Raw genomic sequence first — 56,853 nt, 5'->3', positions numbered from 1 at the left:
GGGTTGATCGCACGGGGATTGTGATCATTGGTGAGGACGACCGCGGGGCCAATAAAGACACCATCGGCCAGTTCTGCGGGCTCGTAAACGAGCGCGTAGTTCTGGACCTTGCAGTTATCCCCCATCTGAACACCGGTGCCGATATAGGCGCCGCGTCCCACGATACAGTTCTTCCCCATCGTCACCCCCTCTCGCACTTGTGCGAGGTGCCACACAGAGGAGCCGTCGCCGATGACGGCTTCCTCGGAGACATCTGCGGAATCGACGATTCTGCTGGCCATGTATCCTCCTCGGGCAAGCGGCCGGGTTGCGGACATAACCGCTAACTCCTGTAACAATACCTTCTATGAGTCCCACTCCCGTAGACGACGCTTGGCTCGTCGTCCCTCTGTACAACGAGGCGACAGTCATCGGCGACGTCATTACCGAGGCGCTCCGGTATTTCTCTCACGTCGTCTGCATTGATGATGGCTCCGCCGACGATTCCGCGGCGATCGCGCAGTCGGCCGGTGCGATCGTTGTCCAGCATCCGATCAACCTGGGACAGGGGGCGGCCCTCCAGACGGGATTCGACTACGTTCTGATCAAAACGACCGGCCAGTACGTTGTGACGTTTGACGCCGATGGCCAGCACGATCCCTTGGAAGCCGTAGCGATGGTGGAGCGTGCCAAGAAGGACGACCTCGCTATCATCTACGGATCTCGGTTTCTGGATAAGCGAACGAAGCCAGGCCTGTTGAAGCGCATCGTTCTCAAAACCGCGGCTCTCATGACTCGACTCACCACGGGGCTCAAGCTGACCGATGCCCATAACGGACTGCGGTGCCTGCGACGAGATGCCCTGTCGGGGATCAGAATTCGTCAGGATGGCATGGCGCACGCCTCTGAGATTGTCTCGCAGCTAGCGAATACCAATCTGCCGTGGGCCGAGATGCCCGTACACATTCGTTATACCGACTACTCCCGCGCCAAAGGACAGTCCCTGTTGAACTCGGTCAACATTCTCGTCGACCTCATCATGCGCTAGGGATTAAGGAAACTATCACCGTGAATACCGTCGCCGCCCCGCTTTCTCTGACTGCCTTCGCCGCATCAAATCGGTTCTGGATCCAGCTACTCCTCATCGTTGGCATTGTCATCGCAGGGGTAATCCTGACTCGTTCGTCCGCGGGCGCACGGCACCAAGCAATCAGGCGAATGCTCATGGCACTGTTTGCCGCAATCGCCGTGTATTTCATCATCTTCCCCTCCGCGGCTAGCCAAATCGCACGACTGGTCGGGGTTGGTCGTGGCGCAGACCTCTTGCTCTACGCCCTTGTAGTGGCGTTTTTCAGTTTCGTTGCGACGACGTTCAAGCGCTTCTCTGCCATGGAACGTCGTATCACGGAGCTCTCGCGCCAATTAGCTATTGCGCGGGCACCGGAACCGCACGAGTCTGTCCCCCATCGCCAGCCGATCACTGACGCTGACATTGATCCGGAAGCTCCCACACACTGACCGAACCAGACGAGATCACCTGCGTCCAGCCCGACGTATCGACGTCGTACATCCCCGGCGCATCCTCACTCACCTTTGCCCCGGCTTTCGCGGTAGCTGAATCGAGATATATATAGCGCACACCGTGTGCCCGGAGTTCGGAACAGAGCTGCGCTGTGCGCTCAGACAAACCCATGACGGCCGACCACACATAGGGCGGGAGGGTCGCGAGCGTTAATTGCCGGACTCGGGAATCGACTTTTGAGAAGCCATACGCAAAAGCTGCACCATTTGCCGGGTCGCCAATCAGAGCCCCCGAGGATGGCAAGCCGTTATCTCGCAGCCACGTGAGCACCTCGAGGTCATCACTATCGACCATCGTTCCGTAGGCAATTTTCCCCGGCTGATAAGCAGCTCGAACCAATTCAGTCCGAGGGATAGTGCGCCACCCTCCGGTCACCAATCCGAAGATGGTCACCGCGGCTACCACTGTCATCGTCGATGCCTTGCGCAGGAGGTAGGCGAGCGCGAGCGCCGCCAACAAACTCATGACGATAGTGCTAATCGGTGCAATGCGGGCCGCCTGCGAATACCACGGTGATGCCAACTGCTGTAGCCACCACACGTCACTGCGCGCAACTGCGCGCACGAGGAGCGAAAGCGCCCAAGTAGCGGAGACTCCCGCCGCAAACCAGCGAGGAAGCCTTCGCCACATCACGACCGCACCACTGATCGCAAGGACAGCCAACGCAATGCCGCCCAGGTACCAATCGTTGGCTCGCCAAAGGCTCGTCAGGTCAATGAGGCCACCGAAAAACTCACCAAATGGATTTGCCCCGGTCTTCCGTTCGAAACCGCGCACTGCTGAAGTCACCTTCCAATATGCCAATGCACCGACCGCTCCGAGGACGATCACGGATACAGCTCGGAACCGATCACGTCGTGTCGTCTCTCCCCTCCACCCCCGCTGGAATCGGGGAATAAACCAGACGAGTGCGGCCGGACCAACGATCAATACAAGTGATGCGACGGAAATGGGGTGGGTGACGATCATGCCCAAACCAGCAAGAAGCGCGGCCGCCAGAATTCGATGGTGACCGGACAGCACTCCCGCAACGATGGCAGGAAGGAGAACGACAGACACGGCATAGGGTAACGCTGACAAGAGCGGAAAAAGGACGGCTGGTACGGAAACAAAAGCCGCAGCTACCGGCACGACCCAGCCCAGTAGTGAACCATGCCGGATTGCGAGTTCGGTACCCCAGCGTTGCTCGATCGTTGCCGCCAGCATTGCGAGTCCGGACCCCCACACCACCACCGCAAAGAGGTAGATGCTCGCGTTCAATGTCGAGGCGCCATCGGTCGGCGAGAGTGCCATCAGGGCATGGAAAGCGGAGGGGTAATAGGAAGGCGAGGATCCGCTTTGATATAGCGGCGCCAATGCCCACAGCGAACTCGCAACCTCATGTTCTCGGATTGCTCGTAGCGCGGACAGATGGAAGACGCCGTCCCACTGCTGCAGGAGCGTTGAGATTCGTCCCATTCCCACAATCAGCGGCGCACTTAAGAGCGCGAATCCGCAACCGAGGCCAACATAGGTCGGCCAGCGCCAACGCGCGCGAACGCCAGGGTCCGATCCTGGCCGTCTCCATAGTCGCCCAACGGCCGCCGCCGCGAGGCATGCGACGATCAGTGCGAGCAACATTCCCCGTGGAGTGTAGGAAGCGCCTATAAGAAACAGCGTCGTGGCCCCTACCTCCGCGATGAGCAGGCTCACCCCGGGAGCTAAGCCAACGGACCACTGCCATGGGACTCGTGCACATCGGAGCACAAGAGTGCCCGGGATAAACACCAGGGCAGCGACGGATAGAAGTGAGAGCACGGCACTAGTGTGTCACGTGTCCTCCTACTTGAGATTGATCCCCCATGAACCTCAAAGATGGTTTCTTGTGGGTTTTCGCGCGCTTCCTCGTTTCTGCCAGGGCAACGCCGTATGATCGGTTATCGTGCAGAATCTTCGACAACTGTCTCACCGCAAGGCTCATGCGCGCCGAGCGCGCGCCAGCCGCGGCATGAATCCGCGATGGCATATCGCCGTCGCCGCTGTGCTCGGGGTTCTGTTATTCCTTGCCACATCCTTTGGACTGGCGTGGATGAGACTGCAGGGCAATGTCAGCGTTGAGAACATTGACCAGATCATCGGTGATCGACCGACAACCAAGACGTCGCAACCGCCCATCGACCCCAACGCTGGAAATCCCATCAACCTGCTCGTCATGGGATCCGATGTTCGCCACGGCGACTTCGCTGATGCCAAAATTGAAGGCATGCGCTCGGATGCCACGATGCTGATCCACATTGCTGCAGACCGTTCCCGGATCGATGCCGTATCGATTCCACGCGATCTACGCATTGATATTCCATCCTGCAACCTCCGAGATGGTTCGACGACCAAAGCGACGCGGAAGGCGAAATTCAACGAGGCCTTTGCCCGTGGCGGGGCGCAAGGTAACGTCGCTGAGGCTGCGGCCTGCACGATCAAGACCGTCGAATCTCTCACCGGCATCTACATCGACGATTACGTCGTCGTCGATTTCCAGGGCTTCCAAACGATGGTGGATGCGCTGGGGGGCGTGCCGCTGTACTTCCCGAAGGACGTCGATGATCGTCGCGCCGATCTGCACATCAAGAAGGGCTGCCGCCTCCTCGACGGGCACGACGCCCTTGCCGCGGCTCGCTCCCGGTATGCGCAGGGCGATGGCTCCGACATCGGACGTATCGACCGTCAGCAGCAGCTCGTCGCTGCGATCATCCGCGAAGCGCTCAGCCGCAATCTGCTGACGAACATGCCCTCGCTCTATACGTTCCTGGATGCTGCGACGCAGTCGCTCTCGACGGGGCCGCAGATTGGATCGCTGTCGACCATGGCTGGCTTGGCGTACTCGGTGCGTAACATCGATCCTGCTCACATCACGTTCATGACGGCGCCCTTCGACTGGGCCGGCGGCGAGATCTACATGGGCAAGGACGCGGAACGCATCTGGACGAACATCATCATGGATCGTCCGCTCACGTATGATCCTTCAGCTGCCACCGCCTCGGCGAGCCCCAGCCCGAGCGAGACTGCCTCGCCCGACACTGCGAGCCCGACCCCATCGGCGTCAGCAACGACGAGCTCACCAACGCCGACGCCGAGCCCCACGCTGGAGCACGGCACCACGGCCGAGCAAGACGACGAGTTCCCCAGGTGTACCCGAGCGAATGCAGAGCCCAATGAGTGACCTACCTCCGCGGTTTCAACCAAAGAAACGCTCCGAGGCTCCTGGGGTCGAGGGCGCCCGGCGCGTAGGCGACTCCGGTTCCGCGCCGCGCCCGCGCTTTGAAGCTGTCCGCAAGTCCATCCAGCCGGAACGCAGCGCGGCTCACTCGCGGCGTGAGGAGCCCGCAAGCGAGGCGCCGCCGCAGTTTCCGCCGAAGCAGCGCCCAGCGGCCCCTCGGCGCCCCGCCGCCGAGCGGCCTGCCGTCGAGCGTCCCGCAGTAAGCCGGCCAGTTCATACCGGTGAAGGCGTACGTCAGCCGGCACCTGCACGCCAGGAGGCGCCGCCGGTCGCGCGGCCACCGCGTCGCCGGCGAAAGGGCCGCGGCAAGAAGATCGCCGCACTGATTCTCGTGCTGCTGCTCGCCTGGCCGATCGGGCTGTTATTCTGGGCGAATTCCAAGCTCGATCGGGTCGAGGCGCTCTCGGGCGCCGGCGATACGCCCGGAACCACCTACCTGCTCGCGGGTTCGGATTCGCGCGATGACGGCGAGATTCCTGATGGCACGCAGGGCCAGCGCACCGATACGATCATCCTGCTCAACCGAGCCCCCAACGGCCAGACGTCCCTCGTCTCGCTGCCGCGCGATACTTACGTCGGGATTCCGGGCCACGGCAACAATAAGCTCAACGCGGCCTATGCGATCGGCGGCGCTCCCCTGCTCGTGCAGACCGTCGAAGGCCTGACCGGCATCACGATCGATCACTACGTGGAGATTGGGATGGGCGGCGTGCGCCAAATCGTCGACGCCGTCGGCGGCGTCAATCTATGCCTCGATTACGACGTTAATGATCCGAAGTCGGAGCTCGTGTGGAAGGCCGGTTGCCATGAGGCTGACGGCGCGACGGCGCTGGCGTTTTCCCGGATGCGCTATTCCGATCCGCGCGGTGACATGGGGCGGCAGGATCGCCAGCGCCAGGTCATCTCGTCGGTGGTGAAAAAGGCGGCGTCGCCGTCGTTCATCATCAACCCGTTCTCCCAGGTGTCGGCGGTCAATGCCGGCACGGGGGCCCTGAAGGTGGATACGGATACGGGGATCATCGACCTCGCCTACCTCGCCTGGTACTTTAAGTCTGCGTCGGGCGAGAGCGGCGTCACCGGCCATCCGCCGATTGCTTCCTATAGCTTCCGGCCGGGCAAGATCGGGGCCGCGGTCAAGCTCGATACGGAGCGGGCGACGGCATTCTTTGCCAAGATGACCGAGGGGACGCTCACCGAGGCGGATATGTCGATTGCGCCGGCGGGCTAACCATGTGGCGCACCTACGTGAGGAATCTCCTCGTCGTCTCCTTCCTCATTTTTCTGCTGACGGTGGCCATCACGCGCTCGCCGCGCTACTGGTGGCTCGCGATTGTGTGCACCGCCCTCATCATGCTGCCGGATCTGGTTCGGGCGATCCGCAAGGATGAGACGTTCGAGCTTTAGCGGTCGAAGAAGATCCGGTAGAACCACTCGGTGTCGGTGAGCTCGCGCGTCGTCGCGAGTTCCTCGATCGCTTCCTTCGGCAGGTCAGTGATAATCGCCTGGATATCCTCGGTTGCGAGTTTGTCCATCCCCTTACGGTCATTGACGGTCCACACCATCGTCTTTTTTCCGGCGATCTGCAGGGCGGTCAGGCGCGCTGAGGTCGCTTCGCCCTCCTCCAAGATGATGTAATCCCCGGTCAGGCGCGTGACGTCGCCGATCGAAATGAAGTAGACGTAGCCGGTGTCGATCTCGGGGTAGGTGGTCTCGGTGTAACGCACGAGGTCGTAGTCGAGGCCCATGATGATGACGTTGTTCGTCATGCCAAGCTTCTTCACCATCGCGACGACGTCGTCGGCCATCGTCGTATCGGCGGTTTTGCCCTTGAGCTCGATGATGACCTTGATCTTGCCCTTGGCCGCGAGGAGGAATTCTTCCAGCGTGGGAGGGTGTTCCGAGCCGTCGCGATCCAGGCTGATATCGAGCGCGCGGACCTCGGCGAGGGTCATGTCCCGGGCGCTTCGCGAATCGCGCGCCACGCGCGAGAAGGACTCGTCGTGGTTCAAGACGTAATGGCCATCGGAGGTGCGCTGCACGTCGATCTCGGTGAAGGCCGCGCCGACGTCGATCGCGTAGGCGAGCCCGCTCAGGGAGTTCTCGGGCGTCCCGTAGCCGCCGGCACGGTGGGCTGCGACCTTGACGTCGTAATCCGGCCGGAAGACTTCCTCGAAGAAGGTTCCGGCGACGAGCGCGAGCGCCGTCATGGCGGTCACGAGGACGACGGCGATCTTGCGCCACTGGCGCACGAGGCGGTCAATGATCGATTGACGGTGCTTGGTGGGCAGGCGCGGGTAGCTCTCGGCGTAGTGCCAGAGCCTGTCGTCGCGCTTGATGACGGTATAGAACGTCGTGGTCACGACGTTGACGACGTAGGGAATTTCGATCAGCAGGAAGACGAACGTCGCGAGGTATTGGACGAGGAGCAGGAAGGAGAAGAAGACTCGCGGCAGCCAGGTATCGGCGCCGTAGGTATCGAGTAGCGCTTCGACAACCCCCCACCACAGGCCAACGGTGATCGCGACGAAGACCGCAGATAGCGCGAGGCGCAGCCCAATGTGCAGCAGGACGCCTCGCCAATTCTCGCGCACGAGGCGTGCGCTCGTTTTCAGCGCTCGGCCCGCTTTGAAGTCGCACAGCACGATGAGGTGCAGCGTGAAGATGAAGAGCGCGCCCGCGATCGCGAACAGGGCGACGACGCCGAAGTAGGCGAGCGAGTACCACGTGTTGAACTCGATGAAGGAGGCAATGAAGTTGGGGAGTTTGATGCCGCGCAGGAAGCTTAGGTTGAAGCCGACTCCGCTGATCGGGATGATGACGGCGAGATAGAAGATGAGGATGATGCCGCCGAGTCCCCACAGGTTCTTCGAGCGCGAAAAGCCGTAGCGCAGCAGCCGTCGGTAGCTGGTTTCACTTTGCCCGTGCTGCGCCCGAGCGCTCAGCACGATGTAGCCGTTCATTTCGATGACGAACCCGACGAGCAGCAGCGCGAGGGTGAGGGCGGCGAAGACGGCGCCACGCCAGGACAACAGGAACTGCATGATCGTCGCGTTGGTGACAGCGCCCATTTCGGAGGCGAGGTAGGTGGCGAGAAGGCCGTAGAGCGGGATGATGAAAGCTGCCATGAGCAGCTTGGTAAAGATCTGGTATTTCAGCGCTCGAGGGGCCACATCGCCAAAATCTGCGATGAGCCAACGCCAGAAAGTTTGCAGCTTCGTCACCATGGGAATCGAGTATCAAGTCTATTCGACCAGCAGCTGCCATCGGTCCTAGTATTCGGGGCGGTGATGCCTGTTAGATAGAGGTATGACGCTCTCGCCCCTGACCAAGCTCGCTGTCGTCGGTGCCGGCTCCGTCGGTTCCTCCCTCGCCTATGCCGCGGCGATTCGAGGTTCGGCTAACACCATCGCGCTATATGACCTCAATACGGAAAAGGTCGATGCCGAGGTGCTGGATCTCGCGCACGGCACGCAATTCTTCCAGGCGTCTCACGTCACGGGCGGCTCCGATATCGAGTGCGTCGCCGATTCCGACGTCGTCGTCATTACGGCCGGCGCGCGGCAAAAGCCCGGCCAGACGCGCATCGACCTGGCGGGCGCGAACGTCGACATTCTGTCGAGTCTGCTCCCCCAGCTGCTGCAGCAGGCACCGAATGCCATTTACGTTCTTGTGACGAACCCGTGCGACATTCTCACAACGGCGGCGCTGCAGATCTCGGGGCTGCCCACGAACCGGGTCATGTCCTCGGGTACCGTGCTCGATTCGTCCCGCCTGCGTTGGCTCGTCGGGCGGAAGGTCGGCATCTCACCGCGCTCGGTCCACTCGCTGATGATCGGCGAGCATGGCGATACCGAGTTTGCGCTGTGGTCTTCGGCGACGATTGGGCAGGCGCCGCTGCGTGATTGGACCGATGAGCAGGGACGCCGGGTGTTCACCCCGGAACTCCTCGATGAGCTCGAGCACGAGGTGACCGACGCCGCCTACCGCATCATTAAGGGCAAGGGCGCGACGAACTACGCGATCGGGATCGCGGGCGCGCGGATCGTGGAGGCGCTGCTCGGCGACCACCACGCGGTGCTGCCGGTGTCCACGATGCTCGATAACTATCGCGGGATCTCCGGTGTAGCGCTCTCGGTACCGTCAGTCGTTGGCCGCCGCGGCGTGGAACGAACGATTGAGTTCCCCTTCGATGAACGCGAGGACCGCTTGCTGCACAAGAGCGCCGAGGCGCTGCTGGCTGTCCAGCGCTCGCTCGGGCTCTAGGGAGTAAGCCTCGCGGCTTAGCTGTCAAGTAGCGGGGCTTTCCCCGCCGCCTAGTTAGAAGCGCACATTCAGCTGCTGGGTAGCGGCCTGATCGAGTATCGGGCCCACCGCGGGTACGAGTTCGCGCATGACGTCCTCGTCGCTAGCGAGAATGGCCTTCGACGGCTGTTTTCAGTTCCGCGTAGACGTCTTCCCGCTCGCCGACGACGTTCTCGATGATCGAGCTCACGGCGTCGTGACGTCGTCATGATCCCCCCCCTGGCGTCGTGCGACGAATTAATCCGGTTGGCCAATGGTGAGGCCCGCAAGGCCTCGCCAGATAACTCTCATGATGGTGTTCCTTCCCCCTGGTACCAAGATCAGCCGATCGGGGTAGGGACAGGGGATGTGGTAGGAGCTGATGATCCTTACCGAATCGCTATAGCTCGAGCCCGAGGAGGCAGTTTTCGACGACCTCATTCAGAGCCGGGTGGATCCACAGCTGGCCTTCGGCCATCTCGCGCGCCGTGGTGCCGAGCGCCATCGCCTGAATGAGGCCCTGGATGAGCATGGCGGCTTCGTGTCCGAGGATGTGCGCGCCGAGGACCAGGCCAGTTTTCTTGTCGGCGATGATCTTGCAGATCCCGATATTGTCTTCGAGCGCCCAACCGTAGGCGGTGCCCCCGAAATCTTGAACGTTGACGGCGATCTCGTAGCCGCGATCGAGTGCCTGCTGCTCGGTGAGTCCCACCGTCGCGACCTGGGGGTGGGTAAAGATTGCCGCGGGCACGACGTCGTGACGGAAGGAGCGAAGCGAGTTGTGGTTCAAGACGTTGTGGAAGACGACCTTCGCCTCATGGTTGGCGACGTGTTTGAGCTGATAGGGGCTCGAGACATCGCCAAGGGCCCACACGTGTTGCGCGCTCGTGCGGCCGTGTTCGTCGACCTTGATGCGACCATCGTCGTGGACCTGGATGCCGGCGGCGGCGAGGTTCATGCGGTCGCCGTTCGGGACGCGACCGGTGGCAACGAGCAGCATGTCGCCGGTGACGGAGGAGCCGTCGGCGAACGTGATGGTGACGAGATCGCCTTCGGACTCGATAGCGGTGACGGGCTGGCCGAGGCGGACGTCCCAGTGCTCGCGCACGGTACGCGTGAAGCGGCGGGCGATGTCGGCGTCCTGGTGTTTGATGAGGACGTCGCTGCGCCCAATGATCGAAACCTCCGAACCGAAGGAGGAAAACACGTGCGCGAATTCGCAGGCGATATAGCCCGAGCCGAGGATCAGCAGGTGCTCGGGGGCCTCGTCGATCCGCATGATGGTGTCGTTGGTGTGGTAGCGCACGCCCGATTCGGCGACGAGATCCGGGATGGCGGGGCGGGAGCCGGCGGCGATGATGATCTGGTCGGCGGTGATGCGCTCACCGCCGACCTCGATCGTCTTGGGCGCGACGAAACGCGCGTGGTAGTCATAGACGGTGATGTTCGGGCAGTCCTCGCGGCGGAAGCGCTCCCCGTCGTCGGCGATCACATCGATGCGCCGGGTGAAGGTGCGATCCTGCAGCGAAGGCAGATCGATTCCTTCGTAGGACAGGCTCACGCCGAGCCGGGCGGCGTCTTTCGCGTTCGCGATGACGTCGGCCGGGTAGACGAACATCTTCGTCGGGATGCACCCGACGTTCAGGCAGGTGCCGCCGAAGCGGCCTTCTTCGATCAGCGCGATTTCGAGATCGTCGAATTCGGGCGGGAGGGCGTTTCCGGAGCCGGTGCCGATGATGGCGAGATCGAAGTTTTTCACGCCCCGATTATGTCAGTGCTGGGCGCGCCATGCCTGCCAGGCCGAGTCCACCATGTCCTTCAGATCGTGGGTTGCGGCCCAGCCGAGGTGCTCGCGAATGCGGTCGGCCTTGGCGATGAGCTTGGGCGGATCGCCGGCGCGGCGCGGCTTGATCTCGGGGGTGGCGTCCAGTCCGGTGACCTCGCCGACCATCTCAATGACCTCGGCGACCGAGGAGCCTTCGCCGGTACCGACGTTGAAGACGTGCTCGGTGGGCGGGGTCTCGCTGCGCAGGGCATCGAGCGCGGTGATGTGGGCATCGGCGAGGTCCACGACGTGGATGTAGTCGCGGATGCAGGTACCGTCCTCCGTCGGGTAGTCGTCGCCGAAGATCAGCGGGGTCTTGCCGGCCTCGAGCCGCTCGAAGACCATCGGGATGAGGTTCAAGACCGCCGGGTCGCCGAGCTTTTCGCTGCCGGCGCCCGCGACGTTGAAGTAGCGCAGCCCCGCCCACTTCAGGCCCCAGGCGCGCTCGCAGTCGGCCATCATCCATTCGCCGATGAGCTTGGTTTCGCCATAGGGGTTGATCGGGCGGCACGTGACGTCCTCAGAGACCATCTCGGCTTCGGGCATGCCGTAGACGGCCGCGGAGGAGGAAAAGATCATGACGTCGACCTTCGCGCGCTCCATCGCGGCAAGCATGTTGGCGAGGCCGCCGACGTTTTGCTGGTAGTACCACGCGGGCTTTTCCACGGATTCGCCGACCTGCTTGCGGGCGGCAAAGTGGATGACGGAATCGACGCCGCGCTCGGTCATGATGTCGACGAGGCGGTCTTCCGCGTCGCCTGCGGCCAGGTCCATCTCGACGTAGTCGAGGTCGGCCACCCGATCGCGGGTGGAGGTGGAAAAGTCATCGACGATGACGACGTTTTCACCGCGCTTGAGAAGAAGATCGACGACGTGTGCGCCGATGTAGCCGGCGCCTCCTGCTACGAGAACTGTCATAGCTTCAGCGTAGCGCACCCGCAACTAGATTGTTAGTTATTGTGCGTTTTTGATTGATGATGTTCGTCAAGTTTGCGGCCCTTCTCGATCGCTACCTCCCGCAGTCCGACCTGGTAATCGGCCATTGCGCGGGCGACGGACTCGTCGAAGGTACCGATGATGCGCGCGGCGAGCAGGCCCGCGTTCTTCGCGCCGCCGATCGAGACGGTGGCAACGGGCACGCCGCCCGGCATCTGGACGATAGACAGCAAGGAGTCCATCCCGTCCAGGTATTTCAGCGGCACCGGCACTCCGATGACCGGCAGCGTCGTGACGGAGGCGATCATGCCCGGCAGGTGGGCCGCTCCCCCGGCGCCCGCGATGATGACCGTCAGGCCACGCTCGGCGGCCTGCTTGCCATAGGCGATCATGTCCTCGGGCATGCGGTGCGCCGAGACGACGCGCGCCTCATACTCGATGCCGAAGTCTGCCAGGACATCGGCGGCGTCCTTCATCGTCGGCCAATCCGAATCGGACCCCATGATGATGCCAACGCTCATTTGTCTCTCCTTTCGCCGCGCAGCAAGGCGGCGGCTGCTGCGGTGCGCTCGGTCAGGGCGGCAAGGTCATCGCCGATGGCGCTGACGTGCCCGAGCTTGCGCCCGGGCCGCACGCCCTTGCCGTACAGGTGCACCTTGACCTCGCTGAAGCGCGCCATGACCTCGGGGTAGGCCTCGGCCGGGTCGGAAAGCTCCGAGCCGAGCACGTTGGTCATGACGGCGTGCGGGGCGCGCATGTCGGTGGCGCCGAGCGGCAAATCGAGCACTGCGCGCAGGTGCTGTTCGAACTGGCTCGTCGTCGCTCCCTCGATCGTCCAGTGGCCGGAATTATGCGGGCGCATGGCGAGCTCGTTGACGAGCAGGCGCGAGCCCGTGACGAACATTTCGACGGCAAGCACACCCGTGACGCCGAGCCCCTCGGCGATGAGTTCGGCGATGCGGCGCGCTTCGGCTCTCAGTTCGCCATTCACCTCGGGCGCGGGCGCGATCGCGACGGCGCACACGCCGTCTTCCTGAATCGTTTGCGTCAGCTCCCAGTGCCGCATCTCGCCCGATGGCCGGCGCGCGAGCAGGGCCGCGACCTCCATATCGAAGGGGACCTTCTCCTCGGCAATGAGCTCGATATCGCCCGCGAGCCAATCGGCGATGTCCTCCGCGTCGGTCACGAGGCGCACGCCCTTGCCGTCATATCCGCCGCGCGCGGTCTTCACGATGGCTTCGCCGCCGTGGTCCGCGAGGAATCGATCGAGATCGCTCGCCGAGCTGATGATCGCCCAATCCGGAACAGGCGCCCCGAGCTCGCTCAGGCGCTCGCGCATCTTCAGTTTGTCGCGCGCGTACAGCAGCGCGTTAGGCGGTGGCTGGACGGAAACCCCCTCGGCGGCAAGGCGCTGCAGCAACTCGGTGTCTTGATGCTCGTGCTCGAACGTCAGCGCGAGGCGCGATGCCCCATCAGCCGCAAGCAGCGCGCGCACGGCCTCCTCATCGCTCGGATCACCGACGAAGGACTCCGGAACCACCTGCGCGGTGGCGCCATCGGCGGCCTCGACGAGCGCCCGCAGGCGCACATCGAGCGGGCCGGCGGCCTGCTGCATCATGCGGGCGAGTTGCCCGCCCCCGATCACGGCGACGACATTGGACTTCACGCTTTGTAAGATACCGCGCTAGGCTGCCTTCGTGCCGACTTCCACCACCCCCGCCCGGCCGCGCCGGCGACAGACCTTGCGTCAGTGGTTCGTGGAACTCGCAAAATTCGGCGCCATCGGCGGCCTCGCCTACATTATCGACGCGGGCGGCTTTAACCTCCTCGTCTACGGCCCCGGCGAAGTCCTTGGCCCGCACCCCGTCACCGCTAAAATCCTGTCCGCCTGCGTCGCCACCCTCTTCGCGTGGGTCGGCAACCGCTACTGGACCTTCGCCGACGCCAAACGCTCCACGCCCGGGCGCGAACTCGTGATGTTCCTGCTCGTTAACGCGGGCGGCATCCTCGTCGCCGCCGCGACGCTGTGGACCTCACGCTACGTCCTTGGCTACACCTCGCAGCTCGCCGACAACATCGCTGGCAACATCATCGGCGTCGGCCTTGGCACGATTTTTCGCTACGTGTGCTACCGCTACGTGGTTTTTACCGGCGACGCCGACGACGCCCCACCGAAACAAACGAGCCCTGCGGCAGTACCGCATCAGGATTGAGCGAGGCCGGTACGCCGTTAAGAAACAGCGTGAAGATGGGCGGCCGACGCTGCGAAAGCTCGAGGCGCCCGCCATCGGATGACGCCAGGTCCTTAGCAAGCGCGAGCCCGAGACCGGTGCCGCCCTTGCCCGAGACGTGCTTGGAGAAGATATCGGGCGCGAGTTCGTCGCTGACCCCTTCGCCCTCATCGGCCACATCGATAAAGACGCCCTTGCCCGAGGCCGCGCGCGAGCTCACCGTCGTCGTGCCACCGCCGTACTTCAGCGAGTTTTCGAGCAGGGTTGCTAGCACCTGGGCGACCGAACCGGGGGTCGCGAGCGCCAGCCGATCAGTGCCGTGCGTAAAGACGAGCTCGCGGCCGGCCTTGGCAAAGGGCCGCTCCCATTCATCGCGCTGCTGGTCGAAGACGTCCGCGAGCGAGATCGCCTCCGTCGTCCCGCCCGAAGAGGAGCGCGAGGTCTTCAGCAGTTCTTCGACGACGCCGGTCAGGCGTTCGACCTGTTCCAGGCACACGCCTGCCTCCTCGCGCACCTCATCGTCGGTGGCGAGCAGTTCGATTTCTTCCAGCCGCATCGACAGCGCCGTCAGCGGGGTGCGCAGCTGGTGGGAGGCGTCGGCCGCGAATTGGCGTTCGGCCGCGAGCCGGCCGGCCATCCGCTCGGCGGTGCGCACGAGCTCAGCCTGAATGAGGTCGATCTCCTCAATGCCGCTCGGCCGCAGCCGCGGGCGCGCCTGGCCGCTGCCGAGCTGTTCGGCGCTCGCCGCCAGGTAGATGAGCGGCGCCGCGATCTTGCGGGCTTGCCGCCGCGCCACCATGACGGCGATGAGGAAGGCGATCGAGGTCCCGAACAGGATGAAGCCTTCGACGTAGAGCGAATGCAGGATGACGCGCCCGGTGGAGACCTCCATGAGCAGGTCGACGCCCGAGGGCGAGGACTGCGTCGCGCGCAGCACATTGCCGGCGATCGGGTCCCCGGCGGCTAGCACGCGCCCATCGTCGAGCCGCAGCTCGATATAGGCCGGGTTTTGCCCCTCGCGCCCCACCCACGGGTGCAGCAGGCCGTCGGTAATGTCCTCCGAATGCGCGATCCGGCGTTCGACGGTGCGCATGAGCGAAGCCGCCCGCAACTCCAGCGCCGACTGCTCGGAGTTGTAGACGGCTAGCGGACCGATGATGGCAAGCGGCAGCCCGATCAGCGTGACGGCTACCAGCACTGCCAGCACGGTCATGATGACCGCGCGGCGTTGCATGCCTTAGCCCGCGGCCGTTTCGAACCTAAAGCCCATCCCGCGCACGGTGGAAATGTACGTGGGATCGTTCGCGTCATCACCAAGCTTGCGGCGTAGCCACGAGACGTGCATATCGAGCGTCTTGGTCGAGCCCGACGGGTCGGTGCCCCAGACTTCTCGCATGAGCGCATCGCGTTCGACGACGACGCCCGCATCGCGCACGAGCACCCGCAGCAGTTCGAATTCCTTGGCGGTTAGCTGCAGTTCGCGCTTGCCCTGGAAGGCGCGATGCGCGCCGACGTCGACGCGCACGTCCTGCGCGCTCAGCTCGTCCTCGTCGGTCAGATCGCCGTGCGAGCGGCGCAGCAGCGCCCGCACGCGCGCCAGCAGTTCTGCCAGACGGAAGGGCTTGGTCACGTAGTCATCAGCGCCGGCGTCGAGCCCGACGACGAGGTCGACCTCATCGGCGCGGGCGGTCAGCACGAGGATCGGCGTGGCGAGCCCCTGGTTGCGGATCCAGCGCGCAACGTCCAGGCCGTCCATGTCCGGGAGCCCGAGATCCAGGACGACGAGATCCGTGTCAGCAATATCGTCGATGGCGCCCTGGCCGGTGCCGTGGTGGCGCACATCGTAACCCTCTCGGCCGAAGGCGCGAGCCAGCGGCTCGGCGATCGCCGGATCATCTTCAACAAGCAGAACGTTAGTCACGTCACCATGGTAACGCCAAAGTTCAAGAATTGGTCAAGTCTGACGCGTCTCGCGTTAATCGTCCGACTCATATTCGGGCTTTTTCCGCAGTTCTACGGGCCTAATTTCCCCCAGCCCCTGGACCTCGACCACGGGCCGCGGCGACAGGTCGTATTCGTGGCCGGTTTCGCTTGCCTGCAGCAGCGCCGCCGTCGTCTCATCCATGAGCACCGTACCGGGCAGCGCGATATCGGCGAGCCGCGAGGCGACGTTGACGACGGGCCCGAAAATATCGCCCGAATGCGAGACGACGCGGCCCTGCACAAGCGAGGCCCGCACCGGGGGCAGGCGTGGATCGGCCTTCAGCGCCTCGATGAGGCTGAGGACGATCCTCGCCCCGGTGTCGAGGTCGTCGGCGATATAGAGCACCGCATCGCCGATGGTCTTCACGATCCGCCCGCCCTCGGAGGTGATGACGTCGCGGGCGATGAATTCGAATCCCTGGATGAGCTCGGTTAGCTGCGTGACGTCGAGCGTGCGCGAGCGGCGGGTGTATTCCACCATGTCGACGAAGCCGAGCGCGCGCTTCAGCGGCAGCTTGGACAGGTCATCGTCGGCGCTGCGCTGGGCGACCTCGGCGTTGATGCGGGTGGCGAGCGCCGCGAGTTGGCGCCGCCAGGAGTAGGCGAGCTGTTCGCTAAGCAACTCGAAATCGTCGCTGATGTGATCGAGGACGACGAGCCTGGCCGAGGTGTCATCGAGGTTGAGCCGGCGCGCGACGTCGTCGATGAGGGCCTCGACCTGCCATAGCACGAGCCGATCGGTGATGTGCGATTCGGCGCGCAGCAGCGAGACGGCGGTGCGCTCGTCCACGCGCCCGCGCGCGAGCAGCTCGCGCCAGGTCCGCACGGCCTGCACGTCCGCCTCGGTGAAGACGACGTCGGACTCGGTGACGGTCGCGAACCCCATGGCGCGCCAGAAGGTGCGCACGAAACTCACGTCGACGCCGACGCGCTCGGCCACCTCGGTGATGGTGAGCGACGGTGCGCCGCCGAGCAGCCGGTTGACGTGATATTCGACGGTGTCCAGGTTCTTAGATGTCACGTCACCAGTGTAGTGGCCGTCACACGCGCACGTGCCGCACCTCGCCCGAGATCCAGCGCTCGATGCCGCTCGGCGTTTCGATGCGGGCCGCGCCATCGGGCTCGACGCCAAGGAAGACGCCCGCGAGCTCGCTCTCCCCCTGCCGGGCACGCACCTGCTGCCCGCGCCAGACGCTCGCCGCATCGATGCTCTCCAGTAGATAGGTAAGGTCGCCCTCGTGCGCGCGCCAGGTCTCGACGGCGGCGACGACGCGGTCCGCGATATCGCTCGCGAGCTCGCGCCCCAGGCGCTCGACGTCGGCCTCCGGCGGGTAGAGCGAGGTCGCCCACGGCGCCGGCTGCTGCCCGGACGGATAGGCGAGGTTCACGCCGATTCCCGCGATGATTGCCCCGGCGTGCCACTCGCACAGGATCCCGGCGATTTTGCGCCACCGCCCCCAGCCTTCGACCTCCTGCTCGGCGGCGATGACGATGTCGTTGGGCCACGCCAACCCCACGCCCGCGCCGGCTCGGGTGCGCAGCGCATCGCGCACCGCAAGGCCCACGGGATGCACGATGCTCGGCTGCACCTGGGGCGCCGCCAGCGCGATCGACATCGCGAGCCCGCGCCCGGGCGCACTCACCCAGGGGGCGCCGGCGCGCCCGCGCCCCGCCCGCTGGTCGAAGGTGGCGAGGGCAAAGGGCAGCGCCCGCTGCCCGGCCTGCAACAGCGCCGCCACGTCGGTATTCGTTGAACCGGCCTGCGCCACAAAAGTAATCATTTCGCTCCCGCCTTTGTGGGCAGTCTACAATTCCGATCGCGTGACTCGGTCACGTTGGTGATAGGCAGGCCCGGATCCTCGCCGTAGGCTGCCAAGGTGAGTACTAAACCCGTCACCACCGCCGAAAAGCTCGCCGAGCTGCGGGCCCGCCGCGAACGCAGCGAGGAGCTCGCCGCCGCGGCGCTTGCCAAGCAGTCGGCGCGCGGCAAGGGCAGCGCCCGCTCGCGCATCGAGGAACTGCTCGATCCGGGCAGTTTCGTCGAGCTCGATGCGCTCGCCACCCACCGCTGCCACCAGTTCGGCCTGGACAAAAAGGTCATCCCGGGCGACGGCGTCGTCGCGGGCTACGGCACGATCGATGGCCGCAATGTGTGCGTCTGGAGCCAAGACTTCTCCGCCTTCGGGGGCTCGCTGGGCGAGGTGCATGGCCAAAAAATCACGAAGGTCATGGACCTCGCGGTGCGCACCGGCGTGCCGTGCATCGGCATTTCCGATGGCGGCGGCGCACGCATCCAGGAGGGCGTCGCCTCCCTGACGCAGTTCGCCGAGATCTTCCGCCGCAACGTCGCGGCCTCCGGCGTCATCCCGCAAATCTCGCTCATCATGGGGCCCTCGGCCGGGGGCGCCGTCTACTCCCCCGCGCTCACCGACTTCATCGTCATGGTGGACAAAACCTCGCACATGTTCATCACCGGCCCGGACGTCATCCGCGCCGTCACCGGCGAGGACGTCGGCTTCGATGAGCTCGGCGGCGCGAGCGCCCACACGACGCGCTCCGGTGTCTCCCACTTCCGCGCCGAGGACGAGTCCGACGCCTTCGATCTCGTGCGCGACCTGCTCACCTACCTCCCATCGAACAACCTGAGCGATCCGCCCGCCTGGCCCGCCGCCACCGCCGATACCGAGGGCGACGCCGAGCTCAATACGATCGTGCCGGATTCCGATAACGCCCCCTATGACATGTGCGAGGTGATCGCGGCCGTCGTCGACGACGGCGACATGCTCCTCGTGCAGGAGGACTTCGCGCCGAACATCGTGTGCGCCTTCACCCATATCGAGGGCAACCCCGTCGGCGTCGTCGCCAACCAGCCGAGCCAGATGGCCGGCACGCTCGATATCGACGCGGCGGAAAAGGCCGCGCGCTTTGTGCGCACGTGCGACGCCTTCAACATCCCGGTCCTCACCTTCGTCGACGTCCCGGGCTTCCTGCCGGGCACCGATCAGGAGTGGAACGGCATCATCCGGCGCGGCGCGAAACTCATCTACGCCTACGCTGAGGCGACCGTCCCGCTCGTGACCGTCATTACCCGCAAGGCCTACGGCGGCGCCTATATCGTCATGGGCTCCAAGCTCCTCGGGGCCGACGTCAACCTCGCGTGGCCGACGGCGCAGGTCGCGGTCATGGGCGCGGCCGGCGCGGTCAACATCGTCCAGCGCGGGGCGCTGAAGCAGGTCGAGCAGGCCGGCGGCGACGTCGAGGCCGAGCGCGCCCGCCTCGTCGCGGAATACGAAGACGCCCTCATCAACCCGTGGGAGGCGGCCGCTCGCGGCTTCATCGATGCCGTCATTGAGCCCGCCGAAACGCGCGCCGAGGTCGCCAAGGCGCTGCGGGCGCTGCGCACCAAGCGCGTCGCCCGGCCCGACCGCAAGCATGGGAACATCCCGCTATGATCAAGGTCGTTTCCGGCAGCCCCGACAGCGCCGAGCTCGCCGCCCTCATCGCCGGTATCGCGAGCGTGCCAGCACCTGAGCAGCAACGTACGAGTGAATGGCAGCGCCGCGCGCGCCAAGGCGCGCGAGACACGTCCGAAGCCTGGCGCTGGCGCGACTAAACTGTGGGCGTGAGAACACGCCAAAGAACTCGCCTCGATGAGATCGCCGATGCCTTCGTTTACGACGCCGTAGCGCTCGCGCCCACGGAGGCCACCGCGCTCGGCATCCCGGGCTATGACCACCTGATGCCCGATTACTCCCCGGCCGGGCACGAGGCACGCGCCCAGCTGCGCCGCGACGTGCTATCGCGCATTTCCGAAATCGAGCCGGAAGACGACGTCGACCGCGTGACGAAAGCGGCGATGACCGAGCGGCTCACCATCGAGCTCGAGCTCGCTACGGAGCGGCTCGGTGAGCTCAACGTCATCGCCTCGCCCGCCCAGGAGATGCGCGACGTCTTCGCCCTCATGCCAACCGAGACCGAGGAGCATTGGCAGGCGATCGCCGAACGCCTAAGCGCCATCCCCGCGGCGCTGGAGTCCTATCAGCAATCCCTGAGCGAGGCGGCCGCCGCCGGCCGGATCGCGCCGCTGCGCCAGATCGAGGCCGTCATCAAGCAGGCCGACGATCTCGCCGATTTCGATCACTCGATGGTGACGAACCTCCTGCGCGGCGCGGACGCCAGCGAGCCCACCCGGCGCGCCCTGGAAATCGGGGCGAAGGACGCCCGCCAGGCCTACGCCGATCTCGCACAGTACCTATCCGAGCACCTCGCGCTGCGCGCCCCCGAGGACGATGGTGTGGGCCGCGAGCGCTACGAGCGGTTTTCGCGCTACTTCCTCGGAGCGAGCGTCGACCTCGATGAGACGTATGAGTGGGGGCTGAGCGAACTCGAGCAGATCATCGCGCAGCAGGAGGCGTGCGCGGTCGAACTCTACGGCCCGGGCACGACGATCGCGCAGGCGATGGCGCAGCTCGATAGGGAGCCGGACCGGCTGCTGCACGGCACCGATGCGCTGCAGGCCTGGATGCAGCAGACTTCCGATGAGGCGATCGCGGCGCTCGGCGCAGAGCAGTTCGAGATTCCCGATGAGATCCGCACCCTGGAATGCAAGATCGCGCCGACGCAGACCGGCGGCATCTACTACACGGGCCCGTCGGACGATTTCTCCCGTCCCGGACGCATGTGGTGGTCCGTGCCGGCGGGCGTCACGGAGTTTACGACGTGGCGGGAAAAGACGACCGTCTACCACGAGGGCGTGCCCGGCCATCACCTGCAGATCGCGCAGACGGTGCTGCGCAAGGAAGAACTCAACCTCTGGCGCCGCCAATACTGCTGGATTTCGGGCCACGGCGAGGGCTGGGCGTTGTATGCCGAGCGGCTCATGGCCGATCTCGGGTTCCTGTCCGAGCCGGGCGATCGGATGGGGATGCTCGACGCGCAGCGGCTGCGGGCGGCGCGCGTCGTGCTGGATATCGGCGTGCACCTGGGTAAGCCCTTCCCGCAGGGCGGAACCTGGGACGCCGAAAAGGCCTGGCATTTCCTTGTCGCCAACGCGAACATGGACAAGCAGATCCTGGCCTTCGAGCTCGACCGTTACCTCGGCTGGCCGGGCCAGGCGCCCAGCTACAAGATCGGTGAGCGGCTGTGGCTGCAGGCGCGCTCGGGCGATCTGCGCGAGTTCCACCGCCGCGCGCTGAACCTCGGTTCCATTGGCCTGGACCTGCTGCGAGCTGAGCTATGCGGCTGATCCTCGCTTCCACCTCTCCCGCGCGGCGCGCGGTCCTGCAGGCCGCACACATCGCGCACGAGGTGCAGCCCTCGACCGTGAACGAGGATGCGGTGCTCGCGCGCGCGGAGCTGGAGGCCGCCACCCGCCGCGCCGAGCTCGATCTGCCGGGAAAGGTCAGCGTGCTTGCGCGCGCGAAGGCGCTCGATGTGGCGAACGGCGTGCGCGGCGACGGGCCCGTCGCGGTTCTCGGCTGTGATTCGCTCTTCGAGCTCGATGGCAAGGCGCTCGGTAAGCCCCATACCCGGGCGCGGGCGCGCAAGCGCCTCGCCGCGATGTCGGGGCGCACCGGTACGCTCCACACGGGCCACTGCCTCGTCGTCATCGACGGCGAGAGGAGGATCTTTGAGGAGCCGCGCGCCTCGAGCGTCGTCGTCGCGAAGCTCACGCCCGCCGAGATCGATGCCTACGTCGCCACCGGTGAGCCGCTCGCCGTCGCGGGTTCCTTCACCCTCGAGGGCTACGGCGGCCCGTTCATCGAGCGCATCGAGGGCGATCACCACAACGTCCTCGGACTTTCGCTGCCCGCGCTGCGCAGCCTCCTCGCGCAGGCCGACACGAACATCACCGAGCTGTGGGCTTCGTGATTACCTACAAACTCACGCGCGCTCGGCCTCGGCTTATCGAGAAACTGCCAAGTGCCCCCGCGCTGAGGGCGTCGCGAGCGAGATAGGGCGATACCGTAGGCAAGTTAGGTTGAGGAGGCCAAGATGATCCTGATCGCTAATCGCGGCGAGATCGCGGTGCGCATCATTCGCACCTGCCGTGAGCTCGGTATTCGCACCATCGCTGTCTACTCCGACGGTGACCGGGGCGCCATGCATACGCTCATGGCCGATGACGCCTACGCGCTCGGCGGGGTGAGCGCCGCTGAGACGTACCTGAACGCCGATCGGATCCTAGAGATCGCACGGCGCTCCGGTGCGAGCGCGATCCACCCGGGCTACGGTTTCCTCTCCGAGCGGGCAGACTTCGCGCGCGCCGTCATCGAAGCGGGCCTGACGTGGATCGGCCCGCCGCCGGAGGCTATCGAGGCGCTCGGCGATAAGGTCTCGGCGCGCCACATCGCCGAGAAGGTCGGCGCGCCCCTCGTGCCCGGCACGCCCGATCCGGTGGCGAGCGCCGATGAGGTCGTCGACTTCGCGCGCGAACACGGCCTGCCGGTGGCGATCAAGGCCGCCTATGGCGGCGGCGGACGCGGGCTGAAAGTCGCACGCACGCTGGCGGAAATCCCCGAGCTGTTCGACTCCGCGGTGCGCGAGGCGACGGCGGCCTTTGGCCGCGGCGAATGCTTCGTCGAGCGCTTCCTCGATAAGCCACGCCACGTCGAAACGCAGTGCCTAGCCGATATGCACGGCACTGTCGCCGTGCTCTCCACGCGCGACTGCTCGCTGCAGCGTCGCCACCAAAAACTCATCGAAGAGGCACCGGCGCCCTTCCTTACGGCCGAGCAGCGCGAGCGGCTCGCTGCGGCCTCCCGCGCGATCCTGCGCGAGGCGGGCTACGTGGGCGCGGGCACGTGCGAGTTCCTCATCGGCGCCGACGGGACGCTGTCCTTCCTGGAGGTCAACACGCGCCTGCAGGTCGAGCATCCCGTGACCGAGGAGATTACCGGGCTGGATCTCGTCGCCGAACAGCTGCGCATCGCCGACGGCCAAGAACTGGGCTATGAGGAGGTGCCCACGCGCGGGCACGCGATCGAGCTGCGGATCAATGGCGAGGATCCGGCACGTTGCTTCATGCCGGCGCCGGGTACCATCACCGAGCTGCTGTGGCCGGGCGGGCCGGGCGTGCGCATCGATGCGGGCGTGAAGGCCGGTTCGGTCGTCTCCGGCAATTTTGATTCGATGATCGCCAAGATCATCGTGCACGGCGCGGATCGCGAAGCCGCCCTCGCCAAGGCGCGGCGGGCCGTCGCGGAGGCCGTCGTCGAAGGCATTCCGACGGTGCTGCCCTTCCATAACGCGGTGTTGCATGCGCCCGAGTTCACCGGCGAGGGCGGCGAGTTCGGCGTCTACACGACGTGGATCGAAACCGAGTTTGCCGAGACGCTTTCCCGCCTTCCGGGCGTCATGCCGGAGCCGGCGGCAGAGGAGCTCGCCGAGACCGAGCGCGTCGTCGTCGAGGTGGGCGGCAAGCGTCTGGAGGTCGTGCTGCCCGCGGGGCTCGGAATTTCGCGCACGGCCGCGGGCCTGCAGCGCGGCAAGCGGCGGCGGCGCTCGGCGGCGCCCGCGGCGGCCTCTGGCAATGCGATCTCAGCGCCCATGCAGGCCTCCGTGGTGCGCCTGGCCGTCGCCAATGGCGAGAGCGTCGCGGCCGGTGACCTCATCGTCGTCGTGGAAGCGATGAAGATGGAGCAGCCGCTCACCGCTCCCTGCGATGGCGTCGTCACCGGACTATCCGTGGCGCCGGGCGAGCAGGTCTCCGGCGGCCAAGTCCTGGCAACGATCGAATAATGCCGCACATTTTCACGATGCCCGGCGGGCACGATCAGACGGTCTCAGCGTTCATCTTCCGGCAGCCCACGCGCGAAATCCTGCTCCATCGCCACCGGCGGTTTCGCTCGCTGCTGCAGCCGGGCGGCCACATCGAGCCGATCGAAAACCCCTGGCAGGCGCTGATACGCGAGGTGAAGGAAGAAACCGGCTACCGCGCGCGCCAGCTGCGCGTGTTGCAGCCCGGCCCGCCGCCACGAATCGAGCTGCCCGGGTTCACCGTCCACCCGCTGCCGGCGCTCGTCAATACGCACCAGATCTCGGGCGATCATTTCCATTCCGATCTCGCCTACGCGCTGCTCGCCGAGGGCGAGCCAGCCGGCGCGCCCGCCGAGGGCGAATCCGAGGAGCTGCGCTGGCTCACGCTGGCGCAGTGGGCGGAGGCCGAGCCCGTCGTCGATAACGCGCTCGCCACCGCGCGCTATATCGCCGAGCTCATGGATCACTGGCAGCCGATCGACGTCGACGTGTTTTCCCGCTCGACCTCGCGGGCCGACTAATTGCCCGGCCCCGCAAGCTGGGGCGTGACATGCTGGGGATATGGCTGACGTTCCCGGGGATATCCACCATCACGACGCGGACCGCTGGGTGCAGTGCGGCTGCGGCGCCAAGCACTGGGGCGCGAACGGTGCCGCGGGCCTGTTGCTGTGGCGCGCGGCAGGCACCGAGGTGCTGCTGCAGCATCGCGCGCCGTTTTCGCACTTCGGTGGGACCTGGGGGCTGCCCGGAGGTGCGCGGGCAAGCCAGGAGGACGCGATCGGCGCGGCACTGCGCGAGGCCGCCGAGGAAGCACTCATCTCGCCGCATGGCTGCCGCGTGTGGGCCACCCACGAGCTGACGCACCCCGATTGGAGCTATACGACGGTCATCGCCGAGGACATCGCGCAGCAAGCGGGCGGGATCGGTGACGGCGAATCGCTCGATGTGCGCTGGGTGCCGGTGGACTCCGTATCGCACCTGGCGCTGCTTCCAGCCTTTGAGGACGCGTGGCCGCTGCTGCGACGCTACCTGCGGCCGATCACGCTGATTGTCGATATGGCAAACCTGCTCGGCTCGCGGCCCGATGGCTGGTGGCGTGACCGCGCCGGGGCCACGCAGCGCCTGGCCCGCTCCTTAAGCGAGCTCGACTCGATTGCCGCGGCGCCGTTCACGAGCGAACTCAGTGGCCTGTTCCCCGATGTCCTCGCCGTCATCGAAGGCCAAGCGCGCGGCGTCGACGTTCAAGGGGTGCGGATCGTTGCGGCGAGCGGTTCGGGCGATGACGAGATCGTGGCGCAGGCCCGCGCCGCGGCCGAGTCGGGTGACATCGTCCTCGCGGTCACGAGCGACCGGGAATTGACCGAACGCCTGGCGCCCTGGGTGCTGGCCGTCGCGGGCTCGGGCAGGCTTCGGAGAGAACTGGACTAACGGCCCTTCTGCGTGCGCTGTGAGGCGCACTACGCTTGGTTCATGGAGAGTTCTTCGCCGCTTATTGGCGGCACACGCGTGGCATCGGGTACGGGACTGGCGACGATCACGGACGACGATCAGGTCCTGGACGTGTGGTTCCCCGAGCCGAAGCTTGGGCCGCACGCCTCCGATCACGTCGGCATCGATGAGTCGGAGGATCCGATCCGGCGGGTGCGCACGAGGCGTATTGCGACGTTTTCCGATCTCGAGCTCGCCCCGAGCGATGTCCCGGACGTGTATTTGCGGCTCCATCTGCTCTCGCGCCGCCTGCTCGCCCCCAACGAGGTCAACCTCGATGGGCTGTTCGACATCCTGCCGACGGTCGTCTTCACGGATGCTGGCCCGTGCCGCCGGGAGGATTTCGAATCGCTGCGGGCTCGCCTGCGGGTGCGCAATCGCGGGGTCGCTCCCCGAGTGCACTGCGTCGACAAAATCCCGCGCATGGTCGATTACGTGCTGCCGGACGGGGTGCGGATCGCCGATGCGGACCGGGTGCGCCTCGGCGCTCACCTAGCGGCCGGCACGACGGTCATGCACGAGGGTTTCGTCAACTACAACGCGGGAACCCTAGGCCGCTCGATGGTTGAGGGCCGGATCTCCCAGGGCGCGACCGTCGACGACGGCAGCGATATCGGCGGCGGCGCCTCCATCATGGGGACGCTGTCTGGCGGTGGAAAGGAGCGCATCAGCATCGGCAAGCGATGCCTGATCGGTGCGAACGCTGGCGTCGGGATCTCGCTGGGCGATGACTGCGTCGTCGAGGCGGGCCTGTACGTCACGCCCGGCACGAAGGTACGGCTCGCCGACGAAACGGTGTGCTCGGCTCGAGAGCTTTCCGGCGCGAGCGGACTGCTCTACCTGCGCCATTCCCTGACCGGCCAGGTGCGGGCGCTGCCGCGCGAGGGCGGCGTCGAGCTTAATTCAGCGCTGCACGACTAACCGCCGCGCGCACGAGTTCCTCATCCGTCACGTCATAGGAGGCCGCTCCCCCGCCGGGTCCCGATGGGCCGCCCGTGCGGCTACGGCGGGCCGAAAGGTGGAACTGCGAAATCCCTCGGGCCGCGAGCGCGGGAATGTCCTCGGGCCTCAGGCCGCCGCCGGCGAGGATCTCGATGTCACTGCCGGCAGCGAGCGCGGCCAGCGCATCGATGCCCTCGCGGCAGGACTGCGACCCACCCGAGGTGAGGATGCGGGTAATCCCGCCGATATTCGCCAACTGGTCGAGCAAGCGCTCCGGCTGCAGCCCCTCACCCAACAGGACGTCGACACACCGGTGCACAACGATCTGTGCATCGGGCGTGGCGGCGAGCGCCGCGTCGCGCCAGGTTCGGATCGCATCGGCGTTGAGGCTGCCCTCGCGCAGGGCCCCGATAACGACGCCGCGCGCTCCGGCTTGAAGGGCGAGCGTGATATCGCGGGTGCATACCTCGATTTCCTCATCGCTCAGCTCGAAGTCGCCCGGGCGCGGGCGGATGAGGACGACGGTGTCGATGCCGGTCGCGACGCTAGCCTCGATGATGGCGAGCGATGGGGTGAGGCCGCCGGTTACCAGGGCGCTGCACAGTTCGACGCGATCCGCGCCTCCGGCGAGCGCGGTGCGGGCACCGGCTGGGTCTTGCACGGCGATTTCTAGCATGTCGCTATCGTATCGAGGTCTCGGTTGGGTTGGGGCGATCCACCGGGCACCCGCTGCGGTGGGATTCGCGCTCGAAGCCGATTCGCGGGCCACGCTCATGCCCAGCGGTACCGGCTGCGAGGGCAATGGGTGTGACGACTAGGGCGAAGCCAGCTCCAATAGCCGCCAGGGCGGTCAGCAGCTTGCGGCGGCGGCCACTGGCAGCGAGCATGATGAGGCTGACAACGGCCATGATGGCGGCGATCAGCACGAGCGCCCCGGCCATCAGGGTGGGCAGGCCGCCTCGAAACAGCAGCGCGGCGAAGAGCAGGCCGGTGAGCCCCATGGCGATGGCACCTAGGGTGTACCAGATGCTTGGCGAGCGGGAGTTTTCGGTGGTGTTAGTCATGATGATCCTTCAGTAAACCAGGCGCGCATCGTGAAACAGCGCGCGATTCCAATGAGTGCGGAGGTGAAAACGAGGAGGACGGCATGCTGCGTCGCCGAGGTGAGACCTAAGCCTGCGCCAGCCTGGAGCGCACGATCTTGCGTGAGATAGGTCAAGACCAGCAGCACCAAGGAGAACGCATGCTGCTTCAGGCTCGCTCGCTGCGCGTCAAAGGTCACCCGCGCGTGCGTGGCCGTGGCAGCCAGGGTAGAGATCACAAGGGAGAGCGCGAGAGCCCCGCTTGTCATGGTGCATAGGGCTGAATAGATCAGGCCCTGCAGAACAGTCGCGCCGGTTCCCACGCCTGCAAACCGCAGGAGCTGAGCGATCGATCTGTTCATGGTTTAACCATGACCGGCGCCGCCATGGACGGGCTGTGGCAAAGTTAAGAATCAGCTATGAATCGGCAGGCGGGCGGTGAAAGTCGCGCCGCCACCCGGGGTCGGGCTCAGCGTAAGTTCTCCCCCGGCGTCGGCCGCCGCGGCCTTGGCGATAGCGAGGCCCAACCCCGTTGAGCCGCCGTGCATCCGCGCCCGCGAGGCATCCCCCCGGACGAAGCGATCGAAGACGCGTCCGGCTAGGTCGGCCGGCACTCCAGGGCCGTTGTCGGTAACGGTGAGGACAACATCCGTGCCCGCTCGCGCGAGGCTCACCGTGATGCGCGTGCCGGGCGGCGTGTGGACGTGCGCATTAGTCAGCAGGTTGGTGACGAGTCGAGTAGCTGTTTCCTCACTGGTCGCAATGATGGCAGCACTGGGATCAAGGTCGACATCAAGGTGATGGGCGGGTGCGCTCCATCTCGCCACAGCTTCGGCCACGATGGGAGTCAGATCGGTCGTTTCCGCCCCTGCACCTTGATCGAGGCGCGCGAGCGCGAGCAGCTCGGTGACGAGTTTCGTCATCCGCTCCGACTCGAGGTGCATATGCGTAAGCGCTTCATCGCGACTTGACGCATCCTTGGCTAGCAGCTGCGTCCAGCCAGACATTGCGGCGAGCGGCGTTCGCAGCTCATGCGAAGCATCGGCGATAAACTGTCGCAGTTGCGCCTCGATACGGTCGCGCTCACTCATCGATTCCTCGACGGTGTCGAGCAATTCGTTGAGTGCATGACTGACATCTGCGATCTCGGAACCGATACGTGGGCCCGGATCGGGTGCGCGCGTTATCCCAGCATCCGGCCGAAGCAGGTCTTCGGGCGCGACAGCCCGGGCAGCCGCGGCGACATCGCGCAGTGGGCTGAGTCGCCGTCGCAGCCACCACGTGCCACCGCCGCCAGCCAGCAGTGTCACAGCACATCCGAGGCCAAGGATCGCAACCGTCAGGCGGGTGACGACCTGTGTCATGCGAGCTAGCGATTCGCCGACGACGAGGGTACCCGTGGCCGTCGGAGCGGATGCGATGCGGTAGTCACCCAGCTGGGCAAGGCTGATTGTGCGCAGCCCGTCGCGCCCTCGCTGGGGTTCACTGAGCTTCGATTGCAGCTCCTTGATCTGCGCGGGGGGCAGGTCGCCAGTGCGTCGCCCTTCAACATAGCTCCCAGATCCGCCAGTCTCCGTCACCACCGCGCGCAGCGCACCCGATCCGGCCCACGATCGAGCCCCACGGCGGCCTCGGGGTTGGCGAGCGCCGTCGCCAATTCGAGACGCACGCGCGCGTCCAGTTCGCGCTGCAACAGGAAGGACACCGATCCGCGAGCGGCTCCTGCCATGAGAAGGGCAGTGAGCGCAATGAGTGTGAGCACGGCGGCAACGAGCTGGCTCGTCAACGTGCGCCGCTTCATCGTGGGGCCCGCAGCATGTATCCGGCCCCGCGCACCGTACGGATATAGGAGTCATGGCCAGCGAGCTTTTTTCGTAAATAGGAAATATAAAGCTCGACAATGTTACCGCTGCCCCCGAAATCGTATTCCCATACGGCGTCAAGAATCTGCGCCTTGGACACCACGATTCCCTCATTCACCATGAGATAGCGCAAGAGTTCAAATTCGGTGTGGGTGAGCGTCAGGAGCTGCCCATCAACGAACACCTCACGGGAGTCGGTCTCGAGCCGAAGCTCACCGACGATGAGACTCGCGTCAGCACCTGGCGCCCGTCCCGCGCGGCGTAGGAGCGCTTCAATTCGAGCGACAACCTCATCCAGATCGAAGGGTTTGGTCACGTAGTCATCGGCGCCCGCGCGCAGGCCTGCCACACGGTCGGCGACGGCATCGCGCGCGGTCAAGAATAAGACCGGTAGTGCCGGATCGCGTGTGCGCAGCCGGGCAAGGGTTTGCATCCCGTCGAGGTTGGGCATCATCACGTCGAGGACGACGGCATCGAACTGGCCCGCGTCAAAGACCCGCAGGGCTTCATATCCGTCGGCGGCAGTAGCCACCTCCCACCCCTCATAGCGCAGCGCTGCCGCAAGCAGTTGCGCGAGGGTCGCTTCATTATCGACGACGAGAATGGCGGGCATGGATTCAGTGTGGCACGAAAAAACCGGGCCACCGCATACGGTGGCCCGGTTTTTCTCGGATTAGCGCTCGGAGCGCGGGATCCAGTGGCGTTCGGTCTCGCCGGTGTAGACCTGACGCGGGCGGCCGATCTTCGTGGCCGGGTCGGTGATCATCTCGCGGTACTGCGCGATCCAGCCGGGCAGGCGGCCGAGCGCGAACAGCGGGGTGAACATCTCCTCGGGGAAGCCCATCGCCTTGTAGATCAGGCCGGTGTAGAAGTCGACGTTCGGGTAGAGGTTGCGCTCGATGAAGTAGTCGTCCTTCAGCGCAATCTCTTCCAGCTCCATCGCGATATCAAGCTGCTCGTTCGACTTGCCGAGCTTTTCGAGCACGTCGTGCGCGGACTGCTTGGCGATCGAGGCGCGCGGGTCGTAGGACTTGTAGACGCGGTGTCCGAAGCCCATGAGGCGGACGCCGTCTTCCTTGTTCTTGACCTTGTTCACGAAGTCCTGGACGGTCATATCCGATTCCTGGATCTTCGAGAGCATGCGCAGCACGGCTTCGTTCGCGCCGCCGTGCAGCGGGCCGGACAGGGCGCCGACGCCCGCGGCGACCGAAGCGTAAATGTTGGCCTCGGAGGAGCCCACCATGCGCACCGTCGAGGTTGAGCAGTTCTGCTCGTGATCGGCATGCAGGATGAGGAGCTTGTTCAGCGCGTCGGTGAGGATCGGATCCACATCGTGGTTGGCGTACGGCATGCCGAACGTCATGCGGATGAAGTCCTCGATGTACTGCAGCGAGGAATCCGGGTACATCAGCGGCAGGCCCTGGGCGCGCCGTGAGATGTAGGAGATCATCGTCGGGACCTTGGCCATGAGCAGGACCGTCGAGAGCTCGATCTGGTAGGGGTCCTTCGGATCCAAGGTGTGCTGGTAGTAGGTGGCGAGGCCCGAGATGCCAGCCTGCAGGATTGCCATGGGGTGGCCGTTGGACGGGAACGCGGTGAAGAAGGCCTTGAAGTCCTCATGCAGGAGCCGGTGGCGCTTGATGCGACGCACGACGGCGGCGTAGGTGTCCATGTCCGGAAGGTCGCCGTAGATCAGCAGGTAGGCGACCTCGAGGAAGCGGGAGTTGTTTGCCAGCTCGTCGATCGGATAACCGCGGTAGCGCAGGATGCCTTCGGCGCCGTCGATGTAGGTGATCTTCGATTCGCACGATGCGGTGTTCACGAAGCCGCTGTCGAGGGTGACGAGGCCGGTGTCCTTCAGCAAGTTGCTGATCAAAACCCCGTCGTTGCCCTCGGTGGCTTTCATACGTGGAAACTCCAGCGTCTTATCGTCCACCGAAAAAGTAGCCGGTGTCAGCTCGGAGTCAGTCATTCAGTTCCCTCCTCGGAACAGCTCAGCGCCCAGGTTTCGGCGCAACTTCACCCTTCTAGCGTAGGCCAGAAGTCCTAGTCTGTAATGCTGAGGCTCCACTATCTGGGAACGTAATCCGTGGGCTATCTCACCTCAAGCGTTCGACGGCGGTTGCGAGCTGCTCATCGCTTGCGCTTAGGGCGATTCGGACGTATCCGAAACCGGCCGCGCCATAAAACGAGCCGGGCGCTACGAGGATCCCGCGATCCGCAAACTCGTCGACGAGATCCAGGCTCGCGCGCTCGGTTTTCTCCCCGCCAGGGCGGCGGGCCCACAGGTAGAGTCCCGCGACGCAGTTGGGATCGATCGCAAGGCCCGCATTCTCGATTGCTGGCGCGAGCAGTTCGCGGCGCCGGCGGTAGGCCTCGCGCTGGGCTTCGACGTGCGCATCATCGCGCAAGACCGTGCTCATCGCGTGCTGCACGGGGGCGGGCACGAGGAAGCCGGCGTGCTTGCGGATATGGGTAAGTCGGGCGATGAGGCAACGATCCCCGGAGATGAAGGCGGCCCGGTAGCCGGCGAGGTTGGACTGCTTCGACAGCGAATACAGGGCGAGCAGGCCGCTCGCATCTGCGCCGCACACCTCGTCGGCAAGGATCGATGGTACGCCGGCGCTCAGGTAGGGCTCGGCCATCGCGAGCTCCGCGTAGCACTCATCGGATGCAACGATGATGCCCCGCTCGCGGGCAGCACGAACGATGCCGCGCAGTTCCTCGGCCGCAAGGACGTGGCCGTGCGGATTGCCCGGAGAATTGACCCACACGAGGCGCGTCTCGGCCGGCCAGGTCTCCGGCCCACCGTCGCTCGGGTGCGGGGTTGCCCCGGCAAGGCGGGCGCCGACGTCGTAGGTGGGATACGCCGTTGCCGGGTGGACGATGACGTCGCCTCTCCCGAGCCCGAGGAGGGCAGGCAGCAGCGCGACCATTTCTTTGCTGCCAATCGTGGGCAGGACGTTGTCGGCGCTGAGATGGCTGGCGCCGCGCCGCCGAGCCCACCAGGAGACGATGGCCTCGCGGAGCTCGCTGGTGCCGATGGTCGTCGGGTATCCGGGGGCATCGGAAGCGGCGATGAGGGCGCGCTGGGCGATCTCGGGGGTAGGGTCGACGGGCGTACCGATCGATAGGTCGATCAATCCGTGCGCGCTTGCCCGCTCCTTAGCGGGTGCCAGGCTGTCCCAGGGGAAGTCCGGCAGGCTATCGCCGTACAGGGTCACCCGCTAGTCCTGGTTTTGGGGCGGCAGGTCCGCGATGATCTTGTGATCCTTCGGAATGACGCCGAGCTTGGCGGCGCCACCGGGCGATCCGATGTCGTCGAAGAACTGGACGTTGGCGTCGTAGTATTCGCTCCACTTTTCCGGCACGTCGTCTTCGTAGAAGATCGCCTCGACCGGGCACACGGGTTCGCAGGCACCGCAGTCCACGCATTCGTCGGGGTGGATGTAAAGCATCCGCTCGCCCTCGTAGATACAGTCGACCGGACACTCATCGACGCACGCGCGATCCTTGATGTCGATACACGGCTGGGCAATGATGTAGGTCACTGGTCCTCCTTAGAACCGAACGGTCGTGGCTCTATCCTATTCCGGCTTGCCGCACTTGACGATCGGCCAGGCGTTGTAGGTCCAGGTCCACGACTTCTTGTCGTGCAATTGGCCACCCTTGTAACGCTCCCGACCGAAGTCGACGGTGAAGCCCGGGGTGGTGCCGTTTTCGGGCTTGCAGTCCGGCCGCTGGTTGTACACAACCTGCGGGCTGGTCAGGTTGCGGCGCGGCGATGTCCAGCTCTTAACCTCGAAGGTCTTAGTGGACCAGAGGCGCACGTGGACCCGGTTATCCGCGACGTAGGCATCGACGAGGACGCCATAGTTGGTGGGATTCTTCCACTTCATGTCCAGGCTCGGTCCCCACAGCGTGGCCTCGCGGCCCTCGGGGTAACGCGAGAAGTAGCGGGTGTGCTGACGGAACTCGACGAGATCCATGCCGCCGAAGAAGGCCGCATTGAAGGTCGTCGTCGACAGCTGCGAGAGGCCGCCACCGAGTGCCTTCGTGGCAAAGCCCGACTCGACGACGCCGGAGTCGACGAAGCCGCGTTCGTAGGTCACGGGCCCCAGCGCATTGAGCAACGAGAAGGTCTCGCCCGGTTTGATCAGCGTGTTCGAGATGATCTTGGAACCCACGATGAGGTTCTTCGTGCGGACCCGATCAGCGGTCAACGGCGTATCAAACTCGCCGATAATTTCCTTCACGCCCAGCTTGTTCGCGTCTTCCGTCGTGAACTCGGCTTCAGCCTCGGTGAGTTCGACGTTCGCCATCTTTTCCGTCGACTGCGCGGCCGTCGTCACCTTAGCGGTGAGATCATCGCTGTTCAGGGCGCGGCCGGGCTGGGAGGGCACGACGACGGGCTTGCCGCCCTCCATGATGATCTGGGCGTCCTTGCCGGAGGAGCCCAGCTCGGGCGATTTCTCGATCACGAGCTCCTTGAGCGCGTCGCTGTCGAGCGTCAGTTTGTTGCCCACCATGTCGACCGATGCGAGCGCGGTGAGCTCGGGGACGGCGAGCTCGACCTTGATGTCTCCAACGCTGACCGTGACGGGGCCGGCGGTCAGGGGGTCAATGATGTCTCGCTTGACCGCATCCAGCTGGTCGGCGCCGATCTCGGGCTCGATCGCCGTCGTCGGCAGATCGATGGGTTCGCTCGCGGACAGGAAGTTATCCCGCAATGTCGAGCTTGCCGCTTCCACATCGAGCTTGGTTCCGGCCTTCGGCTCGGTGATCTCGGCCTTGCCATCGGTGAATACGACGTTGGCATCGACCGGGGCCGTCGCGAGTGAGTCCCCGACGGCGGTCAGGGTTGAGGAGAGTTTCTCGTCGTCAATGGCGAGCCGCGGATCGATCGTGGCGCCGCCGGCGAAGTGGGCAAAGACCATGCGCGGGTCGAGGGTGAAGCCGGTGAGCTTCTTGACCGTCGCGTCAATATCGACCCCCAGGCCCGCATCCGCGGGCACGAGTTCCCCGTCCTGGTCTCCCATCGTGACCTTGAGGGGTTCGGCGAGACGGGAATCGAAGGCCTGATGCAGCGCAGCATCGGCTTCGCTGCTCGTCATGCCGCCGACGTCAACGCCGGCAACCTTGGTGCCCTGCGGTACGCGGTCACCCATGACTGCGGCGAGGATGAGGTAGGCAGCGACCAAGACTGCGACAACCGCGCCAATGATGACCGGCGTCCGTCGATACCACGGCTTTGCTGCCGGTGGTGGCGGGTAGTCCGCTGCTGTCTGGTCGAACTCCGATGAGGTCATGGCGCCCCCGTACCTACAGTCACTCGCATAGAATCAGTTCTGGCTTTTCTCATCATACGGCCACAGTTCCGGTTTTTCTTTCGCCAGCCTTACCCGCGAGCTAAATAGCGCCGTGAGGGTGACCACGACGATGAGCCCGATGTACCAGGTCAAGCTGCGCCAATCGTTGGCCGTCAACATGACCGAGGTCGAGCCGAAGAGCTGGAAGAGCGCGGGAACCGCGACGACCGTGACGCTGTAGACGATCCCCGGTATCGAACCCTTGCCCGCCCCCACGTTGATACCGCCAGCGGCGGCGAGGAGCCAGCTCAGGCCAATTCCCCAGGGCACCTGCCCGCTGCGCCCACGGTGCACAATAAGCGCCATATAGCCGATGACGAGACCAAGGAAGAGTGCCCAGGCTAGGGCTCGTATCGCGAGCGACTTCACGAATCCGCCTGTTTCTCGGCGCGGCGCCGCGCCGCGGCAATCTTGAAGCGCTCCGTAGCCGGCAGGACGACCTTGCGGATCCGCACATCATGTGGCGTGACTTCAACGCACTCGTCCGCGGCCGCGAATTCGAGGGATTCTTCCAGGGTCAGCTGACGCGGCGGGACGAGGTTTTCAAAGGCGTCCGCGCTGGCAGAGCGCATGTTGGTCTGCTTTTTCTCACGCGTGACATTCACGTCCATGTCCTCACCGCGCGAGTTCTCGCCTACGACCTGCCCCTCGTAAACCTCCGAAGTCGGCTGCACGAAGAACGAACCGCGCTCTTGGAGGTTGATCATCGCGTAGGGCGTCACGGCCCCGGCGCGGTCGGCAACGAGCGAACCGGTCGTACGGGCGGCAATCGTTCCGGCCCACGGCTCCCAGCCTTCGAAGATCGAGGCTGCGATGCCGGTGCCACGTGTTTCGGTGAGGAAGCGGGTGCGGAATCCGATCAGCCCGCGCGCCGGCACGAGGAACTCGAGGCGAATCCACCCGGTGCCATGGTTCGTCATGGTCTCCATGCGGCCCTTGCGAGCGGCCATCAGTTGGGTGACGGCGCCCAGGTGCTCATCAGGAATATCAATCGTCATGCGCTCCATGGGTTCGAGCACCTGACCGTTTTCCTTCCGGGTCAGCACCTGGGGTTTGCCGACCGTGAGCTCGAATCCTTCCCGGCGCATCTGTTCGACGAGGATGGCGAGTGCGAGTTCGCCGCGTCCTTGAACCTCCCAGGCGTCGGGGCGCTCTGTCGGCAAGACCTTCAACGAGACGTTGCCGATAAGCTCTCGCTCCAGGCGCTCCTTGACCTGGCGCGCGGTGACCTTGGCACCGCGAACGCGGCCGGCTAGCGGCGAGGTGTTGATCCCGATGGTCATCGCGATCGCTGGCTCATCAACGATAATGAGGGGCAGCGGCCGCGGATCCTCCAGGTCGACGAGCGATTCGCCAATCATGATGTTCTCGATGCCCGCGACGGCGACAATCTCGCCGGGTCCAGCGGATTCGGCGGGAACGCGGGTCAGGGCCTCGGTCTTCAACAGCTCGGAGATCTTTACCGGCGCAACCGTGCCATCACGCTTGGCCCACCCGACCTGCTGGCCCTTGGCGATGGTGCCGTTGTGCACGCGCAACAGCGCAAGGCGGCCAAGGAACGGAGAGGCATCGAGGTTCGTGACATGAGCCTGCAACGGAGCGCCCTCATCGTAGGTGGGCGCCGGGATCCGCTCGAGAATCGTCTGGAAGACGGCCTCCATATCGGTTTCATCGGGCAACGAACCGTCGGCGGGCTGCGTGAGCGAAGCCCGACCAGCCTTGGCGGATGCATAGATCACCGGCACATCCAGGACCGCGTCGAGGTCGAGATCCGGGTGGTCTTCGGCAAGGTCCGAGGCAAGCGAGAGCAAGAGGTCGGTGGTTTCGGAGACGACCTCATCGATCCGGGCATCCGGTCGGTCAACCTTGTTTACCACCACGATTACGGGCAGCGATGCGGCGAGCGCCTTACGCAGCACGAAACGAGTCTGCGGAAGCGGGCCCTCGGAGGAGTCAACGAGGAGCACAACACCGTCGACCATGGACAGACCGCGCTCGACTTCCCCACCAAAGTCGGCGTGTCCGGGAGTGTCGATGACGTTGATCGTCACGCCGTCGGGAGCGCCGGCTTTTTCTGCGGCGGGTCCGCGATAGCGTACCGCGGTGTTCTTCGCGAGGATGGTGATGCCTTTTTCGCGTTCGAGGTCACCGGAGTCCATCGCCCGTTCGTCGACATGCTCGTGCTCACCGAACGACCCGGATGCCCACAGCAGGGCATCAACGAGAGTGGTCTTGCCATGGTCGACGTGGGCGACGATGGCGACATTGCGCAAATCTAGGCGCTGCGGCATAGAGGTTACTTCCGGTCGTGGATTTCGAAGGTGGCCGCGAAGAGGCGGGCAACGGTCCATCCTATCGCCTGGCTCGCCCGAGACAAGAGCTGCGGCTCAGTAAGTAGCGGAAAACACTACCCAACTCACGGCAGCCAAGAGGAGGCCAAGGATCGGGACGTTCCAACGCCAGCCAGTTTCCTGCCCGATGTTCTCGCCACCCCTCGATACTGCTTCGCGGCGATAAATCGACGTCGTGCGCTCAAGCTTTTCTTCATCGATCAGTCGTGCCGTCGTTGCGGCATCAGCCGAGATCGAAAGGAGGTCTGTCCCCTCGGCGATAGTGGGCGAAGCTGCCGGTGGGCGAGTGGATTCCCGATATCCGCCACGTGCGGGGGCTGCCCATGCGGTGTACTTCTGGCGTTCCGTCACAACACGTAGCGCTCCGCGCGAGGTTGTCTCAGTGATAGCCGAGAAGGGGATCGAAGCGGAACGCAACGGGTTGGCGATAGCAACACCCGTATCGGAGATCTGGACTCGAGGATGGAACCACAGGAGCCAAACGATGACGAGGACCAGTACCGGGTATGCGGCAAGGCGTAGCGCAGCGGAGAACCCCGCCACCCAAAACGCTTGACCAACGAGGAAAACGCACAGCGCGGCTACGGGAAAAAACCCGACCCGACCAAGTTTTGATCGGACGATAATCGTGGGGCGCATGATCGCCATTCTTGCATGAAAGCGGGCCCCGCCCGAAGGCGAGGCCCGCTTGTGGCTTCAGGTAAGGCTAGGCCTTACTTGACGAAACCGATGTCTTCCGGCTTGCCGGAGGCGAGACCGAAGGCGCCGTAGTTGGCGAGGTTCTTCGGAACCGCGGTGAGCTCCGCACGCTGGTAGATCGGCACCGTGTGCACGGCTTCCCAAATAGCCTTGTCGGCTTCATTGGTCATGTCGATGCGCTTCTGGTGGTCCATCTCAACGGCGATCTGAGGAACAAGCTCGTCAACCTTCGGGATCTCCAGCTTCGCGAAGTTGGAGCCGCCCTTCGAGCCGTAGATCTGGTCCACGTTGGCCATCGGGTAGTTCGTACCCTGCCATGTGAAGGTCGTAACTTCGAACTCACCCGCGTAGACCTTGTCGAAGAACTCGGTGGAGGACGACGGAACCATCGTGACCTTCACGCCGATCTTCTTCATCTGATCCTGCATCATCTTGCCCTCGTTTTCCGAGGTGGCAACACCGGTGATAGCGAGGTAGTTGACGTTGAGCTCTTCGCCGTCTTCGTTGGTGCGGTATTCCTTACCGTCTTCCAGCTTCCAGCCGGCTTCATCCAGGAGCGCGCCGGCCTTCTCCGGGTCGAACGGCGTGGTGTCAACGGAGTTGTCGACGTAGCCTTCCTGGCCGGGCATGAAGAAGTGGTTACCAAGAACCAGCTCGTCGGGCTTGATCATGTCAATGCCGGCGAGGTCGGACTTGGTCGTCTGGACACGATCCAGACCCATGGCGATCGCCTGGCGAACCTTCACGTCGCTCAGCACGGGGGCCTTGGAGTTGAAGGTGTAGTGACGCCACTGCTTGCCGGTGCCCATGCGGACCTCGGCGTCATCGCGCTTCAGAACCGTCTGGTAGGTGTTGGCGTCGATGATGTAGGAGACGACGTCAATTTCCTTGTTGGCGAAGGCGTTCGGGATAGCGTCCGACTTCAGACCGCGCCACTCAACGCTCTCGAGCATCGGCTTGTCGCCCCACCAGTTCTCGTTCGGAACCATGTAGATGCGCTGCGCAGCCTTATCGACCTTGTCGATCTTGAACGGGCCGGCCATCCAGTCATTGTTCGGAGCTTCGGTCTTCCACGCCTTGTTGAAGGTCTCGACGTCGATGATCGAGTCCTTCTTCATGGGGCCGCTGAGGACGCTCGACCAGTCCGGGTAAGCGGACTTGAAGGTTACCTTAACTTCGAACTCATCGGCCCCCTTTTCAACGGAAGCGATTTCGCTCCAGCCGTCGGTGGACGGGCAGATGTAGGCGTCGGTGGCCTTCGGGTCTGACGAAGCGTTTTCGCCGTTACACGGGATAGCAGTCTGTGCGTAGTCTTCCCAGGTGATCGGGTCGCCGTTGTTCCACTTCGCATCCTTGTTCAGCTTCAGCGTCACGACCTGGGGAGAATCGTCGGTCGCGTCGGTGACGTCATAGGACTCGAGGAAGTTCTTGTTGATCTCGAAGGTGCCATCCGGCTGGTAGATCCAGTTGCCGGGCATGGTGAAGCCCATGATGTTGTTGACGTCCACGAGGTTGCCCTCAAGGTTCATCGGGTTCCAGTTTGGCGGCATCTCACCGAACGACAGCTTAAGGGTGCCGCCCTCTTGGAGCTCGCTGCGATCCTTAGCGTTGATCTGAGTGCCGGTGCCGTCGGCCGGGGCACCGGTGCCCGAGCCGCCGCCGGTTCCACCGCCGCCGCTGCCGCCGGAGCCGCCGGAGCAGCCAGCCAGGGCGATGACGCCCGCTGCTGCCATGGCGGTCATTGCGCGAGTAATCTTTCGCACAGGGTTACCTCCTGATTGGGGGGACCTCACAACTGAGGTCGATGACACATTTACCTAACCACATTTCGGATCGCCGAGAACGGCAAGCTCAACGCAAAAGCCCTTTTGGAATCATTTTGTTACCTTAGGGGAACTTTCGACTTGAAAACGTTATGTAACCGAGTGAGACGAAAGCGGCGGTGAAACAGATCTCTAGGGGATCCCGTTTCACCGCCGCTTTGCGCGATGCGTCTTAGAACACTCGCGTGCTCTCAGGGTAGTGACAGGCTGCCGCGTGGTCGTTTTCCAGAAATTGCTGCTCCGGAATGACCTCGATGCATTTGCGTTGTTCGTCCTCGGTAAGGAGGGGGAACTTCTGGCACCGTGTACGGAATCGGCAGCCGGAGGGCGGATTCGCCGGTGACGGCATGTCGCCCTTCAGCACGATTCGTTCGCGAGCCCGCTCGACGTGGGGGTCCGGCACCGGGATCGCGGACAGGAGTGCCTGCGTGTAGGGGTGATGGGGATTGTCGAAGACATCCTGGACATCACCAATCTCGACGATCTTGCCGAGATACATCACTGCGACTCGATCGGCGATGTGTCGCACCACAGACAGATCGTGCGCCACGAACAGATAGGACAGGCCCATCGTCGCGCGAAGCTCATCCAGCAGATTGATCACGCCCGCCTGGATGGACACGTCGAGCGCGGACACCGGCTCGTCTAGGACGAGCAGCTTCGGTTCGAGTGCTAGTGCTCGTGCGATGCCGATGCGCTGGCGCTGGCCACCGGAGAAGTGTCGCGGATAGCGGTTCGCGTGCGACGTCTCCAACCCGACCAGGGCCATGAGCTCTTCGATGCGGTTAGAGATATCCTTCTTCGGCCAACCGCCGTACTTCAGCGGCTCCGCAATGATGTCGTAGACCGGCATGCGGGGATCGAGCGAGGCCATCGGATCCTGGAACACTACCTGGAGATCGCCACGGATCTCCTTGCGCTCCTTACGCTTGATGTCCTTCGTATCGCGACCCAGGACGACAATGCGCCCCTCTTGCGGCGCCTTGAGATCGAGGACCTCCAGCAGGGTGGTGGACTTGCCACAGCCCGACTCCCCTACCAGGCCAAGAGTCTCGCCAGTACGCACTTCCAGGCTGATGTCGTCGACCGCGTGGACAGTGCCCACCCGGCGCTTGAAGACCGCACCCTTGGTGAGGGGGAAGTACTTCTTCATGTTCTCGACCTGCAGGATCACGTCACGTTCTCCGCGCGGGACCTCGGCAAAGACACGATCTGGGACCTCTGGCACCGGGTAGATCGCGGAGTAGTGGGAGCCTTGCTCAGCCACATAATCCGAACGAATACACGCTGCAAGGTGCCCCGGGATCTCGTCGACGCGCATGAGCTCGGGCTCGGCTTGGGAGCACTCGGGAATGGAGATCGGGCAGCGAGGTTCAAAGGGGCACCCCGGGGGAAGATCCAGCAGGGATGGCGGGTTTCCTTCTACCGGCGCGAGCGGTTCGTTGCGTGACTGGTCCGGACGCGGCAGAGATCCGAGAAGTCCGATCGTGTAGGGCATCTTCGAGTTGTAGAAGATGTCATCGACCGCGCCCTGCTCGATGATCCGGCCCGCGTACATCACGGCCACTCGATCGGCGAGACCCGCGACCACACCAAGGTCGTGCGTGATCATGATGACGCCGGCGCCCGTTTCCTTCTGCGCAGTGCGCAGGACGTCGAGGATCTGTGCCTGAATGGTCACGTCCAGCGCGGTGGTCGGCTCGTCGGCGATGATGAGGTCCGGCTCATTAGCCATGGCCATAGCGATCATCGCGCGCTGGCGCATACCGCCGGAGAACTCGTGCGGGAAGGCCTTGACTCGAATATCGGGGTTTGGAATACCAACGAGATCCAACAGCTCGACGGCTCGCTGCCAAGCCGCTTTATCCGAGATATTGCGGTGGACCTTGAGCGCTTCGACGAGCTGATCGCCGATGGTGTACACCGGGGTGAGTGCAGACAGCGGGTCCTGGAAGACCATTGCCATCTGGTTGCCTCGCACGTGGGACATCCAGCCATCAGAACGGCCGAGAAGTTCTTCCCCGTGCAGGCGCACCGATCCACTGACCCGAGCGGATTCTTCCAGCAGACCCATCACCGCAGTTGAGGTGACCGACTTACCGGAACCAGATTCACCGACGATGCCTAGGACTTCGCCACGATTAACCGTGAGGTTGACCCCGCGTACGGCGTGGACAAGGCCATCTTCCGAGGGGAACGTAACGTTCAGGTCACTGACCTCGAGGACCGGTACGCCGGTCTTCGGGGTCGGGATGTCCTTCGGGATTCCCTTGGTCTTGCGGTCTTCGCGGCTCATGCCTTGCCTCCCGACTTGGACGAAGGATCAAGCGCATCGCGCACGCCATCGCCAATAAAGTTCACAGAAATCAACATCAACGTCAGCACGGTAGCTGGAGCAAGGAAGATCCAGGGGAAGGTCAGAGCAGCGCGCTGGCCTTCCGCGATCAACGTACCGAGCGAGACGTTCGGTGACTGAACACCGAACCCGAAGTAGGACAGCGCCGTTTCAGAAAGCACGGCAGAGGCCACTCCGAGCGTCGCATCGATGATGAGGAGCGACGAGATATTCGGCAAGATGTGCCGGAAAATGATGGTCATCGGAGGCACCGACATGTACTTGGCTGCCGTAACGTACTCAGCGTTGCGCACGGAAAGCGTGAGCGATCGGACAACACGGGCGGAGAGCATCCAGCCAAAGAGTGCTAGTAGCGCAATGAACAGTGTGATCGAACCACGACGCGCGCCGGCCTGCTGCGAGAAGATCGCGATGATGAGGAAGGACGGCACAACGAGCAGCAGGTCAATAACCCACAGCGCGACCTTGTCGAACCAGCCGCTGAAGTAGGCGGCCATCGCACCGACGAAGGCCGCAATAGTGGTTTGCAAACCCGCTACCGCAAGACCGATGATCAGCGATTTACGGAGACCCTCAACGGTCATCGCGAACACGTCGCGGCCGGCCTGGGTGCCACCGAACCAGTGGTCGGCATTGGGCGGTTGGTAGAAGGCGTCGTAATCGATCTCGGCAAAGTCGTATTTTGCGATGTACGGGCCAATGAGAGCGAAGAGCACGACCAGGGTGAAGCCGACCATGCCGACGATTGCGGTGCGGTTACGGAAGAACCGGCGCCGCACCAACTGGCCGCGGGTCATTCGTTCAGTCTCAGGACGATCCCCTGCCGGAGCCGCATCCTCTTCCACAGTCCCCGCCCAATCAGCGGTGGGACCCATCGCCGTATCTTCGATGGCGGCCCCGGCTCGACCGGCTGCGGTTTCATCATGCCCACGAATGACACGGCTGTGTCGCTCGGCAGCGCGAGCGCGCTCGGAGTCCGTACGAGTTTCCTCGTAGTCCACGTTTTCCTTTTGGACCTCTGAAGCTTCTTCGCGATCGAATTCGTCGTTGCGGTTCATGTCGTCGTTACGCATTAGCCTCAGCTCACTCTCACGCGCGGGTCAATGACCGCGACGAGGACGTCGGACAAGAAAGCACCGGCGAGCGTACATGCCCCGGAGAATGCCACCACGGCGACAGTTCCGTTGATGTCCATCTTTTGAATCGTCTCAACACCGTAAATGCCCATGCCGTGCCAACCGAACACACTTTCGGTGATCGCGGCTCCCAGCATCAGACCGGTGACCGCGAAGGCGAAGTACGTGCCCATCGGGATCAGCGAGGTGCGCAGCGCGTGACGGGTCACTGCCTTGCGCTTAATCAGGCCCTTAGCGCGGGCTGTGCGCACGTAGTCGGCGCCGAGGGTATCGAGCATGAGGTTGCGCTGGTAGCGAGAGTAGGAGGCAAGGCCCATTGCCGACATCGAAATTGTCGGCAGCAACAGGTGCTGCAACCGGTCGAAGAACGCTGCGCCGAAGTAATCGCCGTGCTGTCCGTATTCACCAATGAACTCGAAGAACTCGGTTCCGGTGGCCCGGTTGAAATTCACGGCCATGATCTGCAGCGTGATGGCAAGAACGATTGACGGCGTGGAGATGAGAATCAGCGAAATGATGGAGATGGTGCGGTCCGCAAAGGAGTACTGCTTCGTCGCAGTCCACGCGCCGATGGCAACGCCACCCACCATGCCGACAAAGGCACCAATGGTCACCAGTCGTAGCGAAACCCAAGCTCGGCGACCCATCTCGCCGTTGACGGAGTCACCCTGGGGAGAGTAGCCCCAATCCCAATGCATGACGACGTTGGTCAGCCACGTCCAGTAGCGTTCCATCACTGGGGTTTGCGAGGAGATGTTGTACCCCTCGAGGTAAGCCCTCAGCTGGTCGGGTGGCATCGGGGGCTGTCGATTCGCGAACAGTTCCTCTGGCCGCAAGAATGAGCTTGCCATAATGTAGGCCAACGTGATCGCAATGAACAACAACACGATGTAGTTCAAGATCCGTCGGATCAGGTAGTAGGTCATACGTCTGCCTTATGGTTGGCGCGGGGTTTCCGCCTCGGTCCTGGCGTACGGCCGATACCCCTGGTGGTGGGTATCGGCCGTAGCTAACTGTGCAAGAATAACGCGATTAGCGAAAATGTCCACGCCGAGTGCGACGCCGGTCACAAAACCAGAATCACACTTCATGGTTTTCCTCCCCCATTTTTGCCATCCGCGAACTCTTGCATGACCCATTCGAGACGCCATGTTGGCGTTTGTGGGCCCTCGGTCAACAATTGCTCGCCATCATACGCGCACCAAGGCCAATACGACGACTCGAGCGCGGGCGTGTGGCAGACAGGTCGGCTCGCCTGATAGCGGCGGCCTTTGGTGGCAGAGTAAAGGTATGCGCGGCGTACATCGGCCTGACTCGGCCCCGATCGAGATTCCTGACGACATCTTCGACGTCCTGCGCGACGCGCACCGCGTCTGCGTCCTCACCGGCGCTGGCATGTCGGCCGAGTCCGGCGTTCCCACATTTCGAGACCCTATCGATGGGTTGTGGGAGAACTTTGAGCCGGAGCAACTCGTATCGATCGAGGGCTGGCACTCCGATCCGGGAACGGTGTGGGCCTGGCATCTATGGTTCGCGACCCTGATTGCCCGCTGCTCCCCCAATGCGGGACACCGCGCCCTAGGACGGTGGCATCGCGTCTGGCAGCGTCGCGGTGAAGGCACCATTGAGATCGTTACCCAGAACATTGACGATCTGCATGAGCGCGGGGGTGCGACACCCATTTCGCATCTGCACGGCGAGATCAATAAGTTTCGGTGCTTCGAATGCGGCGCACCGGCCTCCCCTATGCTCAGCTGGCCAGCGGAGCCACAGGCCTCGATCCCGCCACCCCGCTGCCCGATCTGCGGTGGCTACATCCGGCCCGGTGTCACCTGGTTTGGCGAAGCCCTACCGGCAAAGGCGATCGACGCAGCCGTCCAATCGGCGATGACGTGCGACGCCATGATCGTCATCGGAACCTCGGGCGTCGTCTACCCCGCAGCAGGGCTACCCAAGCTCGCGGCCGGGCGCGGTATGCCCGTCATCGAGATCAACCCGAGAGACACAGACATCACCCACGACATGGACATCGTGTGGCGTGAAAGCGCAGCGATCGCCCTACCGGCCCTCGTGGACGGCATCGTGGGCGATCACGACTAGTTCAGAACTTTAAAGAACTGCATGGGGTAGTTGTAGACGAGCCCCTTGTTGGCCTGTAGCGCGCCCACGATGTGCAAAATGATCTGGGCGAGACCCGACAATCCGACAAGCACGATTCCAATCGGGCTCAGGATGATGGACAAGATCATCGCCCAGCCGATGATCGCAACGACCCACATCGACAGGTCGAAGTTGAAGGTGTGGGCCGCGCAGCGCCGAACAAACGGCGACTTTTCCTTGTACAGCAGCCACATCACCCACGGGGCGATGAGGCTCGCAAAGTTCACCGTGATGACCATCGCGATCAGCGGCGAGAGGTTGGTCAGCATCCCCAGCGTCTTGTCCTGCTCGCTGCCCGGACCGGGCTCACCTCGAGAACCGTCGTATGAGCCGTAGCCTTGCGGTACTTGATAGCTGGACATGTGCCCTCCTGCGTTCGGGGTGCCGGTCACCCGGCACCCCTAGTCTCCCGCGATCGGGTGGCAGGATGCAATCTGCTCAGGACGAACGCACCAGCGAACGCAGCTGGCGCAGGCCCACCGACAACGGCGCGATCTGCGGGTGGTCCATGGCGTGAATCTCATCGAGCGCGGCATCGACGCGCTGCAGGATCTTGCTGTGCTGCTCTTCCCACTGCTCCTGACGCGCCGTCGCAGAGGCGAGCGGGTCGCTCTCGCTCGACGTCGTTGCCTCGATGACCGCTCGGGTGATGATCGCATTCGTCGCCGCGACGTCGGCGCGGATCGCGGAGCGCGCGAGGGCGTCCCACAGGTCGGTCTGCGGCAGTTCCGAGACCTCGTGCAGCAGGTCGCGTAGCCGCAGCCGCTCGGCGAGGCCGAAGTGTAGTCGCGCGATTTCCTCCGGGTCCTCCCCTGTCTCGTCGGCGATCTCGATGACGTCGAGCCACATCGCCTGATCGAGCAGGGTAGCGGCAATGCCCGCGAGGTCCTCGCCGACCCCGGCCACCTGATAGCGCTCGGCCTTGGACTTCATGTCCGCGAGGAAGGACTCGGGCAGGATGCGCTCGCGCGCCTGCCGCAGCTTTGCGATCCGCTCGCGGTACTGCTCAATCTCGGCGGTCACGTCCATGTCGCTTGGCCGGTTATGCAGGAACCAGCGCGCGGCGCGATCCAGCAGGCGTCGGAAGGTCAGGTACATCTCCGAGGAGACTTCGGTGGCCACGACCCCGTCGAGCTGCTCGACACCGGCGACGAAATCGCGCAGCGCGAAGACCTCGCGGGCGATGATGAAGGCCCGCGCGACCTGGTCCGCGCTCGCGCCGGTCTCGTCCATCGCGCGCGTAACGAAGGTGATGCCGCCGCGGTTGATGATCGAGTTAGCCAGCTCGGTCACGACGATCTCGCGGCGCAGCGAATGCTCGGCCATGTCCTTGCTGTAGCGCTCGGCGAGCACCGGCGGGAAGTGATCGGCAACGAGCGCGGCCGTCCACTCTTCATCGGGCAGGTCGGTGGCGAGCAGCTGGTCCTTCACGCTCATCTTGGCGTAGGCCACGAGCACGGCGAATTCCGGGGTGACGAGGCCGTGGCCCGCCTCCTGGCGCTCGTGCAGTTCCTCGTCGCTCGGCAAGAACTCCAGGGCGCGGTCCAGCTCGCCGGAGTCTTCCAGCTTTTCCATCAGGCGCATGTGCGAGCCAAGCATCCGATCGTCCTGGAAGCGGGCATTGCCGAGCAGGACGTTTTGCTCGTAGTTTTGCCGCAGCACGAGGCGCGCGACGTCGTCGGTCATCTCGGCGAGCAGCTCGTTTCGCTCCGCCATCGTGAGCTCGCCGCGCTCGACGATTGGCGCGAGCAGGATCTTGATGTTGACCTCGAGGTCGGAGGAGTCGACGCCGCCCGAGTTATCGATCGCGTCCGTATTAATATGCACGCCGTGCTGGGCGGCTTCAATGCGGCCGAGCTGGGAAAAGCCCAGGTTGCCGCCCTCGCCGACGACCTGGACGCGCAGTTCGGCGCCGGTGATGCGGATCGGATCGTTGGCGCGATCACCGATCTGATCGTCCGTCTCGCTGGAGCCGCGCACGTAGGTGCCGATGCCGCCGTTCCACAGCAGGTCGACGGGTGCCTTCAAGACGGCCTGAATGAGCGCGGTGGGCGTCACCTCGGTGACGTCCTCGTCGAGGCCGAGGGCCTCGCGCATCTCGGGCGTGACGTCGATGGACTTGGCGGTGCGAGCAAAGACGCCGCCGCCGGCCGAGATCAGGTCACGGTTGTAGTCGTCCCAGCTGGAGCGCGGGGTGGTGAACAGCCGCTTGCGCTCGGCGTAGGAGGTGGCGGCATCGGGGTTCGGATCGATGAAGACATGGCGGTGATCGAAGGCGCCGATGAGGCGAATGTGCTCGCTCAGCAGCATGCCGTTGCCGAACACGTCGCCCGACATGTCGCCGATCCCGACGACGGTGAAGTCCTCGGTTTGGGTGTCATGGCCCAGCTCGCGGAAGTGGCGCTTGACCGATTCCCACGCGCCGCGGGCGGTAATGCCCATCTTCTTGTGGTCGTATCCGGCCGAGCCGCCCGAAGCGAAGGCATCGTCGAGCCAGAAACCGTGCTCCCGGGCGACGGCGTTCGCGGTATCGGAAAACGCCGCCGTGCCCTTATCGGCGGCGACGACGAGGTAGGGGTCATCGCCGTCGTAGCGCACGACGCCGGCCGGCGGCACGATCTCGCCCTCGAGGCGGTTATCGGTGACCGAGAGCATCGCGGAGATGAACTGGACGTAGGCCGCGGTGCCCTCATCGAGCCACGCCTGGCGGTCGAGCGCCGGGTCCGGCAGCTGGGTGGCAACGAAGCCGCCCTTGGAGCCCGTCGGCACGATGACGGCGTTCTTGACCATCTGCGCCTTGACCAGGCCGAGGACCTCCGTGCGGAAATCCTCCTTGCGGTCCGACCAGCGCAGGCCGCCGCGGGCGACCTCACCGAAGCGCAGGTGCACGCCCTGCACGCGCGGGCCGTGGACCCAGATCTCGTACTTGGGCCGCGGTGCGGGCAGGTCGGGCACGGCGTGCGGATCGATCTTGAACGCGAGCGCCTCGCTGGCCTGCTCGGCGAAGAAGTTCGTGCGCAGGGTTGCGGCGATGATGGCGGCCAGCGAACGCAGGATCGTGTCCTGGTCGATCGAGGAGACGGCGTCGAGCGCGCGCAGGAAGTCCTTGCGCGCCGCGGAAAGCGCCGCGCGCCGCTCATCGCTCGCCTCGGCGCCGAAGTCGCCGGCGGGATCGAAACGCAGATAGAACAGGTCCCGCAGCTCGCGCGCGAGGGCGGCGTTCGTCGTGAGCGTGTCGATGATGTATCCGGTGGAGTACACGGGCTTGGTTTGGCGCAGGTAGGAGGCAAGGGCGCGCAGGATGACGACGTCGCGCCAGGGCAGTTGGGCCGAAAGGACGAGCGCGTTGAAACGGTCGGCCTCGGCTCGACCGGCGAGCACCGCCTCGACGGCGTCTTCCAGGCGCCGGGCCTCGCCGTCGTCGTCCGCAAACTCGGCGCTAATGCCGAGGTCGTGCAGGAAGACCTCGCGGCCGTCGAGTTCGGCGCGGTAGGAGTGTTCGTCGGAGACCTGGATGCCGAAGTCGGACAGCAGCGGCAGCGATTCCGACAGCGGTATGGAGCGCGTGGCATACACCCGCAGCCGGTGGCCGTCTTCGCCTGCCACGAGGCGCACCCGGGTGTCCTCGCCGAGCGCCGTGATTTCCTCGGCGTCGGTCAATGCCGTCTCGGCGCTCGTCGCGTCCTTATATGACGGCGGCATGGCGCGCAGCATGCGCAGCGTCGCGGGGCCGGTCTCGCTGCCGGCGACGAGCTCGGCGACGTCCTCGTCCAGCAGGCGCGTGATGGCGGCGATTTCGCTCGCCAGCGTGTCGCCGTCGACGTCGGCCACGAGTGAGCGCTTGCGGCCCCACACGACGAAATGGACGCGGGCGAGCGGGGCCGTCGTCACGAGGGCCGTCGTCTCGCAGTCATCGCCCCCGAAGGCGTCGCGCATGAGCTCGGTCAGGCGGTTGCGCACCGCGACGGAATAGCGGTCGCGCGGCATGAAGACCATGAGCGAGGCGTAGCGGCCGTAGGGGTCGCGGCGCACGAAGGCGCGGGTGCGGCGCCGGCCGGGAAGATGGACGACGGTCGTGGCGATCTCGGTGAGCTGTTCGGGCGAGATTTGGAAGAGCTCATCGCGCGGATAGTCCTCCAGGATGCCGAGCAGGTCCTTGCCGAGGTGTCCGTCCGGGTCGTAGCCGGTGTCGGCGAGAACGGTGGCGACCTTCGGCGCGATGAGCGGCACGTCGAGGACGGAGGCTTGATAGGAGGCGGGCGTGAGCAGGCCGATAATGCGATGCTCGCCCGAGACCTCGCCGGAGTCATCGAAGGTTTTGATGCCGATGTAGTCCAGCGGCACGGGCTTGTGGATCGTGGAGGGCCGGTTGATCTTCGTAACGAAGATCAGTTCCTTCTCACGCGCCTTGCGGGCGGCCGCCTCGGGTAGCTCCTTGGCGGGAGCCTCGCCGTCGCTATCGCGCAGCAGGCCAAGGCCGGTGCCGGCGATCGCCTGCAAGCGAACCGTCTCATCGCTCGAATCGAGCAGCCGGTAGCTGCGCACGCCAAGGAAGGTGAAGTTGTGGTCGGTGAGCCAGTCGAGGAGGTTGGCCGCGTCCGTCGCGCTCTCGGCGCTGATGCCGGCCGGCGGGTGGGCACGCAGTTGTTCGGCGAGGTCGTGCGCCCGCTCGTGCATCACGTCCCAGTCTTCAAAGACGGTGCGCGTCTGGCGCAGGATGCGCCGCAGGTCGGCTTCGAGCTCGTCCTGTTCGGCGCTCGAAGCCGGGTCCTCGATGAGGAAGCGCATCCACGATTCTTCAATCCCCTGGCCGGGTTCGACCTCGTCGTCGTGAATCTCGTGCCCTTCGAGGGCTTCGGCATCGAGGTGGGGTTCGGTATCAACGACGTCCAAGAGGTGGCCGGCGCCGTCGCGCCGGACCTTCATCTGCGGGTGGATGACCATGTGGATGATCAGGCCGTGACGCTCGATCTCGTTGGAGAGCGAATCGACGAGGAAGGGCATGTCGTCGGTGACGATGTCCAGGGCCGTCAGTGGCCGGCCCGTCTCGGGCGAGGAGCCCGTGCCAAAGGCGACGATGGAGGTGCCGGCCTCGCGCCTTGACGCCCGAGAGAGGAAGAGGGCGATGAAATCGGCAATCTCTTGCGGTGTGCTGGCCCGCAGATCATCGGGGCTGATGCCCCTGACGACCTCAGTCAGGACGCGCGCCGCGCTGCCCGGCTTTGGCAGCGCATCACTGTGGTGGGTTTCTAGGCTCCCCGCCGCCTGATCGAGGTGTTGCTCGATGGTCTGACCCTCGTTGGACATTCCTTCTCCTTGCTGTGTGTTGGACAACACATCTACCGAGGTGATGCTATCGGTAAAACTCACAAAGCGGACATGTGCTGCGCTGCGATGTAGCCAAAGACGATGCCCTGACCGATGGTGGCCCCGGCTCCGGGATAGGAATTGCCGAAGGCACTGGCCGCCGCATTGCCGACGGCGTAGAGCCCGGGGATCGGGTTTCCGTCGGCCCGCAGGGCGCGCGCGTGCTCGTCGGCCGCGATGCCGCCACAGGTTCCAAGGTCCGAGGGCACGATCGAAACGGCGTAGAACGGTCCGTTTCGCAGGGGCCGCAAGTTGGGGTTGGGTTCCTGGGTCGGATCGCCGTAATAGCGGTCATAGTAAGTCGAGCCGCGCCCGAAGTCGTCATCGGTACCGGCCGACGCAAGCAGGTTGAAACGGTGGATGGTTTCCGGCAGGTCTGCCAAGCCCGTTGCTGCGGCAAGGGCATCGATGGTCTCGGCCTTGAACGCGATGCCGGCGTCGTACCACTGGGCTGGTAGGTCCTGGCGGGGCATGACGGAGCCGGAAAAGACGTAGGAGTTTCGGTAGTCCTGGTCGAAGATCATCGTGACGGGGAGTTTGGACTCGCTGCCATCCAGCCCGAGCATGATCTGGCCCGCGCTCATGTATTCCTGGGCTTCGTTCATGAATCGCTTGCCGGTCTTGTCGACCATGATCGATCCGGGCAGGGAGCGCTCGGCGAGCATGGGGCCAGCGCTCTGGCCGGGCAGGGGTCGCACGACGGGGAACCACCACGCCTGATCCAGGTTCGTCAGCTGGGCACCGGCCTCTTCGGCAAGCTGCAGGCATTCGCCGGTATTAGCGGGGTTCGCGATCGACCAGTTTTCGAGTTCCTCGCTTTGATAGCGCTGCCGCAATGCGAGGTTGTGGTCGAAGCCCCCGGACGCGATGATCACTCCGCGCCTCGCAGGGATCTCTTGGCGCTGGCCGTCGCGTTCGACGATGACTCCGGTGACCCGGCCGTTGTCGGTGGTGAGCTCTAGGAGTGGAGTATTCGTCCAGTACTCGATCCCCTTATCGATCACCGCGGCGATGAGTCCGACCGCGAGCGCCTGTCCGCCCGCCATATATTCCCGCTTGAGCATCGAGCCGCCGATCCCCTGCCCCGCGCGCTTGACGGCGGTGAGCAGTCCCTTAGGTTTTCGGGTCATGAGGTTCAGCCACTTGTAGTCGCGCGCCGTGATCGGAAGCGGGACGGGAGCTCCGAAGGAGGTCGGGCGCAGCAGGTGGCGGTGGGGTCCAAGCAGGGTGGCGTCGACCGGATTCGCTTCGATGGAGCGTCCGATGGCGCTGCCACCGGGCAGGTCGGAGAAGTAGTCGGCATATCCCCGCATGTGCGCCCACGTCAGCATGGTGTGGTCCATGAGGAGGTCGAGTGCGGGAGCGGTGTGGTCAACGAACGCTGCTCGCCGGCTGCGCGGCGCGCTGTCGCCGACAACCTCGTCGAGGTAGCCAAGGACCCGCTCCTTGGTATCGGCGAGGCCCGCTTCCCTCAAGACCCGGTTGCCAGGTGCCCAGATTCCGCCACCGGACATGGCCGTCGAACCGCCCAAATATTCGGATTTTTCGACCAGCAGCACGCGCAGCCCTGCACTATTGGCCGCAAGTGCGGCATACATGCCGGTGCCGGCTCCTACGACGATGACATCAAAATCCTCGTGCACGGGGTCCTCCTTGACTCACGGGTTTCATTCCAGGCTAACGGGCAAACTTCACCCTTGCAGACTGATCAGTCGGCACCTGGTTCGCTTCGTTATGCGCGCCGAGCGCCGTTGCGCTCGTTTTCCTGGCATGGTGTTCTTATGGATTCCATGTCAGATTCCGGCAGCACGCTGGACGCGCAAACCCGCGCTTCGCTCATCGAGCACAACGGCATCGAGGTGATCTCCGAAGAGGAGCGCACCGCAAAGCCGTCCGATCTTTTCTGGCCCTGGTTCGCAGCGAACGTTTCCGTGTTCGGGATGAGCTATGCGGCCTTCGTCTACGGCTTCGGTATCTCCTTTACCCAAGCTCTCATCGTCACCGTCATCGGCGTGACGATTTCTTTCATGCTGTGCGGCATTATCGCGATCGCCGGCAAGCGTGGCTCGGCGCCCACGATGGTGTTGTTGAGAGCCGCGTTCGGTGTCACCGGTCAAAAGGTTCCGGGCGTCTTCTCCTGGCTTATCTCCATCGGTTGGGAGACCTTCCTTGCGATCATGGCTACCCTCGCCACGGCCACGGTCTTCGCCGAGCTCGGCTGGTCCAGCGGCACCACCACGAAGATCCTCGCGTGCATCGCGATCGCGGCACTCATCGTGCTGGCATCCGTCGCCGGGTACCACACGATCATGAAGATGCAGTCGATCCTCACGTGGCTGACCGGTGCCGTCACGATCCTGTACATCGGGCTGACCCTGAAGGAAGTTGATTTCTCGCAGGTCATGTCGATCCAATCAGGCGGCATGACCTCGGTGATCGGCGCCCTCGTCATGGTGATGACCGGGTTCGGCCTTGGCTGGATCAATATCGCCGCAGACTGGTCGCGCTACCAGTCCCGCGATGCCTCCGGGTCCAAGATCGTCGCATGGAACACCCTCGGTGGCGCGGTTGCCCCCATCCTGCTCGTCTTCTTCGGGCTGCTCCTCATTGGCTCACGCCCCGACCTGCAGGCCGGAATCGAGCAGGACCCGATCGGAACGCTCGCGACCATCCTTCCCGTCTGGGTTCTCCTGCCCTTCCTACTGACCGCGGTCCTCGCGCTCGTCTCCGGCGCGGTGCTCGGCATTTACTCCTCCGGCCTGACGCTCCTGTCGCTCGGAGTCAATATCTCGCGGCCCGCCGCCGCGTTGATCGACGGCGTCATCCTGACGCTCGGCACGATCTGGGTCGTCTTCTTCGCCCAGTCCTTCCTCGGTCCCTTCCAGTCCTTCCTTATTACCCTCGGTGTCCCGATCGCATCGTGGGCGGGCATCATGATCGCTGATATTGCGCTGCGTAAACGCGATTACGATGAGCAGGCGCTCTTTGATCCAAACGGCCGCTACGGTGCGTGGGATTGGGTCTCTATCGGCACGATGATCGGAGCCTCGATCCTTGGCTGGGGTCTTGTCATTAATAACTTCGCTGAAGAAGCGGCATGGAATAACTGGCAGGGCTACCTGCTCGGTCCCCTCGGCCTCGGCGGCCGCGATGGTGACTGGGCCTGGGCAAACCTCGGCGTCTTCGCTGCCCTCGTGCTGTCCTTCCTTATTACCTATCTGGCGCGCCGCTCCAAGGTGGCGCGGCAAGAAGGACGGGAGTAAACATGAATTCGGCTCCGTGGCTGCTCGTTATCGACCCGCAGGTCATATTTGCTGATCCCGGCTCGGACTGGGCCTCGCCCATGTGGGGTGCCACGGAGCCGAATATCCTCTCCCTCATCGAAGCGTTCGGCCAGCGCACCATCATCACCCGATGGATTCCGCCCCAGGACCCAACCGGGTCGTGGCGGGAGTATATGGCGGCGTGGCCATTCGCTGATGTCCCACCGACCGACGAAAAACTCGACCTGCTGCCGCCCTTTGTCGACGCCCCCGGGCACCGGATCGATGAGCCGACCTTCGGCAAATGGGGCGCCAACCTGCGTGCCATCACCGGAGAAACCCCGCACCTGGTCGTCGCGGGAGTCTCCACCGATTGTTGCGTCCTGTCGACCGTGATTCCCGCGGCGGATGCCGGCGCTTACCTTACCGTCGTATCCGATGCCTGTGCCGGATCGAGCGAGGACAATCATCGCGCGGCCCTGCACTGCATGGACCTGTATCCCCCACAAGTGACACTCCAAGGCACTGCCGAAATCCTCAAAACCATGGGATAATAAGCGCCGAACAGTGCTCACAGCACAGTGAGTGTGAGGCGATGGTGCATGGAATTCGAGACGGAGTCACGACATCCGGGCCCCTACGAGCCTGCGCTGCCACAATCCCAAATTTCGCCCGTCCAGCTTCGGGTCTTACAAGCCGCCGCTGCCGCCGGCGATGAGGCCACCATCCCCCACCTCGCACAGCAACTCGGGGGACATCCCAACACCACCCGCGCGCATCTGGAAACCCTCGTCGAGCACGACTTAATTCGGCGCGAGATCGCGCCCGCGATCGGCCGCGGCCGGCCCCGCTATATCTACCGCCTTACCAAGGCGGGGGTTGGGGCCTTGCGCCCCGGACCTATTGCGCCGGAGTTTGCCGGCCTTGCCCTCGCACTCGCCGATTACCTGTCACGCCACTCGGATAGGGTCGCACTCGATGCTCAAGCCGCGGGGCGAGCATGGGCGGAGCGTGAGGATGACGAGATCGAGACAGCCTCAACGCGCCTCGATGTCGTCACAGACAAGCTCGCGACAATGGGATTTGAACCCGAAGCCACCACGGATGAGAAGGGATCGCGCGTCCTATTGCGCGCCTGCCCGCTGCTGGCGGCGGCGGAAAACACGCGGGTCATCTGCAATGTCCACCTGGGGCTGTTGCAGGGAGCCTTGGCCAAGCGTGACCTTCCGAGCGACGACATCGAGCTGTTCCCGATGGGTGATCCGCACGGCTGCGTCGTGCGCCTCGGGCATTAACCCAACGCCGCGACCTTAGCCGCCAGCGACTCCTCGCCTTCCTGCGCCAAAAAGCCGCCGACTTCTGCAAGGTTCGGGGCGCTGGAGGGACCCCGACGCGTGACCTTGATAGCGCCCGCGCCATTCGCCGCCTGTGCCGCATCCACCCAGGACATGCCCCGCGCAACCAGGCCGAGCATCGCGCCGGTGTGGGTATCGCCTGCGCCATTGGTATCAACCGGGGTGCGCGGATATCCCGGGCAGTCGACGATCTCGCCATCCACCAACACCTGGCAGCCGGCTTCGCCGTCGCGCACCACGACCACCGCATCATCGGGTAGCCGATCAGCAATCGCTACCATTGCGCGGGATAGGTCATCGGCGCCCGAAAAGTCGCGGGCCTCATCCGCGTTCGAGGTCCACACCGAGGTCATCGCACACATCCGCTCCCGAAGCCCAGGGGCAAAACTCGCGAACGGGGCTCCCGGGTCGAGCACGACGCGCGCCTTACTCGGCAACTGCTCGAGGTAGCTCAGCAGGGGGTCCTTCGTCGGGTCGTACAGGCTGTAACCGGAAACGCACACGAGATCGGCGGGCTGCACCGTCGTGCGTGACAGGGACGCGGCGGAAATGTCGCGTTCGGCGCCATAGGTCGTGACGAACGTGCGTTCCGCTGACGGCTCCACCATGACGAAACACTCCCCCGTATCCTTACCGCCAACCGGATCATCGCCATAGTCGATCCCCTCGGCAGCGAGCACCTGGCGAATCAGGTCGCCATTGGGGCCGGATCCGATCGCGCCCGCATGCGCGCAGTTGGCGCCGAGCCGCGCCGCCGCGAGCAGGATCGTCACCGCGCCCCCGGCATAGCGGTTGACCCTGGCGGCGTTGACGTTATCTCCGCGGCTGGGCAGATGGGGAACCTCCGCGACGATATCGACGAGGGCTTGGGCAGTATGCACGACGCGAGGCATGACCATATCGTAAGGCCATGCGGGTTTATGCGCGTCCTTCACTTCGTCTCGCCTTCCAACTCGTGGCGGACCTGTCCGTCGCGATCTGGATCATCGTGTGGTGGCAGCTCTCGACGTGGGTCACCACGACGGTCAACCACATCGCTGCCCCCTCCCGGCAGGTCGGGTCAACGATGCGCAACCTTCGCGCCAACGTTGGTTCCGCGGCGGACTCCGTCGGAGATATCCCCTATGTCGGCGGCTCGATCCGCTCCCCCTTTGACGCCATCGCGACGGACATGAGTGGCGTGATTGATGCAACCGACGAGCAGGTCGCAGCCATCGAACACGCCGCCGTCGTCCTTGGGTGGGCGGCGTTTCTCATCCCGGTGGGCATGGTGCTCGCGTTCTGGCTGCCGCTGCGCATCCGGTTCCTCATGCGCACCATGCGAGCAGCTCAGCTCGCCGCCGAGCCCTATGGCACGGAGCTGCTCGCATTTCGCGCGCTCGCCAATGCGCCGCTACGCGTCATCGCGGCGATTCCCAATGCCGCGGAGGGCTACCGCTCCCGCGATCCGCACACCCTCGCTGTTCTTGCCGACACCGAATGTCGCAGGTTGGGCGTTGCCCCGCCGCCGCGCTGACGGCGGTAGAGTTAACCCATGGTTGACCCGTTCGTTACTTGGGGCTGGTGTCGCGACAATGTCGATTCGCTAACGTTCGCCGATGTGCGTTGGCATCTCGATAAGAAGGGCTACGAAGGGTATGCCTCCGGGCACATCCCGGGCGCAGTCTTCTTGGATTTAGATAAGGACCTGGCCGGGCATGGCGCGCCGACCGACGGCCGGCATCCCCTGCCCACCCCCGAGCATTTTGCGCGGGCCCTGTCCAAGGTGGGGA

Annotated in this window: 54 protein-coding genes (2 of these 54 cut by a window edge); 22 read left to right on the top strand and 32 right to left on the bottom strand. The window is 64.5% G+C overall.

Features of this window, described 5'->3' with window-relative positions:
• Nucleotides 1-281, bottom strand: the 5' end (the start) of a protein-coding gene (locus MUN85_RS02080) for an acyltransferase (protein ID WP_250505176.1). 319 nt of this gene lie to the left of the window's left edge; the window shows 281 of its 600 coding nt (coding positions 1-281); the start codon lies at nucleotides 279-281; its stop codon lies off the left edge, out of view.
• A 65-nt stretch (nucleotides 282-346) separates the two neighbouring features.
• Between MUN85_RS02080 and MUN85_RS02075 the strand changes: the two genes are divergently transcribed.
• On the top strand, nucleotides 347-1,027 hold the full coding sequence (locus tag MUN85_RS02075; RefSeq protein ID WP_250505175.1) for a glycosyltransferase family 2 protein: 681 nt from the start codon (nucleotides 347-349) through the stop codon (nucleotides 1,025-1,027).
• Nucleotides 1,028-1,047: 20 nt separating this feature from the next.
• Complete coding sequence (locus MUN85_RS02070; protein WP_250505174.1) at nucleotides 1,048-1,497, top strand: DUF2304 domain-containing protein; 450 nt, start codon at nucleotides 1,048-1,050, stop codon at nucleotides 1,495-1,497.
• On the opposite strand, the gene MUN85_RS02065 is transcribed toward MUN85_RS02070, so the two are convergent.
• Nucleotides 1,457-3,307 (bottom strand): DUF6541 family protein, encoded by a 1,851-nt coding sequence (locus MUN85_RS02065; protein WP_348647930.1) that lies wholly within the window; start codon nucleotides 3,305-3,307, stop codon nucleotides 1,457-1,459. The genes MUN85_RS02070 and MUN85_RS02065 overlap by 41 nt on opposite strands.
• A gap of 175 nt (nucleotides 3,308-3,482) precedes the next feature.
• Between MUN85_RS02065 and MUN85_RS02060 the strand changes: the two genes are divergently transcribed.
• The 3 genes from MUN85_RS02060 to MUN85_RS02050 are packed head-to-tail and all read left to right on the top strand — an operon-like array spanning nucleotide 3,483 to nucleotide 6,218.
• Complete coding sequence (locus tag MUN85_RS02060; RefSeq protein WP_250505172.1) at nucleotides 3,483-4,757, top strand: LCP family protein; 1,275 nt, start codon at nucleotides 3,483-3,485, stop codon at nucleotides 4,755-4,757.
• Nucleotides 4,750-6,042 (top strand): LCP family protein, encoded by a 1,293-nt coding sequence (locus MUN85_RS02055; protein WP_250505171.1) that lies wholly within the window; start codon nucleotides 4,750-4,752, stop codon nucleotides 6,040-6,042. The genes MUN85_RS02060 and MUN85_RS02055 overlap by 8 nt, the downstream gene beginning before the upstream one ends.
• A gap of 17 nt (nucleotides 6,043-6,059) precedes the next feature.
• Nucleotides 6,060-6,218, top strand: a complete 159-nt coding sequence (locus MUN85_RS02050; protein ID WP_176780637.1) for a hypothetical protein — start codon at nucleotides 6,060-6,062, stop codon at nucleotides 6,216-6,218.
• On the opposite strand, the gene MUN85_RS02045 is transcribed toward MUN85_RS02050, so the two are convergent.
• On the bottom strand, nucleotides 6,215-8,038 hold the full coding sequence (locus MUN85_RS02045; protein WP_250505170.1) for a glycerophosphoryl diester phosphodiesterase membrane domain-containing protein: 1,824 nt from the start codon (nucleotides 8,036-8,038) through the stop codon (nucleotides 6,215-6,217). The genes MUN85_RS02050 and MUN85_RS02045 overlap by 4 nt on opposite strands.
• 82 nt (nucleotides 8,039-8,120) lie before the next feature.
• On the opposite strand from MUN85_RS02045, the gene MUN85_RS02040 reads away from it, so the two are divergent.
• Both MUN85_RS02040 and MUN85_RS12630 read left to right on the top strand, forming a co-directional pair.
• Complete coding sequence (locus tag MUN85_RS02040; RefSeq protein WP_250505169.1) at nucleotides 8,121-9,077, top strand: L-lactate dehydrogenase; 957 nt, start codon at nucleotides 8,121-8,123, stop codon at nucleotides 9,075-9,077.
• A gap of 127 nt (nucleotides 9,078-9,204) precedes the next feature.
• The gene (locus tag MUN85_RS12630; protein ID WP_284500815.1) at nucleotides 9,205-9,327 is read left to right on the top strand and encodes a hypothetical protein; all 123 of its coding nucleotides are present in this window, start codon (nucleotides 9,205-9,207) and stop codon (nucleotides 9,325-9,327) included.
• A gap of 168 nt (nucleotides 9,328-9,495) precedes the next feature.
• Here the strand turns inward: MUN85_RS12630 and MUN85_RS02035 are convergent, their stop codons facing one another.
• The 4 genes from MUN85_RS02035 to MUN85_RS02020 are packed head-to-tail and all read right to left on the bottom strand — an operon-like array spanning nucleotide 9,496 to nucleotide 13,522.
• Nucleotides 9,496-10,854, bottom strand: coding sequence for a mycothione reductase (locus MUN85_RS02035; RefSeq protein WP_250505168.1), 1,359 nt, complete (start codon nucleotides 10,852-10,854; stop codon nucleotides 9,496-9,498).
• Between the two features lie 12 nt (nucleotides 10,855-10,866).
• Nucleotides 10,867-11,838, bottom strand: a complete 972-nt coding sequence (gene galE / locus MUN85_RS02030; RefSeq protein ID WP_250505167.1) for a UDP-glucose 4-epimerase GalE — start codon at nucleotides 11,836-11,838, stop codon at nucleotides 10,867-10,869.
• 32 nt (nucleotides 11,839-11,870) lie between these two features.
• A complete protein-coding gene (purE, locus tag MUN85_RS02025; protein ID WP_250505166.1) occupies nucleotides 11,871-12,377 on the bottom strand; it encodes a 5-(carboxyamino)imidazole ribonucleotide mutase in 507 nt (168 codons plus the stop codon).
• The gene (locus MUN85_RS02020) at nucleotides 12,374-13,522 is read right to left on the bottom strand and encodes a 5-(carboxyamino)imidazole ribonucleotide synthase (protein ID WP_250505165.1); all 1,149 of its coding nucleotides are present in this window, start codon (nucleotides 13,520-13,522) and stop codon (nucleotides 12,374-12,376) included. Before MUN85_RS02020 ends, purE begins: the two co-directional genes overlap by 4 nt.
• Before the next feature lie 31 nt (nucleotides 13,523-13,553).
• On the opposite strand from MUN85_RS02020, the gene MUN85_RS02015 reads away from it, so the two are divergent.
• Nucleotides 13,554-14,069, top strand: coding sequence for a GtrA family protein (locus MUN85_RS02015; RefSeq protein WP_250505164.1), 516 nt, complete (start codon nucleotides 13,554-13,556; stop codon nucleotides 14,067-14,069).
• Here the strand turns inward: MUN85_RS02015 and MUN85_RS02010 are convergent.
• The 4 genes from MUN85_RS02010 to MUN85_RS01995 are packed head-to-tail and all read right to left on the bottom strand — an operon-like array spanning nucleotide 14,002 to nucleotide 17,851.
• Entirely contained in the window at nucleotides 14,002-15,321 is a 1,320-nt protein-coding gene (locus MUN85_RS02010) for an ATP-binding protein (protein WP_092560883.1), read from the bottom strand. The genes MUN85_RS02015 and MUN85_RS02010 overlap by 68 nt on opposite strands.
• Nucleotides 15,322-15,324: 3 nt before the next feature.
• Nucleotides 15,325-16,008 carry a response regulator transcription factor gene (locus MUN85_RS02005; protein ID WP_092560880.1) on the bottom strand — a complete coding sequence of 228 codons (684 nt, stop codon included), beginning with the start codon at nucleotides 16,006-16,008 and terminating at the stop codon, nucleotides 15,325-15,327.
• Between the two features lie 54 nt (nucleotides 16,009-16,062).
• A complete protein-coding gene (locus MUN85_RS02000) occupies nucleotides 16,063-17,091 on the bottom strand; it encodes an adenylate/guanylate cyclase domain-containing protein (protein ID WP_250505163.1) in 1,029 nt (342 codons plus the stop codon).
• Between the two features lie 19 nt (nucleotides 17,092-17,110).
• Nucleotides 17,111-17,851, bottom strand: a complete 741-nt coding sequence (locus MUN85_RS01995; RefSeq protein ID WP_250505162.1) for a biotin--[acetyl-CoA-carboxylase] ligase — start codon at nucleotides 17,849-17,851, stop codon at nucleotides 17,111-17,113.
• 96 nt (nucleotides 17,852-17,947) lie between these two features.
• Between MUN85_RS01995 and MUN85_RS01990 the strand changes: the two genes are divergently transcribed.
• The 8 genes from MUN85_RS01990 to dapD all read left to right on the top strand — a co-directional run bounded on the left by MUN85_RS01990 (nucleotide 17,948) and on the right by dapD (nucleotide 26,237).
• Nucleotides 17,948-19,522 carry an acyl-CoA carboxylase subunit beta gene (locus MUN85_RS01990; RefSeq protein ID WP_250505161.1) on the top strand — a complete coding sequence of 525 codons (1,575 nt, stop codon included), beginning with the start codon at nucleotides 17,948-17,950 and terminating at the stop codon, nucleotides 19,520-19,522.
• Nucleotides 19,519-19,683 (top strand): acyl-CoA carboxylase subunit epsilon, encoded by a 165-nt coding sequence (locus MUN85_RS01985; protein ID WP_250505160.1) that lies wholly within the window; start codon nucleotides 19,519-19,521, stop codon nucleotides 19,681-19,683. Before MUN85_RS01990 ends, MUN85_RS01985 begins: the two co-directional genes overlap by 4 nt.
• A 9-nt stretch (nucleotides 19,684-19,692) precedes the next feature.
• The gene (locus MUN85_RS01980) at nucleotides 19,693-21,315 is read left to right on the top strand and encodes a DUF885 domain-containing protein (RefSeq protein ID WP_250505159.1); all 1,623 of its coding nucleotides are present in this window, start codon (nucleotides 19,693-19,695) and stop codon (nucleotides 21,313-21,315) included.
• Entirely contained in the window at nucleotides 21,306-21,941 is a 636-nt protein-coding gene (locus MUN85_RS01975; protein ID WP_250505158.1) for a Maf family protein, read from the top strand. The genes MUN85_RS01980 and MUN85_RS01975 overlap by 10 nt, the downstream gene beginning before the upstream one ends.
• 123 nt (nucleotides 21,942-22,064) lie before the next feature.
• Entirely contained in the window at nucleotides 22,065-23,810 is a 1,746-nt protein-coding gene (locus MUN85_RS01970; RefSeq protein WP_250505157.1) for an acetyl/propionyl/methylcrotonyl-CoA carboxylase subunit alpha, read from the top strand.
• Complete coding sequence (locus MUN85_RS01965) at nucleotides 23,810-24,349, top strand: NUDIX hydrolase (RefSeq protein WP_250505156.1); 540 nt, start codon at nucleotides 23,810-23,812, stop codon at nucleotides 24,347-24,349. The genes MUN85_RS01970 and MUN85_RS01965 overlap by 1 nt, the downstream gene beginning before the upstream one ends.
• 40 nt (nucleotides 24,350-24,389) lie before the next feature.
• Nucleotides 24,390-25,256: an NUDIX domain-containing protein gene (locus MUN85_RS01960; RefSeq protein ID WP_250505155.1), complete on the top strand. Its 867-nt coding sequence runs from the start codon at nucleotides 24,390-24,392 to the stop codon at nucleotides 25,254-25,256.
• Nucleotides 25,257-25,298: 42 nt separating this feature from the next.
• A complete protein-coding gene (dapD, locus tag MUN85_RS01955; protein WP_250505154.1) occupies nucleotides 25,299-26,237 on the top strand; it encodes a 2,3,4,5-tetrahydropyridine-2,6-dicarboxylate N-succinyltransferase in 939 nt (312 codons plus the stop codon).
• Here dapD and MUN85_RS01950 read toward each other — a convergent pair.
• The 17 genes from MUN85_RS01950 to MUN85_RS01870 form a co-directional block, all read right to left on the bottom strand.
• Complete coding sequence (locus tag MUN85_RS01950; RefSeq protein WP_250505153.1) at nucleotides 26,215-26,934, bottom strand: copper homeostasis protein CutC; 720 nt, start codon at nucleotides 26,932-26,934, stop codon at nucleotides 26,215-26,217. The genes dapD and MUN85_RS01950 overlap by 23 nt on opposite strands.
• A 4-nt stretch (nucleotides 26,935-26,938) precedes the next feature.
• Nucleotides 26,939-27,322 carry a hypothetical protein gene (locus MUN85_RS01945; RefSeq protein WP_250505152.1) on the bottom strand — a complete coding sequence of 128 codons (384 nt, stop codon included), beginning with the start codon at nucleotides 27,320-27,322 and terminating at the stop codon, nucleotides 26,939-26,941.
• On the bottom strand, nucleotides 27,319-27,702 hold the full coding sequence (locus tag MUN85_RS01940) for a hypothetical protein (RefSeq protein WP_250505151.1): 384 nt from the start codon (nucleotides 27,700-27,702) through the stop codon (nucleotides 27,319-27,321). Before MUN85_RS01940 ends, MUN85_RS01945 begins: the two co-directional genes overlap by 4 nt.
• 51 nt (nucleotides 27,703-27,753) lie before the next feature.
• Complete coding sequence (locus MUN85_RS12855) at nucleotides 27,754-28,923, bottom strand: sensor histidine kinase (protein WP_250505150.1); 1,170 nt, start codon at nucleotides 28,921-28,923, stop codon at nucleotides 27,754-27,756.
• Nucleotides 28,917-29,141: a hypothetical protein gene (locus MUN85_RS01930; protein ID WP_250505149.1), complete on the bottom strand. Its 225-nt coding sequence runs from the start codon at nucleotides 29,139-29,141 to the stop codon at nucleotides 28,917-28,919. Before MUN85_RS01930 ends, MUN85_RS12855 begins: the two co-directional genes overlap by 7 nt.
• Nucleotides 29,138-29,815 (bottom strand): response regulator transcription factor, encoded by a 678-nt coding sequence (locus tag MUN85_RS01925; RefSeq protein ID WP_250505148.1) that lies wholly within the window; start codon nucleotides 29,813-29,815, stop codon nucleotides 29,138-29,140. Before MUN85_RS01925 ends, MUN85_RS01930 begins: the two co-directional genes overlap by 4 nt.
• A gap of 60 nt (nucleotides 29,816-29,875) precedes the next feature.
• Nucleotides 29,876-31,174, bottom strand: coding sequence for a citrate synthase (locus tag MUN85_RS01920; RefSeq protein ID WP_092560851.1), 1,299 nt, complete (start codon nucleotides 31,172-31,174; stop codon nucleotides 29,876-29,878).
• Between the two features lie 127 nt (nucleotides 31,175-31,301).
• Nucleotides 31,302-32,426, bottom strand: coding sequence for a succinyldiaminopimelate transaminase (gene dapC, locus MUN85_RS01915; RefSeq protein ID WP_250505147.1), 1,125 nt, complete (start codon nucleotides 32,424-32,426; stop codon nucleotides 31,302-31,304).
• Nucleotides 32,427-32,429: 3 nt separating this feature from the next.
• Nucleotides 32,430-32,753: a ferredoxin gene (gene fdxA / locus MUN85_RS01910; protein ID WP_092560849.1), complete on the bottom strand. Its 324-nt coding sequence runs from the start codon at nucleotides 32,751-32,753 to the stop codon at nucleotides 32,430-32,432.
• Nucleotides 32,754-32,789: 36 nt separating this feature from the next.
• Entirely contained in the window at nucleotides 32,790-34,511 is a 1,722-nt protein-coding gene (locus tag MUN85_RS01905; protein WP_250505146.1) for a VanW family protein, read from the bottom strand.
• Nucleotides 34,512-34,544: 33 nt separating this feature from the next.
• Nucleotides 34,545-34,940: a hypothetical protein gene (locus MUN85_RS01900; RefSeq protein ID WP_250505145.1), complete on the bottom strand. Its 396-nt coding sequence runs from the start codon at nucleotides 34,938-34,940 to the stop codon at nucleotides 34,545-34,547.
• On the bottom strand, nucleotides 34,937-36,862 hold the full coding sequence (gene typA, locus MUN85_RS01895) for a translational GTPase TypA (RefSeq protein ID WP_250505144.1): 1,926 nt from the start codon (nucleotides 36,860-36,862) through the stop codon (nucleotides 34,937-34,939). The genes MUN85_RS01900 and typA overlap by 4 nt, the downstream gene beginning before the upstream one ends.
• A gap of 96 nt (nucleotides 36,863-36,958) precedes the next feature.
• Complete coding sequence (locus MUN85_RS01890) at nucleotides 36,959-37,561, bottom strand: hypothetical protein (protein WP_250505143.1); 603 nt, start codon at nucleotides 37,559-37,561, stop codon at nucleotides 36,959-36,961.
• 74 nt (nucleotides 37,562-37,635) lie between these two features.
• Nucleotides 37,636-39,384, bottom strand: a complete 1,749-nt coding sequence (locus MUN85_RS01885; protein WP_250505142.1) for an ABC transporter family substrate-binding protein — start codon at nucleotides 39,382-39,384, stop codon at nucleotides 37,636-37,638.
• Nucleotides 39,385-39,616: 232 nt separating this feature from the next.
• Nucleotides 39,617-41,740, bottom strand: coding sequence for an ABC transporter ATP-binding protein (locus MUN85_RS01880; RefSeq protein WP_250505141.1), 2,124 nt, complete (start codon nucleotides 41,738-41,740; stop codon nucleotides 39,617-39,619).
• On the bottom strand, nucleotides 41,737-42,873 hold the full coding sequence (locus MUN85_RS01875; protein WP_250505140.1) for an ABC transporter permease: 1,137 nt from the start codon (nucleotides 42,871-42,873) through the stop codon (nucleotides 41,737-41,739). Before MUN85_RS01875 ends, MUN85_RS01880 begins: the two co-directional genes overlap by 4 nt.
• 5 nt (nucleotides 42,874-42,878) lie before the next feature.
• Complete coding sequence (locus MUN85_RS01870) at nucleotides 42,879-43,862, bottom strand: ABC transporter permease (protein ID WP_250505139.1); 984 nt, start codon at nucleotides 43,860-43,862, stop codon at nucleotides 42,879-42,881.
• Between the two features lie 364 nt (nucleotides 43,863-44,226).
• On the opposite strand from MUN85_RS01870, the gene MUN85_RS01865 reads away from it, so the two are divergent.
• A complete protein-coding gene (locus MUN85_RS01865; RefSeq protein WP_250505138.1) occupies nucleotides 44,227-45,036 on the top strand; it encodes an SIR2 family NAD-dependent protein deacylase in 810 nt (269 codons plus the stop codon).
• Here MUN85_RS01865 and MUN85_RS01860 read toward each other — a convergent pair.
• From MUN85_RS01860 to MUN85_RS01850, 3 genes are all read right to left on the bottom strand, one after another.
• Nucleotides 45,033-45,458 carry a DUF4870 domain-containing protein gene (locus MUN85_RS01860; RefSeq protein WP_092560833.1) on the bottom strand — a complete coding sequence of 142 codons (426 nt, stop codon included), beginning with the start codon at nucleotides 45,456-45,458 and terminating at the stop codon, nucleotides 45,033-45,035. The two genes, MUN85_RS01865 and MUN85_RS01860, sit on opposite strands and share 4 nt — an antisense overlap.
• A gap of 76 nt (nucleotides 45,459-45,534) precedes the next feature.
• Nucleotides 45,535-50,403, bottom strand: coding sequence for an NAD-glutamate dehydrogenase (locus MUN85_RS01855; protein WP_250505137.1), 4,869 nt, complete (start codon nucleotides 50,401-50,403; stop codon nucleotides 45,535-45,537).
• Between the two features lie 59 nt (nucleotides 50,404-50,462).
• On the bottom strand, nucleotides 50,463-52,106 hold the full coding sequence (locus tag MUN85_RS01850) for an FAD-dependent oxidoreductase (RefSeq protein WP_250505136.1): 1,644 nt from the start codon (nucleotides 52,104-52,106) through the stop codon (nucleotides 50,463-50,465).
• A 147-nt stretch (nucleotides 52,107-52,253) separates the two neighbouring features.
• Here MUN85_RS01850 and MUN85_RS01845 point away from each other — a divergent pair, with 147 nt between their 5' ends.
• Genes MUN85_RS01845 through MUN85_RS01835 form a run of 3 tightly spaced genes read left to right on the top strand, consistent with a single transcriptional unit; the run spans nucleotide 52,254 to nucleotide 55,021 of the window.
• On the top strand, nucleotides 52,254-53,726 hold the full coding sequence (locus MUN85_RS01845) for a purine-cytosine permease family protein (RefSeq protein WP_431603535.1): 1,473 nt from the start codon (nucleotides 52,254-52,256) through the stop codon (nucleotides 53,724-53,726).
• 2 nt (nucleotides 53,727-53,728) lie between these two features.
• Nucleotides 53,729-54,280, top strand: a complete 552-nt coding sequence (locus MUN85_RS01840) for a cysteine hydrolase family protein (protein ID WP_250505134.1) — start codon at nucleotides 53,729-53,731, stop codon at nucleotides 54,278-54,280.
• Nucleotides 54,281-54,328: 48 nt separating this feature from the next.
• On the top strand, nucleotides 54,329-55,021 hold the full coding sequence (locus tag MUN85_RS01835; protein WP_250505133.1) for a helix-turn-helix transcriptional regulator: 693 nt from the start codon (nucleotides 54,329-54,331) through the stop codon (nucleotides 55,019-55,021).
• Here the strand turns inward: MUN85_RS01835 and MUN85_RS01830 are convergent.
• Nucleotides 55,018-55,974 carry a PfkB family carbohydrate kinase gene (locus tag MUN85_RS01830; RefSeq protein WP_250505132.1) on the bottom strand — a complete coding sequence of 319 codons (957 nt, stop codon included), beginning with the start codon at nucleotides 55,972-55,974 and terminating at the stop codon, nucleotides 55,018-55,020. The genes MUN85_RS01835 and MUN85_RS01830 overlap by 4 nt on opposite strands.
• Nucleotides 55,975-55,991: 17 nt before the next feature.
• On the opposite strand from MUN85_RS01830, the gene MUN85_RS01825 reads away from it, so the two are divergent.
• Complete coding sequence (locus tag MUN85_RS01825; RefSeq protein ID WP_250505131.1) at nucleotides 55,992-56,597, top strand: hypothetical protein; 606 nt, start codon at nucleotides 55,992-55,994, stop codon at nucleotides 56,595-56,597.
• A gap of 18 nt (nucleotides 56,598-56,615) precedes the next feature.
• A protein-coding gene (locus MUN85_RS01820; RefSeq protein ID WP_250505130.1) for a sulfurtransferase crosses the window boundary here: on the top strand, nucleotides 56,616-56,853 show its beginning. The gene runs 596 nt beyond the window's last position; only the first 238 of its 834 coding nucleotides appear in the window; the start codon lies at nucleotides 56,616-56,618; the stop codon falls past the right edge of the window.

It is taken from the genome of Bowdeniella massiliensis, assembly GCF_023634005.1.
GTDB lineage: Bacteria > Actinomycetota > Actinomycetes > Actinomycetales > Actinomycetaceae > Bowdeniella > Bowdeniella massiliensis.
This window is presented reverse-complemented; position numbering and strand designations above follow the sequence as displayed.

What these genes read in the sequence shown, in the direction of transcription:
- MUN85_RS02075 (WP_250505175.1), top strand. Translation starts at nt 347, where the DNA reads ATGAGTCCCACTCCCGTAGACGACGCTTGGCTCGTCGTCCCTCTGTAC.
- MUN85_RS02055 (WP_250505171.1), top strand. Translation starts at nt 4,750, where the DNA reads ATGAGTGACCTACCTCCGCGGTTTCAACCAAAGAAACGCTCCGAGGCT.
- MUN85_RS02045 (WP_250505170.1), bottom strand. Translation starts at nt 8,038, where the DNA reads ATGGTGACGAAGCTGCAAACTTTCTGGCGTTGGCTCATCGCAGATTTT.
- MUN85_RS02040 (WP_250505169.1), top strand. Translation starts at nt 8,121, where the DNA reads ATGACGCTCTCGCCCCTGACCAAGCTCGCTGTCGTCGGTGCCGGCTCC.
- MUN85_RS12630 (WP_284500815.1), top strand. Translation starts at nt 9,205, where the DNA reads ATGACGTCCTCGTCGCTAGCGAGAATGGCCTTCGACGGCTGTTTTCAG.
- galE (WP_250505167.1), bottom strand. Translation starts at nt 11,838, where the DNA reads ATGACAGTTCTCGTAGCAGGAGGCGCCGGCTACATCGGCGCACACGTC.
- purE (WP_250505166.1), bottom strand. Translation starts at nt 12,377, where the DNA reads ATGAGCGTTGGCATCATCATGGGGTCCGATTCGGATTGGCCGACGATG.
- MUN85_RS02010 (WP_092560883.1), bottom strand. Translation starts at nt 15,321, where the DNA reads ATGCAACGCCGCGCGGTCATCATGACCGTGCTGGCAGTGCTGGTAGCC.
- MUN85_RS01995 (WP_250505162.1), bottom strand. Translation starts at nt 17,851, where the DNA reads ATGATTACTTTTGTGGCGCAGGCCGGTTCAACGAATACCGACGTGGCG.
- MUN85_RS01985 (WP_250505160.1), top strand. Translation starts at nt 19,519, where the DNA reads ATGATCAAGGTCGTTTCCGGCAGCCCCGACAGCGCCGAGCTCGCCGCC.
- MUN85_RS01975 (WP_250505158.1), top strand. Translation starts at nt 21,306, where the DNA reads ATGCGGCTGATCCTCGCTTCCACCTCTCCCGCGCGGCGCGCGGTCCTG.
- MUN85_RS01970 (WP_250505157.1), top strand. Translation starts at nt 22,065, where the DNA reads ATGATCCTGATCGCTAATCGCGGCGAGATCGCGGTGCGCATCATTCGC.
- MUN85_RS01965 (WP_250505156.1), top strand. Translation starts at nt 23,810, where the DNA reads ATGCCGCACATTTTCACGATGCCCGGCGGGCACGATCAGACGGTCTCA.
- MUN85_RS01960 (WP_250505155.1), top strand. Translation starts at nt 24,390, where the DNA reads ATGGCTGACGTTCCCGGGGATATCCACCATCACGACGCGGACCGCTGG.
- dapD (WP_250505154.1), top strand. Translation starts at nt 25,299, where the DNA reads ATGGAGAGTTCTTCGCCGCTTATTGGCGGCACACGCGTGGCATCGGGT.
- MUN85_RS01950 (WP_250505153.1), bottom strand. Translation starts at nt 26,934, where the DNA reads ATGCTAGAAATCGCCGTGCAAGACCCAGCCGGTGCCCGCACCGCGCTC.
- MUN85_RS01945 (WP_250505152.1), bottom strand. Translation starts at nt 27,322, where the DNA reads ATGACTAACACCACCGAAAACTCCCGCTCGCCAAGCATCTGGTACACC.
- MUN85_RS01940 (WP_250505151.1), bottom strand. Translation starts at nt 27,702, where the DNA reads ATGAACAGATCGATCGCTCAGCTCCTGCGGTTTGCAGGCGTGGGAACC.
- MUN85_RS01930 (WP_250505149.1), bottom strand. Translation starts at nt 29,141, where the DNA reads ATGAAGCGGCGCACGTTGACGAGCCAGCTCGTTGCCGCCGTGCTCACA.
- MUN85_RS01925 (WP_250505148.1), bottom strand. Translation starts at nt 29,815, where the DNA reads ATGCCCGCCATTCTCGTCGTCGATAATGAAGCGACCCTCGCGCAACTG.
- MUN85_RS01920 (WP_092560851.1), bottom strand. Translation starts at nt 31,174, where the DNA reads ATGACTGACTCCGAGCTGACACCGGCTACTTTTTCGGTGGACGATAAG.
- MUN85_RS01905 (WP_250505146.1), bottom strand. Translation starts at nt 34,511, where the DNA reads ATGACCTCATCGGAGTTCGACCAGACAGCAGCGGACTACCCGCCACCA.
- typA (WP_250505144.1), bottom strand. Translation starts at nt 36,862, where the DNA reads ATGCCGCAGCGCCTAGATTTGCGCAATGTCGCCATCGTCGCCCACGTC.
- MUN85_RS01890 (WP_250505143.1), bottom strand. Translation starts at nt 37,561, where the DNA reads ATGCGCCCCACGATTATCGTCCGATCAAAACTTGGTCGGGTCGGGTTT.
- MUN85_RS01880 (WP_250505141.1), bottom strand. Translation starts at nt 41,740, where the DNA reads ATGAGCCGCGAAGACCGCAAGACCAAGGGAATCCCGAAGGACATCCCG.
- MUN85_RS01875 (WP_250505140.1), bottom strand. Translation starts at nt 42,873, where the DNA reads ATGCGTAACGACGACATGAACCGCAACGACGAATTCGATCGCGAAGAA.
- MUN85_RS01870 (WP_250505139.1), bottom strand. Translation starts at nt 43,862, where the DNA reads ATGACCTACTACCTGATCCGACGGATCTTGAACTACATCGTGTTGTTG.
- MUN85_RS01865 (WP_250505138.1), top strand. Translation starts at nt 44,227, where the DNA reads ATGCGCGGCGTACATCGGCCTGACTCGGCCCCGATCGAGATTCCTGAC.
- MUN85_RS01860 (WP_092560833.1), bottom strand. Translation starts at nt 45,458, where the DNA reads ATGTCCAGCTATCAAGTACCGCAAGGCTACGGCTCATACGACGGTTCT.
- MUN85_RS01855 (WP_250505137.1), bottom strand. Translation starts at nt 50,403, where the DNA reads ATGTCCAACGAGGGTCAGACCATCGAGCAACACCTCGATCAGGCGGCG.
- MUN85_RS01845 (WP_431603535.1), top strand. Translation starts at nt 52,254, where the DNA reads ATGTCAGATTCCGGCAGCACGCTGGACGCGCAAACCCGCGCTTCGCTC.
- MUN85_RS01840 (WP_250505134.1), top strand. Translation starts at nt 53,729, where the DNA reads ATGAATTCGGCTCCGTGGCTGCTCGTTATCGACCCGCAGGTCATATTT.
- MUN85_RS01835 (WP_250505133.1), top strand. Translation starts at nt 54,329, where the DNA reads ATGGAATTCGAGACGGAGTCACGACATCCGGGCCCCTACGAGCCTGCG.
- MUN85_RS01830 (WP_250505132.1), bottom strand. Translation starts at nt 55,974, where the DNA reads ATGCCTCGCGTCGTGCATACTGCCCAAGCCCTCGTCGATATCGTCGCG.
- MUN85_RS01825 (WP_250505131.1), top strand. Translation starts at nt 55,992, where the DNA reads ATGCGGGTTTATGCGCGTCCTTCACTTCGTCTCGCCTTCCAACTCGTG.